Origin of the sequence: Ensifer sp. ENS07, from assembly GCF_014852185.1 — a bacterium.
In the GTDB taxonomy this organism is placed as follows: domain Bacteria; phylum Pseudomonadota; class Alphaproteobacteria; order Rhizobiales; family Rhizobiaceae; genus Ensifer; species Ensifer adhaerens.
Genome location: NZ_JACVBE010000006.1, coordinates 1 through 57024 on the forward strand (window position 1 = coordinate 1; position 57024 = coordinate 57024).

The 57024-nt window shown below is 57.8% G+C and carries 55 protein-coding genes and 4 pseudogenes; 27 read left to right on the top strand and 32 right to left on the bottom strand.

The window, feature by feature from the left end; genetic code table 11:
• A partial coding sequence (gene istA, locus IB277_RS19250) for an IS21 family transposase (protein ID WP_192371338.1) occupies positions 1 to 1125 on the bottom strand: 1125 nt, incomplete at its 3' end.
• A 381-nt stretch (positions 1126 to 1506) separates the two neighbouring features.
• Here istA (IB277_RS19250) and IB277_RS19255 point away from each other — a divergent pair.
• A complete protein-coding gene (locus IB277_RS19255; protein ID WP_192371339.1) occupies positions 1507 to 1689 on the top strand; it encodes a hypothetical protein in 183 nt (60 codons plus the stop codon).
• A 3-nt stretch (positions 1690 to 1692) separates the two neighbouring features.
• Here the strand turns inward: IB277_RS19255 and IB277_RS19265 are convergent.
• The 4 genes and pseudogenes from IB277_RS19265 to IB277_RS19275 form a co-directional block, all read right to left on the bottom strand.
• Positions 1693 to 2130: pseudogene (locus IB277_RS19265) on the bottom strand (hypothetical protein); the annotation flags it as partial.
• Between the two features lie 4 nt (positions 2131 to 2134).
• Positions 2135 to 2224: pseudogene (locus IB277_RS38085) on the bottom strand (plasmid partitioning protein); the annotation flags it as partial.
• Positions 2225 to 2231: 7 nt separating this feature from the next.
• Positions 2232 to 2408: a hypothetical protein gene (locus IB277_RS19270; protein WP_029742947.1), complete on the bottom strand. Its 177-nt coding sequence runs from the start codon at positions 2406 to 2408 to the stop codon at positions 2232 to 2234.
• A gap of 291 nt (positions 2409 to 2699) precedes the next feature.
• Positions 2700 to 3011 (bottom strand): DUF736 domain-containing protein, encoded by a 312-nt coding sequence (locus IB277_RS19275; protein ID WP_192371340.1) that lies wholly within the window; start codon positions 3009 to 3011, stop codon positions 2700 to 2702.
• 452 nt (positions 3012 to 3463) lie between these two features.
• Between IB277_RS19275 and IB277_RS19280 the strand changes: the two genes are divergently transcribed.
• Positions 3464 to 3667: a hypothetical protein gene (locus tag IB277_RS19280; RefSeq protein ID WP_192371341.1), complete on the top strand. Its 204-nt coding sequence runs from the start codon at positions 3464 to 3466 to the stop codon at positions 3665 to 3667.
• 217 nt (positions 3668 to 3884) lie between these two features.
• On the opposite strand, the gene IB277_RS19285 is transcribed toward IB277_RS19280, so the two are convergent.
• Positions 3885 to 4736, bottom strand: coding sequence for a DUF932 domain-containing protein (locus IB277_RS19285; protein WP_192371342.1), 852 nt, complete (start codon positions 4734 to 4736; stop codon positions 3885 to 3887).
• A 968-nt stretch (positions 4737 to 5704) separates the two neighbouring features.
• Here IB277_RS19285 and repA point away from each other — a divergent pair.
• The 3 genes from repA (at position 5705) to repC (ending at position 9368) form a co-directional block, all read left to right on the top strand.
• Positions 5705 to 6928 (top strand): plasmid partitioning protein RepA, encoded by a 1224-nt coding sequence (gene repA / locus IB277_RS19290; protein WP_034796864.1) that lies wholly within the window; start codon positions 5705 to 5707, stop codon positions 6926 to 6928.
• The gene (gene repB / locus IB277_RS19295) at positions 6925 to 7941 is read left to right on the top strand and encodes a plasmid partitioning protein RepB (RefSeq protein WP_192371343.1); all 1017 of its coding nucleotides are present in this window, start codon (positions 6925 to 6927) and stop codon (positions 7939 to 7941) included. Before repA ends, repB begins: the two co-directional genes overlap by 4 nt.
• A gap of 212 nt (positions 7942 to 8153) precedes the next feature.
• Complete coding sequence (repC, locus tag IB277_RS19300) at positions 8154 to 9368, top strand: plasmid replication protein RepC (protein WP_192371344.1); 1215 nt, start codon at positions 8154 to 8156, stop codon at positions 9366 to 9368.
• A gap of 1791 nt (positions 9369 to 11159) precedes the next feature.
• Here repC and IB277_RS38675 read toward each other — a convergent pair.
• From IB277_RS38675 to IB277_RS19310, 4 genes are all read right to left on the bottom strand, one after another.
• Positions 11160 to 11342, bottom strand: coding sequence for a PAS domain S-box protein (locus tag IB277_RS38675; protein ID WP_256436329.1), 183 nt, complete (start codon positions 11340 to 11342; stop codon positions 11160 to 11162).
• Positions 11339 to 11533 (bottom strand): PAS domain S-box protein, encoded by a 195-nt coding sequence (locus tag IB277_RS38680; RefSeq protein ID WP_371813626.1) that lies wholly within the window; start codon positions 11531 to 11533, stop codon positions 11339 to 11341. Before IB277_RS38680 ends, IB277_RS38675 begins: the two co-directional genes overlap by 4 nt.
• A 348-nt stretch (positions 11534 to 11881) precedes the next feature.
• Positions 11882 to 12352, bottom strand: coding sequence for a hypothetical protein (locus IB277_RS38095; protein WP_246812752.1), 471 nt, complete (start codon positions 12350 to 12352; stop codon positions 11882 to 11884).
• Positions 12353 to 12832: 480 nt separating this feature from the next.
• Positions 12833 to 13747, bottom strand: coding sequence for a recombinase family protein (locus IB277_RS19310; RefSeq protein WP_192371345.1), 915 nt, complete (start codon positions 13745 to 13747; stop codon positions 12833 to 12835).
• 1070 nt (positions 13748 to 14817) lie between these two features.
• Here IB277_RS19310 and IB277_RS19315 point away from each other — a divergent pair.
• The 6 genes from IB277_RS19315 (at position 14818) to tnpB (IB277_RS19340) (ending at position 21292) form a co-directional block, all read left to right on the top strand.
• A complete protein-coding gene (locus tag IB277_RS19315) occupies positions 14818 to 15477 on the top strand; it encodes a hypothetical protein (RefSeq protein WP_192371346.1) in 660 nt (219 codons plus the stop codon).
• Between the two features lie 421 nt (positions 15478 to 15898).
• The gene (locus IB277_RS19320) at positions 15899 to 18577 is read left to right on the top strand and encodes a hypothetical protein (RefSeq protein WP_192371347.1); all 2679 of its coding nucleotides are present in this window, start codon (positions 15899 to 15901) and stop codon (positions 18575 to 18577) included.
• A 2-nt stretch (positions 18578 to 18579) separates the two neighbouring features.
• A complete protein-coding gene (locus IB277_RS19325) occupies positions 18580 to 19029 on the top strand; it encodes a response regulator (protein ID WP_192371348.1) in 450 nt (149 codons plus the stop codon).
• Complete coding sequence (locus IB277_RS19330; protein ID WP_192371349.1) at positions 19026 to 20198, top strand: hypothetical protein; 1173 nt, start codon at positions 19026 to 19028, stop codon at positions 20196 to 20198. The genes IB277_RS19325 and IB277_RS19330 overlap by 4 nt, the downstream gene beginning before the upstream one ends.
• Positions 20199 to 20654: 456 nt before the next feature.
• Complete coding sequence (locus IB277_RS19335) at positions 20655 to 21050, top strand: transposase (protein ID WP_034803538.1); 396 nt, start codon at positions 20655 to 20657, stop codon at positions 21048 to 21050.
• Positions 21047 to 21292, top strand: a complete 246-nt coding sequence (gene tnpB / locus IB277_RS19340) for an IS66 family insertion sequence element accessory protein TnpB (protein WP_192371350.1) — start codon at positions 21047 to 21049, stop codon at positions 21290 to 21292. The genes IB277_RS19335 and tnpB (IB277_RS19340) overlap by 4 nt, the downstream gene beginning before the upstream one ends.
• On the opposite strand, the gene IB277_RS19345 is transcribed toward tnpB (IB277_RS19340), so the two are convergent.
• The 3 genes from IB277_RS19345 to IB277_RS38925 form a co-directional block, all read right to left on the bottom strand.
• Positions 21263 to 23380 (bottom strand): recombinase family protein, encoded by a 2118-nt coding sequence (locus tag IB277_RS19345; RefSeq protein WP_192371351.1) that lies wholly within the window; start codon positions 23378 to 23380, stop codon positions 21263 to 21265. The two genes, tnpB (IB277_RS19340) and IB277_RS19345, sit on opposite strands and share 30 nt — an antisense overlap.
• Positions 23381 to 23672: 292 nt before the next feature.
• Positions 23673 to 24134 carry a helix-turn-helix domain-containing protein gene (locus IB277_RS19350; protein WP_192371352.1) on the bottom strand — a complete coding sequence of 154 codons (462 nt, stop codon included), beginning with the start codon at positions 24132 to 24134 and terminating at the stop codon, positions 23673 to 23675.
• A gap of 193 nt (positions 24135 to 24327) precedes the next feature.
• Entirely contained in the window at positions 24328 to 24588 is a 261-nt protein-coding gene (locus tag IB277_RS38925) for a DUF5372 family protein (protein ID WP_192371353.1), read from the bottom strand.
• Between the two features lie 38 nt (positions 24589 to 24626).
• On the opposite strand from IB277_RS38925, the gene tnpB (IB277_RS38930) reads away from it, so the two are divergent.
• Both tnpB (IB277_RS38930) and IB277_RS19365 read left to right on the top strand, forming a co-directional pair.
• Positions 24627 to 24785 (top strand): IS66 family insertion sequence element accessory protein TnpB, encoded by a 159-nt coding sequence (gene tnpB / locus IB277_RS38930; RefSeq protein ID WP_192371354.1) that lies wholly within the window; start codon positions 24627 to 24629, stop codon positions 24783 to 24785.
• 75 nt (positions 24786 to 24860) lie between these two features.
• Entirely contained in the window at positions 24861 to 26480 is a 1620-nt protein-coding gene (locus IB277_RS19365; protein ID WP_192371355.1) for an IS66 family transposase, read from the top strand.
• A gap of 276 nt (positions 26481 to 26756) precedes the next feature.
• Here IB277_RS19365 and IB277_RS19370 read toward each other — a convergent pair whose 3' ends face one another.
• On the bottom strand, positions 26757 to 27872 hold the full coding sequence (locus tag IB277_RS19370) for an IS110 family transposase (RefSeq protein WP_113554948.1): 1116 nt from the start codon (positions 27870 to 27872) through the stop codon (positions 26757 to 26759).
• Positions 27873 to 27964: 92 nt separating this feature from the next.
• On the opposite strand from IB277_RS19370, the pseudogene IB277_RS19375 reads away from it, so the two are divergent.
• Positions 27965 to 28537, top strand: a pseudogene (locus IB277_RS19375) (integrase core domain-containing protein); the annotation flags it as partial.
• Here IB277_RS19375 and IB277_RS19380 read toward each other — a convergent pair.
• From IB277_RS19380 to IB277_RS38105, 6 genes and pseudogenes are all read right to left on the bottom strand, one after another.
• Positions 28463 to 29311, bottom strand: a complete 849-nt coding sequence (locus IB277_RS19380; RefSeq protein WP_192371552.1) for an IS3 family transposase — start codon at positions 29309 to 29311, stop codon at positions 28463 to 28465. The pseudogene IB277_RS19375 and the gene IB277_RS19380 sit on opposite strands and share 75 nt — an antisense overlap.
• Entirely contained in the window at positions 29260 to 29610 is a 351-nt protein-coding gene (locus IB277_RS19385; RefSeq protein ID WP_192371356.1) for a transposase, read from the bottom strand. Before IB277_RS19385 ends, IB277_RS19380 begins: the two co-directional genes overlap by 52 nt.
• A 99-nt stretch (positions 29611 to 29709) precedes the next feature.
• Entirely contained in the window at positions 29710 to 30591 is an 882-nt protein-coding gene (gene istB, locus IB277_RS19390; protein ID WP_065375085.1) for an IS21-like element helper ATPase IstB, read from the bottom strand.
• The gene (istA, locus tag IB277_RS19395; RefSeq protein ID WP_192371357.1) at positions 30588 to 31850 is read right to left on the bottom strand and encodes an IS21 family transposase; all 1263 of its coding nucleotides are present in this window, start codon (positions 31848 to 31850) and stop codon (positions 30588 to 30590) included. Before istA (IB277_RS19395) ends, istB begins: the two co-directional genes overlap by 4 nt.
• Positions 31851 to 32126: 276 nt before the next feature.
• Positions 32127 to 33035, bottom strand: a complete 909-nt coding sequence (locus IB277_RS38935) for a restriction endonuclease (protein ID WP_192371358.1) — start codon at positions 33033 to 33035, stop codon at positions 32127 to 32129.
• A gap of 127 nt (positions 33036 to 33162) precedes the next feature.
• Positions 33163 to 33493 (bottom strand): annotated as a pseudogene (locus tag IB277_RS38105) (integrase); the annotation flags it as partial.
• 250 nt (positions 33494 to 33743) lie between these two features.
• On the opposite strand from IB277_RS38105, the gene IB277_RS19405 reads away from it, so the two are divergent.
• On the top strand, positions 33744 to 34163 hold the full coding sequence (locus IB277_RS19405; RefSeq protein WP_192371359.1) for a hypothetical protein: 420 nt from the start codon (positions 33744 to 33746) through the stop codon (positions 34161 to 34163).
• 7 nt (positions 34164 to 34170) lie between these two features.
• Here IB277_RS19405 and IB277_RS19410 read toward each other — a convergent pair whose 3' ends face one another.
• The 6 genes from IB277_RS19410 to IB277_RS19430 all read right to left on the bottom strand — a co-directional run bounded on the left by IB277_RS19410 (position 34171) and on the right by IB277_RS19430 (position 38152).
• A complete protein-coding gene (locus IB277_RS19410) occupies positions 34171 to 34611 on the bottom strand; it encodes a hypothetical protein (RefSeq protein ID WP_192371360.1) in 441 nt (146 codons plus the stop codon).
• A gap of 14 nt (positions 34612 to 34625) precedes the next feature.
• Positions 34626 to 35270 (bottom strand): hypothetical protein, encoded by a 645-nt coding sequence (locus IB277_RS19415; protein ID WP_192371361.1) that lies wholly within the window; start codon positions 35268 to 35270, stop codon positions 34626 to 34628.
• A gap of 166 nt (positions 35271 to 35436) precedes the next feature.
• On the bottom strand, positions 35437 to 35919 hold the full coding sequence (locus IB277_RS19420) for an AsnC family protein (RefSeq protein WP_192371362.1): 483 nt from the start codon (positions 35917 to 35919) through the stop codon (positions 35437 to 35439).
• Between the two features lie 287 nt (positions 35920 to 36206).
• Positions 36207 to 36335: a hypothetical protein gene (locus IB277_RS38685; RefSeq protein WP_256436314.1), complete on the bottom strand. Its 129-nt coding sequence runs from the start codon at positions 36333 to 36335 to the stop codon at positions 36207 to 36209.
• Between the two features lie 140 nt (positions 36336 to 36475).
• A complete protein-coding gene (locus IB277_RS38110; protein WP_246812753.1) occupies positions 36476 to 37123 on the bottom strand; it encodes a hypothetical protein in 648 nt (215 codons plus the stop codon).
• Between the two features lie 240 nt (positions 37124 to 37363).
• Positions 37364 to 38152, bottom strand: a complete 789-nt coding sequence (locus tag IB277_RS19430) for a hypothetical protein (protein WP_192371363.1) — start codon at positions 38150 to 38152, stop codon at positions 37364 to 37366.
• Positions 38153 to 38290: 138 nt separating this feature from the next.
• On the opposite strand from IB277_RS19430, the gene IB277_RS19435 reads away from it, so the two are divergent.
• On the top strand, positions 38291 to 39010 hold the full coding sequence (locus IB277_RS19435; protein WP_210339622.1) for a YfbU family protein: 720 nt from the start codon (positions 38291 to 38293) through the stop codon (positions 39008 to 39010).
• Between the two features lie 27 nt (positions 39011 to 39037).
• On the opposite strand, the gene IB277_RS19440 is transcribed toward IB277_RS19435, so the two are convergent.
• Positions 39038 to 39238 carry a hypothetical protein gene (locus tag IB277_RS19440; RefSeq protein ID WP_192371365.1) on the bottom strand — a complete coding sequence of 67 codons (201 nt, stop codon included), beginning with the start codon at positions 39236 to 39238 and terminating at the stop codon, positions 39038 to 39040.
• A 375-nt stretch (positions 39239 to 39613) separates the two neighbouring features.
• On the opposite strand from IB277_RS19440, the gene IB277_RS19445 reads away from it, so the two are divergent.
• From IB277_RS19445 to IB277_RS19475, 7 genes are all read left to right on the top strand, one after another.
• A complete protein-coding gene (locus IB277_RS19445) occupies positions 39614 to 42682 on the top strand; it encodes an AAA family ATPase (protein ID WP_192371366.1) in 3069 nt (1022 codons plus the stop codon).
• A gap of 43 nt (positions 42683 to 42725) precedes the next feature.
• Entirely contained in the window at positions 42726 to 43904 is a 1179-nt protein-coding gene (locus IB277_RS19450; protein WP_246812754.1) for a YcaO-like family protein, read from the top strand.
• An 8-nt stretch (positions 43905 to 43912) separates the two neighbouring features.
• A complete protein-coding gene (locus tag IB277_RS19455) occupies positions 43913 to 44686 on the top strand; it encodes a TfuA-like protein (protein ID WP_192371554.1) in 774 nt (257 codons plus the stop codon).
• Between the two features lie 35 nt (positions 44687 to 44721).
• Positions 44722 to 45906: a hypothetical protein gene (locus tag IB277_RS19460; protein ID WP_192371367.1), complete on the top strand. Its 1185-nt coding sequence runs from the start codon at positions 44722 to 44724 to the stop codon at positions 45904 to 45906.
• 16 nt (positions 45907 to 45922) lie between these two features.
• On the top strand, positions 45923 to 46555 hold the full coding sequence (locus IB277_RS19465) for a hypothetical protein (protein WP_192371368.1): 633 nt from the start codon (positions 45923 to 45925) through the stop codon (positions 46553 to 46555).
• A gap of 183 nt (positions 46556 to 46738) precedes the next feature.
• Positions 46739 to 47200 carry an AbrB family transcriptional regulator gene (locus IB277_RS19470; RefSeq protein WP_192371369.1) on the top strand — a complete coding sequence of 154 codons (462 nt, stop codon included), beginning with the start codon at positions 46739 to 46741 and terminating at the stop codon, positions 47198 to 47200.
• Between the two features lie 213 nt (positions 47201 to 47413).
• Entirely contained in the window at positions 47414 to 47902 is a 489-nt protein-coding gene (locus IB277_RS19475) for a TerC family protein (protein ID WP_192371370.1), read from the top strand.
• 103 nt (positions 47903 to 48005) lie between these two features.
• Here the strand turns inward: IB277_RS19475 and IB277_RS19480 are convergent, their stop codons facing one another.
• The 3 genes from IB277_RS19480 to IB277_RS19490 all read right to left on the bottom strand — a co-directional run bounded on the left by IB277_RS19480 (position 48006) and on the right by IB277_RS19490 (position 50579).
• The gene (locus IB277_RS19480) at positions 48006 to 49310 is read right to left on the bottom strand and encodes a PAN domain-containing protein (RefSeq protein ID WP_246812755.1); all 1305 of its coding nucleotides are present in this window, start codon (positions 49308 to 49310) and stop codon (positions 48006 to 48008) included.
• 123 nt (positions 49311 to 49433) lie between these two features.
• Entirely contained in the window at positions 49434 to 50123 is a 690-nt protein-coding gene (locus IB277_RS19485) for a glutathione S-transferase family protein (RefSeq protein WP_210339623.1), read from the bottom strand.
• Between the two features lie 126 nt (positions 50124 to 50249).
• On the bottom strand, positions 50250 to 50579 hold the full coding sequence (locus tag IB277_RS19490) for a GYD domain-containing protein (RefSeq protein WP_090428739.1): 330 nt from the start codon (positions 50577 to 50579) through the stop codon (positions 50250 to 50252).
• A 581-nt stretch (positions 50580 to 51160) separates the two neighbouring features.
• On the opposite strand from IB277_RS19490, the gene IB277_RS19495 reads away from it, so the two are divergent.
• On the top strand, positions 51161 to 51943 hold the full coding sequence (locus tag IB277_RS19495; protein ID WP_192371371.1) for a DUF1194 domain-containing protein: 783 nt from the start codon (positions 51161 to 51163) through the stop codon (positions 51941 to 51943).
• A 74-nt stretch (positions 51944 to 52017) separates the two neighbouring features.
• On the opposite strand, the gene IB277_RS19500 is transcribed toward IB277_RS19495, so the two are convergent.
• Together IB277_RS19500 and IB277_RS19505 are read right to left on the bottom strand one after the other, a co-directional pair.
• A complete protein-coding gene (locus IB277_RS19500; RefSeq protein ID WP_192371372.1) occupies positions 52018 to 53532 on the bottom strand; it encodes a winged helix-turn-helix domain-containing tetratricopeptide repeat protein in 1515 nt (504 codons plus the stop codon).
• Positions 53533 to 53757: 225 nt separating this feature from the next.
• Entirely contained in the window at positions 53758 to 54453 is a 696-nt protein-coding gene (locus IB277_RS19505) for a gamma-glutamylcyclotransferase (protein ID WP_192371373.1), read from the bottom strand.
• 337 nt (positions 54454 to 54790) lie between these two features.
• Between IB277_RS19505 and nthA the strand changes: the two genes are divergently transcribed.
• Genes nthA through IB277_RS19520 form a run of 3 tightly spaced genes read left to right on the top strand, consistent with a single transcriptional unit; the run spans position 54791 to position 56539 of the window.
• Positions 54791 to 55438 (top strand): nitrile hydratase subunit alpha, encoded by a 648-nt coding sequence (nthA, locus tag IB277_RS19510; protein ID WP_192371374.1) that lies wholly within the window; start codon positions 54791 to 54793, stop codon positions 55436 to 55438.
• Positions 55438 to 56094, top strand: a complete 657-nt coding sequence (gene nthB / locus IB277_RS19515) for a nitrile hydratase subunit beta (RefSeq protein WP_192371375.1) — start codon at positions 55438 to 55440, stop codon at positions 56092 to 56094. Before nthA ends, nthB begins: the two co-directional genes overlap by 1 nt.
• Complete coding sequence (locus tag IB277_RS19520; protein ID WP_192371376.1) at positions 56081 to 56539, top strand: nitrile hydratase accessory protein; 459 nt, start codon at positions 56081 to 56083, stop codon at positions 56537 to 56539. Before nthB ends, IB277_RS19520 begins: the two co-directional genes overlap by 14 nt.
• Positions 56540 to 57024 lie beyond the last annotated feature (485 nt).

Genomic DNA, 57024 nt, shown 5'->3' on the forward strand with positions numbered 1-57024 from the left:
CGGTTTGTCGTGGCTGCGCTCAATGACCCGCGCATGTTCGCATAGGATATTGCCCTCGGCCGCAACGACCAGCCGCTCAGGGTAAATCCGCAGGCTGACGGGCCGGTTCGCAAAGGATGCAGGCACACTGTAGCGGTTCCGTTCGAAGGTAATGAGGCATGTCGGTGAGACGCGTTTGCTTTGCTCGACGAAGCCGTCAAAAGCGCTAGGCAACGCCATCAACGCGGCCTGCTCTGCGACCCAAATGTCGGCGATCGTGCCAGGCAAGGTGCCGTGCGATGTCTCCCGCCACAGGTTCTGGCAATGCTGTTCCAGCCAGGCATTCAATGCCGCCAAATCTGGGAAGTCCGGCATCTGTTGCCACAGCCGTGGACGGGCATCCTGGACGTTCTTCTCGACCTGACCCTTCTCCCAGCCTGCCGCCGGATTGCAGAACTCGGGTTCGAAGACGTAGTGGTTCGTCATCGCCAGGAAGCGGATGTTGACCTGCCGCTCCTTGCCCCGTCCCACGCGATCGACCGCCGTCTTCATGTTGTCATAGATGCCGCGACCAGGCACGCCGCCGAACACCCGGAAGCCGTGCCAGTGGGCATCGAACAGCATCTCATGCGTCTGCAGTAAGTAGGCTCTGAGCAGAAAAGCACGGCTGTGCGACAGCTTGATGTGCGCGACCTGAAGCTTCACGCGCTCTCCGCCTATGACGGCATAGTCCTCGCTCCAATCGAACTGGAATGCCTCACCTGGGCGGAAAGACAGCGGAACGAATATGCCGCGGCCCGTCGTCTGCTGCTCACGCTGCCGATCAGCCCGCCAATCACGGGCGAAAGCGGCCACCCGGCCATAAGAGCCGGCAAAGCCAAGAGCCACCAGATCGGCGTGAACCTGCTTCAACGTTCGACGCTGCTTGCGCGACTTCCCGGCCTCGGTCTTCAGCCAGCCGGCCAGTTTATCGGCAAAAGGATCGAGCTTGCTTGGTCGCTCTGGTATCGCGAACTTCGGTTCGATCGTGCCAGCGCTCAAGTACTTCGCGATCGTGTTGCGCGACAATCCGGTTCGTCGGCTGATCTCGCGAACCGACAGCTTCTCGCGCAGTGCCATCCGACGGATGATGTTTAAAAGTCCCATGTGGATCACTCCGTTGCCCCCGTCGCTCACCGCGTTGAGGGGAAGGTTCACATGGCTCAATTCTCAATGGAAATTATGCGCCTAACCGGCTCAGTTCCGCGCGGAAACCAACACGGCAAGACGATCGAGGCGAAGCCGGTCTCCGGTCAGACATGCCTCATCGAGCCCGCAGATGGGTTGCCGGAAACTCTGACGTGAAGGGATATGGCAAAGGCGTGTCGCAGCGCTCGCCGGTGCACAAACGGCACCCGTCGCCTTGACCCACCATGGCCTTTGTCAACCCGCATCAATCGGGGCATCCGCTTCCGCCTCAATGTGCCCGTTTGCCCGACATACCCGGTGGGATATCGTTGCTCTCGCTTGTCGCAGCCTGGAGGATCAATGCGTCAGCAGACCAAGCCGTTCATCGTCGAACGCAAACCGTCCGGCAAACCCAAACCCGATGCCGAGAGGCCATCGATCTGGGAAAGGCTGGACGCTGACATCATCGCACAAGGTCTCAAGGAGCCGTTGGATACGGATCACGCGGCCGCCACCGGTGGTGACGGCCGCGCTCAAGCATGAACATCATGCCGCTGCCTTCACTTCCGCCTCTGGCTGCAACGAATGCAGGAAGCTGACGGCGCGCTGCGCGTGAGCCGCCGCCTGGAAAATCGCCCGTTTGTCGTTGGCCACTGCGCCCTCCGCTGCCATTTTGAGCGCGTGGGACTGGACCTCCATGTCGGCCGCGAACTCCCGCTTGCGTTGGGCGCTGTCATAGCCAACCGGGCCATCGAGTCCTCGTCGCGGGCATCGTTGGACGCCTTGGCGGTGGCGTCGCGGCTCGGTCACGGCGCGGGAGTAGAACTGTCCGGCGCCGTGCGCCGATCCGACAAAGGTCCCGACGATGCGCTACAGATGGATCTGCATGGCCTACTAGCCCAGGCCTTCGGAGAGGCACTCGGAAGTGTAGATCATCAACCGTTCATGAAGGCTGCGGATCCCATCGCTGTCGACGACAGCTGTGCTGGACGGACGCCTCCGCGCAAGAACCTTCCAGCGCCTGGCGCGACAGGCATAACAAGAACTCCTCCGAACCCGTGTTCGGCAGAAATTCGTCGGGAGGCTCAATGAGCCGCAAAGGGATAGAGCTCGTGGATGACCTCAAGGTCATCGCCAGCGTCGATCTCGTCAGAGGGAAGGACGCCGTATTCGCCGTCGACTTCGAAGACGGTGACCGGGACCATCAGGTCGCGGGAAAGCTGGAACGCGTGGGCCTGTGCAAGAGAAAGGTCGTGCGACATATGGAAGGCTCCATCTCAGGAGCGGGCCAATTCCCGATCGACGGCGTCCTGGCTCAGGGCGGGATCTCTTCGTCTGCCGGTCATTTCATGCTGCGCTTCAGATCGAAAACTGGATCATAGCGGTCGAATTTCGACCGCGAAATTGCAGGATTCATCAATGGACCAACAACGCCAGGAAGCAGCGCGCATTCCTGATTTCGGCCCGCGTTGCATAATCTACTGTTCGATGGTCATTGTCGGCTCCCGGCCTTGGAAGACGGGCCCCGCCTGGCGGCGGGGCCCTGCTGCTTGTTAGTCCCGGTTCGGGCGCGACCAGATCAGCTGGTAGCCATCTTCACCTTCGACCCCCGCAAGTGTCGCGTAGATCGGAGCAGGAAAGCTGGGATCATCGAGTTTCACCGAGAGGTAGTCTTTACCGGTCTGCTCGGAGCTTTTCTGCCAGGCCGCCCCGAACTCGACGTTGCCGGCATAGATGCGGAAGTGGGGGCCCTTGTCGGAGGGAGAATCGATCCGGGCGATGCGAGCCTTGACGTTGAGGGCCAGGGTGCGGATCGAGCCGTTGAAGCCATTTTCAGTGGAGGTGAAAGTGCCGATGGTTGCCATGTCGAAGTTCCTTTCTTTTGTTTCGGGCCGCGCCCTTCGCGGCCTCGATGGCTGTCGATAGGACCGGGAACGATCGGACCGCACCCATTGGGCCGCAATGAAATGGAGGACGGCAAGGGACACTTTTGTTGGTTGGCGGGGAATGGCGGCCTGAGCCGCCAGGGGCGAGAAAAGTGCGCCTGCCGTTGCAGGCGGACGATCGAGGCGTCAGCCGTTTTCCGGTCAGACACGCCCCATCGAGCCCGCGTAGGGAGCGGCCCAAGGCACGGAAGAAACATCTCCATGGCAACGAAGCAGGCCAGCACCGATCAAAACGTTCGGCGGTCGTCCACTGCCGGCGAATGGCGCCGGAACCGACTTTCGCCGTTGCTGTCTCCATCCTCGATCAAGGCCCAGCTGCCAATCCCGTCGCGCGCGATTCTTTTGATCGCGACCCGCCCAGTGGAGGAGACATGCGCCAGCAGACAAGACCGTTCGTCGTTGAAATCAAGCCGTCCAGAAAACCACAGAACAAGGCGCAAAAGGCGTCGATCTGGGGAAAGATGGAGCTGCGCGTGACCGACGAACCAATTGCAGCCACCTCGGCAGAACAGGGCCCGTCCGCGGCGACCGATGTCGTCGCTCAACGTCAGAGCGAGCGCCCTTCAGTTGCCTGATGGATGCCCTGGCGCTGTCCCAATCCAAAATTGCTGAACATCCAGCGCTCGACCGACCAGGCAAATTGTCCAGGTCGACGCGAGCGTCCTTCGCGCTGGCGTCTTCCGGGTGGGCAGGGGAGTTTGAGGGGCGGGGCTTTGGGGCGCCCCTCAAGGCACGCGATCGCCTCGCGTCCAGATGGATACCGGACGCGAGGAGATCGATCGGCCGAGAAGGTCAGCGGCGGAGCAATGCGGCCATTCTCTCACCAATGAGCCAAAGAGCCTTGTTGAGCTTGATGTCCTGATCGATGCCGTTGATCGGTCGTGACGTCGATCGGCGCGCTCTGCTGAATTCATCACGCCTTACACCACGCAATCCGCCTTTGACGCTGTTCTCCTGAACGACATTCCACACGGTCCAAAGGTCTTCTGCCCGGTCCTCGATGCGGCGTGGCACCAGCAATTGCTCCGGTTTGATCGGGTTCGTCACCGCCCCTTCGGTGTCGCCAAAACGAACGAGATGTGCAGCCTCGGCCAGGACTTCCCTTGCCTCACGCCCCACTCTTAAGCCTGACCAGTCCTGCGGCGCCGCCAGAGTGCGCTCCGCCTCCCCAAGGACGCGATAGGTGCCCTCGATCACCTTGCCTTGAACATCGCCGGAGTGTCGGACTTTGATCGCGTCGATCGTTCCCGTTTGCGCAACGAGCGAGTTGAGGCAGCACACGCGGAAAAGCCCTGCGAGCAATTCGTATGCACTCGTTCCGTCATTTGCATTCTTGAGCAGGATTTCGCAGACGGTATCGCCGACGTGATAGATATTGCCATCATCGAGACGGCGAAGCCGGATGAGGTGCTTTGTAAAATTCGCCTTTCCTTCGGTGCGGCTAACCGATTGGCGCGCTCCGACCGGCATGAACCCCTCCTTTGCAAGAGCGCGCAAAATCTCGATTGTCGGGATCGGCTTGAAGCGCTCGGAGCGGCTCTCGTGCGCTGAGGTGGCAAATATCGAAGGTGCAAAGCCACGCATCTCGTCCTCGGTGAGAGCTCGACCGGTGTCAAATCGGGCAGTTTTGGCGTAGATGCTCACTGTCATTTCTCCTTTTCCCTTGGACCGCGAAGCAGGGCCGCGTCCTGCTTCCCGGGGCCGCGCGAGCGGTGGGGACGGAGGGGAAAACAGTCTTTGCGGGGAACCGCCTGCACGAAAGCGCAAGCGAAGGAAGGTGGGCGAAAGACTGTTTAGGGGAGAGAAGGGGCAAAGACCCTCGGCCCCCTCGACCGATCGGGGTCGATCGGTCAACCAACAATGAAGCGTATCGGAGCTTTCAGCATAGCGCCGCTTCAGCGGGAAAGCGGGAATTCGCGTCACGCGAAGGGCGGGAAAAGGGCCGCCGCAGGAGCTTTAACATAGTGGCCCGAAGGGAAAGCGGGACCGACTGCCCCCGACCGTAGCGTTCCACCTATCAGGCACGTGAAGCCCTCGCGTTGGCAGCGCACTCTCGAGCATTCACGCGTGCGGGCAAAATGCTTCCTTTGACGCGCGTTACTGAAACTCGGGGACAATAGCTGCGTCCGACCAAGCACGGACGAACGTCGGAGAAGGCTAGGACTGGAAACCGTTCGAGGGTGAAAACGCTCTCGAGACTTCGTTGCATTTAGTCCAGGGGATGAGGTTCGGCGGGGAAGATCGTCTCTCCCGATCCGGCAATCACATGCACAGACACAGACACAGACACAGGCTGTAGGCAGCTTGCGTTGATAATTCCTGTCGCATTGCCGACACTGATTCGGGTGACAGGGGGACAACGCAACGGTGATTGTCCTGCAACTGACGGCGTCGAGCTTAACAAATGTGTGCGCAATTTCAGCCGCTGGGAGCGTTGCGTTTGGGAAAAACACACGCGATTCCAACGAGTAACGCGAGTTTGGTCACCGAGTCGTCACAATCGACGTTAAAGCTTTGTTAACCCTATAATTCTGGACGGTTCAGGAGAATCGTGTTCTATCTCTTGGCGGATAATGGCCGTCAAACCGGTCTTTGACCGCCAAGAGGGAAAAATGGCGATAGCTCAACGCGCAGAAAATGACGTTCAACTCAAGGAAGACGCAGCCGCAAAGATCTTGCGGCACGCCGGTCTTTTGTCGAACCAGCTGCAGCAACTGCGGACACGGATGTACCCGCCGAGGTCGGAAAAGGCCTTGAGGTCGTTTCTGACGAACGAAGTCTCGAAGCTGACGTCCATACCGGATTCGACCCTGAAGCTGATGTCATCGGAAGGGCGCGGGCCGACGCCGGGCCGCCTTGAGAACAACCATCGCGTCTACACGCTCGCACAAATCAACGAACTGCGAGAGCTGTTTGCCAAGCAGAAGCCTGCCGAAGCACTCCGCTTCCTGCCTCGCCGCCGACCGGGTGAGCACCTCCAGGTGCTGGCGATCGCGAACTTCAAGGGCGGCAGTGCCAAGACCACCACGTGTGTTCATCTGGCGCATTACCTTGCCCTCCATGGCTATCGCGTCCTCACACTCGATCTTGACCCCCAGGCATCGCTGTCTGCAATGTTCGGTGCGCAGCCGGAAATCGATGTCGGTGCGAACGAAACGATCTACGCAGCGCTTCGCTACGATGACGCCGAGCGGCGACCGATCAAGGACATCATTCGCAAAACCTATTTCGATGGCGTCGATCTCGTTCCGGGCAACCTTGAAGTCATGGAATACGAGCACGAAACGCCTCGTGTTCTGGCAAACAAGTCGAGCTCCGGCGCGATCTTTTTCGAACGCCTGAAGCTTGCCTTGGCAGACGTCGAACAGGACTACGACGTCGTCATCCTGGACACCCCGCCCTCCCTTGGCTTCTTGACCTTAAGCGCGATCTATGCGGCAACCAGTATGGTCATCACCGTCCATCCTGCGATGCTGGACGTGGCATCCATGAGCCAGTTCTTGCTGATGATGGGCGATCTGATCAGCGTCTTGAATGAAAGCGGCGCCCAGCTCGACCAGGATTTCATTCGATATCTCGTGACACGGCATGACCCGAACGATGCGCCGCAATCGCAGGTCGTTGCGATGTTGCGACATATGTTCGGGACAGACGTCCTCTTGCCGACCGCCATCGAAAGCACGGCCGTCGAAGCCGCGGGCCTCGCCAAGCGCTCGATTTACGAGCTCGAAATGGGCCAGATTGGTCGTGACACCCATAAGCGCGCCCGTGAAGCCGTCGATTCGGTCAACGAGGCCATTATCCGCCTTATCAACGATAGCTGGGGGCGGACATGAGCAAGTCATCTCGCAAATCAATTGTCGCGAGCTTCGGTCTGCTGTCGCAAGAACTGGAGAACAAGCTCGCGGACGATCCGCAACCTGCGCCACCAGCCCCGTCGCCGCGCGTCGGGGCTGGCGTTGTCGGCGCAGCGCATCGCGCGATCGATGACATCAGGGCTGAGCGGGACCGTTTGAAGGCAATCGTCGAAGCCGGCGGCGGAACGGTCCTTGAGCTCGATCCCGCCCTGATCGATCCTTCCCCCTACCCGGACCGATTGTCGGATGACGACGGTAGCGATTTCGAGACGTTCAAACGCTCGATCGAGGCCGAGGGGCAAAAGGTACCCATCCAGGTTCGGCAGCATCCCTCGTCTGCAGGGCGCTACCAGATTGTCTACGGTCACCGGCGTTGGCGTGCTGCCAAGGAACTTCTGCGGAACGTTCGCGCGCTTGAGGTCGACATCTCCGATCTCGATCTCGTCGTCGCACAAGGCATCGAGAACGCGAGCCGGCAAGATCTGACCTGGATTGAGCGCACATTGTTTGCATCGCGGATGGATGACGCCGGCATCAAAGCCCGCAACATCTATGCGGCACTGTCGATTGCGGACGCAGAGCTTGCTCGAATGCGCGGCGTTTATCGAACGATCCCGGCAGACGTGATCGAAGCGATTGGACGTGCCCCCAAAGTGGGTCGGCCGCGCTGGATAGAGTTTGCAAGAACGATAGCAAGCGATCCTGGATCGCTTGCGGTGGTGCGGAAGGTGCTCTCGCATGCACGTGAAGGCGGCTCCCTATCGGATCAACGCTTCCAGCGTGCTTTCGAGGCAATAAAGCCCTCGAGCCCTGCGCGGGAGGACAGTCGTGAACTTCTGGACCATGCAGGATCGAAGCTCGGCTCTTGGAAGATTTCGACCAAGGAGCTTCGGATTTCTGCAGATGGCCCGCTCGGTCAGGACTTCGTGAAGTTCGTCGGCGACGAATTGCCGGCTCTCATCGAACGCTTCTCGCGTGAGCGTCAAAGCTAGACGTTATAGACAAGCTGTCAGCTGGTCTATTCGACAAGGAAAATACGGAAAGGAATACCGCAAAAGAAAAAGGCCCCCTTAACGTTGCCGTCGTGGAAGCCTCTCTCATATCTGGACAATCTGAGAATCGCATTTCCACGAATCCCAGTCAAGAGTTTTTGGCACCGAATTGGGTGAGCGGACATCTTTTGCCTTCTGAAGGGTGAAGGAAGATGCAAAGTGGAAGTGTGACGACGCCTTTTGGGCGGCGGCCGATGACGCTTGCGCTGTTAAAGCGACAAAAAGCGTCGATCGAGATCCGTCCGAACAAATCGGCCGACAAATGGAAAGTGTTCCGGGATGCCTGTGAAGCCAGGGCGCATCTTGGACTACAGGATCGTGCTCTTGCCGTCCTTGGCGCGCTTTTGAGCTTCTATCCTGAGACTTATCTCCGACAGGGAGAGTCTCTCATCGTTTTTCCGTCGAATGCCCAACTGTCGGTGCGTGCGCACGGTATTGCCGGCGCGACGCTGCGGCGGCACCTGGCAGCGCTTGTTGAAGCCGGACTGATCAATCGCAAAGACAGTGCAAACGGGAAGCGCTACGCCCGCAAGGACAGGGCTGGCGACGTTCAGGATGCTTTCGGTTTCGATCTTTCCCCACTTCTCGCCCGATCGGAGGAACTTGCGCAGTTGGCGCAGCAGGTGGCGGCCGAGCACGCCTTGCTTCGGAAAACCAAAGAAGCGCTCACGATCCGTAGACGCGACGCCCGCAAGCTCATCTCTGCAGCAATTGAAGAAGGTGCGAGCGGCGACTGGAGAAAGATCGAAGGTATTTATCAGGCTCTCGTTGCCCGGATACCGCGATCCCCAACCATCCACGACCTGACACCGATCCTCGACGAGATGGAACTGCTTTGCTCGGAGATCGTCAATCAGTTGGATATTTTGGATAATTCGGAAAGTTTGAGCAGCAATGATGCTCAAAATGAGCGCCACATACAGAATTCACATACCGAATCCTTAAATGAACTTGAACCTGGCTCTGGAGAGGTGCTGGAGGCAAAATCCGAACCAGCAAGGCGGGTGGTGAGAGAGCCGATCAAGGCTTTTCCGCTCAGCATGGTCATGCGGGCCTGCCCCGAAATCGCACTGTACGGCCAGGATGGAGCCATATCGAACTGGCGTGACCTGATGTCCGCTGCCGTTGTGGTGCGTTCGATGTTGGGAGTGAGCCCGAACGCCTATCAGGACGCTTGCGAGGAAATGGGGCCTGAAAATGCGGCCGTTGCGGTTGCTTGTATCCTTGAGCGGGCAGGACACATCAATTCGGCCGGAGGTTACCTGCGCGACCTGACGACAAAGGCACGGCGCGGCGAATTCTCTCTCGGCCCAATGCTGATGGCTTTGTTGAGGGCAAATGGAGGCTCGGAGCGGCGCGTTGGATAGACCCCGGCCTACCATCTCTCTCGATGTAGATCGAGATCGGTCCGCAAAACGAGGCTGATCTCTCGGAAATGGAAACGCACCTGATGACGAGAAACGGCTTCTCCCTGGGTTGGTGGGCCCGATCTTAAAAGGGCGGCAATTCCAACCTGGTGAGATCAGCGTCTGTCACTCAAATGGCTCGTTCGACCATTGGAGATTGCGGGGTTCACGCTTATGGCGGCTGTTCGTGCCTGAGGAGAAAAGTGTGGCTTCATTGGTCATTCGCCCCGCATTCCCTTTCACTGAGCTGGCTATCGATCCCATGTGTCCAGAATGTCGATACACAGATCGCGAGTATCCGCTGAACAGAAACCCGGTCGCGCTTCTTTCGGTGACGGGTTTCGTATGAGCAACGGCCGGGACAATGAAATGTCGCTACGGTTGACGGCAGGGCGGAGGCGTGAGGAGGTTTAGGATTGCGGGCAATCCGCGGCCGGCGTTCATGGACGTGTTCTTCTCGCAGATTGTTCCGTTGCACGGCGTGATGCACTCCATTGCGGTGCCGTCTGTGACCGATGTCGTGGATGAAGTGGGCCCCGGTTGGCGGGTTGATCAGACTGCCCGATGAGAAACCCTGACAGCTGTCAGGGTTTTTGGATAGCGAGCCTCCCAAACATGACGAAGGAGCCGTCCGCATAGTGCCTCAGACAGCAAGCACGGGGGCGATCGACTAATCCGCTCCCCTGCACGGTCTGCAGGGAGATTTCCATCAAACCCTGACAGCTGTCAGGGTTTTCGATTCTACGGTTCCTTGGTTTGAACTGGGCACTTGGAGCCTAGTTGTGACCACGTCTCTGGCGACCCACTCGGCGCGTTGTGCAGTCTCTAACCGGACACGTCGGCGTAAATGGGAACGATCGTCTGCCACTTTTGCCGAACAGCAGCCCGCCGCTGAGATCGCGACCGCTTAATGGATTTCTTTCGGCACGAGCGACCAGGGAACAACTGTGTGCGTACGCGGGCCCAAAGGCATTGGGGCACGCCGGTGACGAGGGCGCTGATCACGGCGTCGTGCAGCTTCTGGAAAGGCTGCCTGAACCTATAGCTGGCTACTTGCCAAGTGGCGATGACACCCGCGCTGAGTGAAAACGAAAAGGTCCGCTCGGCCACTATTGTGATCGCGCACCCCAATCGACTCTCATGGCAGGAAATCCACCCCCAGGTTTCTAGCTCAATGCAATTTTGGCTGCTGATCCCATTCGCTTGAGAAGATTGGCATCGGCCTCGCATACGACGCCCTTTAGGTCATAGGTCATTTTGACCGTGCCATTGAGCTCGGCGGGAGACTGGCTCTCAATGGGCGAGGATAGATAATCGCTGTGGTTCGGCGGAGCCACCGGGGGGCTGCGGTTTCCTCTCATCGCATGACCCATTCGCGGGAGACCCGGTCCCAACTTGTACTGCCCAAGCGATCGAGACGCGGCCCTGTAACGCAAGTGCGCCGTACTTGGCTGCATTCGTGGCGAGTTCATGAGGCGCCAGACAGATCGACACGACTGCCCTTGGAGAGACCTGGATTAAAGCGTCGGTGATCGCAAATCGGTCCCGAAAATAGCGTTAAATCGACTGTTCGACGATCGCCCGTAGTTCAGCCTGCTCCCATGTCCCGTCGGTCATGGAGCTCATGAGCGCGTGGCATGGAAGACAGCCGCGCCTCGAATGAGCGCACGTCCACCGCATCTATTTAGCCGTGGCCAAGCGTTTGGTGCGAGATCGCAAGGACGGTCGCAAAACGGCTCTTCACCCGATGGTTCAGTTCACCGACGAGGACGCTCCGTAGGCGTTCTGCGTCTTTTCGGTCGAGATGTCATGCGCACGTTTCAATGCGCCGACGATCACGCCATTGACGTCACAGATCGGTGAGACGCTGAGGAGGACATCGACGCTTCGACCGTCCTTGTGGAGCCTTGCCTTTTCGTAGGGCTCGACCTTCAGGCCGGCGCTGAGTTGGGCAAGATTGCAGGCTCCTCACCCTGGCGGTCCTCAGGAACCGATACCAGGACGGATCGGCCTATGACCTCATCAGCCGTATATCCGTAGAGCGGTTCGACGCCAATGTTCCAACGCGTGATTTTCACGCCAAGGTCAATGCCAAGGACGGCATCGTTGGACGAAACGATGATCACGGCCAGGCGACGCTCGACGTCCTGCGCGCGCTTGCGTTCGGTAATGTCGACGATGATGGCGGACGCTTACTGGAAACCGCCATCTTTGTTGCCAAGCGCCAAAACCGAGCTCGCCAGATAGGCCAACGTGCATCTTTTCGCAGAAGGCGGCTCTCCATCTCAAAACTCTGGCCGCGTTCAGCCATCGTTTTAAAGAGCCGGTCTGCCTCTGCGATGTCTCCGGATACTCAGATATCCCATTCGCATCGATAACAGCTCGCTTTCGCTATAGACGAGGATCTCACAGAAGCGGTTGTCGACGAGGAGAAAGCGGCCCGTGAGGTCTGTTTGAACGATCCCTGCGGCGGACTACGAAAAAATCGCCCTCAGTCGCTCTGGGCTCACCTGCAATGCACTCTCGAACATCACCCGATCCGTTGTTTCTTTGACGACGCAAAGGACCCCGCGAACGCGGCGCTCTTCGTCGCGGACGGGCGAATAGGAGAGATCGCTCCAGAGTTCACCCCAGTTTTCTCGAGCAGGACGGCCAAATGCGCGAGGGTGCTCACCGATGGTGGGTACATAGGCTTCGTCGTAAAGGGCGACGAATTCTTCGCCCCAAAACAGCGCGATCTTGGCCTGCGCCGGCAGTAGAATATCCATTGCAGCGCTTAGACGGTTTGGCCAATGCTCCCTGGGGCCGAGAGGGCTTGCCTGCCAGTGGTAGGTTTCGATTGGGTGCTCAATTGCCCCAGCTGCAGTAAAATCGATGCTGGTCTTCAGGGCCAAACGATCTGTGCGTGCAATTAAAACTTTTGAGACGGTCGGGTCATCAAGCAAAGTGAGCGAACCTGCTGGGCACTATGATTACGTTTCGGATCACATTCGCGCTTGGAACGGCATGGTACGTACCCCGTGCTTGCGTGTTGGAACGGAGGTGGGCCTGTTCGTGAACCAACGATCATTCATCAGAATGCGGGTTTACCCGGATAACAAACGAACACCTGCGCTGCCATGGCCGTCGGCTCTCTCAGGCATTGTTGTAGCGGCGGCCGTTACCTCTCTGGGCGGGCCTGACGTTGTCCTTGTATCACCGGACGGAACCGGGAGGGGAGGGGAGAGAACTGCCGCGGCGCGGACCCTTGCGAGGGGCTCGGGCTCCTCTGTAAATTCGGCATCGCGCAGGCCGTCCCCTCGATCACTGGCGGCCACGGAAGCACGGCGGGTTCGGCGCAGTGAGTCTGTCACGTCAGCCAAGAGGTCGCCGTCGCAGACATTCCACAGGCAGTATGCCGGCTATGGCGCCTGATAGAATCTGCCTCAGCGGCGGATGAGGCCGAACCGGTGGGCCTCGTCCAGCAAGTCTCGGACGGAGGAGGTGAGCCATTTTCTGGTGCCTCCCTTCGGCCGCTCTCCCAGTTTGTCCAGTTCCGCGGCAATTTCGCGAAGCGACAGGTCGGGATCGGCGATCGCGATCGCCGCCACCAGCTGCATTAAATGGTCTTCGGGGGCGCGACGCGGGGATCGGGCGAGGAGATCATCTTCCGCGAGCTTTGCGCGGACCATGCGATGCACGGCGCGACGAAGGCGTTCGACGGTCCAGTCCTGGCCACGTCGGTTGAGAACGCGAACGACGTTATCCCAGCTATGCTGAGGTCGGAGTTGCCGGACCATCGGAAACCACGCCTGTGAAGACGCGATCAGCTCATCGAGATAGAGTTTCTCTCGCGCCTTTGAAACCGCCGCAATCGCCTCTGGTCTCCGTTCTCGAAGGCCCGGGTTTCCAGGCAGCCTGCCCCGAGCCTTTGCGGCCTTGATGCCCGCTTTGGTTCGCTCGGCGTTCAGCGAACGCTCGAGCTTTTCGACGGCATCGAGGACCGTAAGGGAAAACATGCCTTGCGGAGTTGAGGTATCGATCGGATCGTGGATTGACCGAAAGTGCACCCCGCGATGTTCAAGATCCCGGACTACTTGCAGCAAATGGCTTACCGATCTGGCCAGGCGATCGAGACGGACGACGACGAGCACGTCTCCCGAGGTGAGCTCGCCCAGCAATTTGGTCAAGACAGGCCGAGCGCGCGAAACGCCGGCGCCATGCTCCTGATAGATCCGATCGCAGCCGGCGCCCCGCAGCTCGTCCAGCTGGGTATCGCCAGCCTGGTCATCCGACGACATGCGGGCGTAACCGATTAGCCTCTGCAGAGGTTGGACATCAGCTGTTTGTTGCTTCGCCATCGCGCCTTCGAACCGTCGCTTGATTGAGGATGAGAAAGTGCGTGAGAAACAGGTAAGTTGCAAGCGTGTTTTATGGTCGAGATTGGAGGCCATCAGACGCAAAATGGAAGGGAACGTGGTCGGCTGATCGTAAGCGATAGCAAAAGCGCTCCAGCGGGCCTCTGTGGGCGAAATCGCGCTAACTGGCACGTCCAAACGAGATCGCAAGGCGTCGTAACTCTTTGGAAGGAGAATCTGGAGAATAAGGTGAGGCGGATAGCACTCACACTGGACCCGCCCTTTCGGTCAGTCCATTCTAGCTCGCAGGTGATTCTCCCTGTGCTGATCCGGGGACCCGAGTCTTTGCGTTCTCGGAGCCATCACTATCCACACCTGATACCTATCGATAGTGATGGCATGCAAAACTTGCCGTCTGGATGACGGAAATATGTGGTTAATTGGCTTCCGTTTGTGAAATTAAAGGTGTTAATGCAATTGGTTAATGATCGGCTAAGGCGGTCAAGTGCGGCTCAATGCTGGTACCGGCTGTGGTTTGTGGCTTTTACCTTGCGATTTCAGTTGAAGCGCTAAGCTGAAATTTTCGTCTGACCTAACGACTTCAAGCCGAGCAGGGGGAATCCTGCAAATCCTAGATGCCTTGGGATGATCGGAAAACGACGTTATGGTTCGAGCCGCGCGGGCACGCCCGAGCTCCAGAATTAACGCTTATCGATTATCGCTGCTCGCAAAGTGCCTAAGTTGCCGTTGATGTTCGATATTGCTATGGCCTGGCAAAAAGTGGCTCGCTGAAATCGTTAGCGGAAAGCCGTTTAGCGTCTCAAACGGACATATGACAATTTTCGGTTTGAAACGGTAAAGCAAAACCCACATTGAGTGGCCACTTAGAGAACGCGGGTGGTGAAGTTCGCTTATGCCCATCATCGAATGCAAAACGCGGAAATCCCAGTACTGCGGGCAATACGAAACGAGGCGATGATTGGCCGCTCTGTCTATTGACAGCTAGTTTCAGTAAACTATGAATTTGACAGTACCCGCAGTAGTTTTGACAGCCGCATACAAAGTGTGAATCGATGAGCGAAGAAAATTGTTGTAACAGCAGAAAAATGGCCGAGGAAGACTGGAAAAGCGCGATAGATCATTCGTGGAAGTACTTTGAACTTCACGCCGGGCAACGAATGACTGTATTCAACTACTTTATCGTCCTATCGGGTATTATCGTAACCGGGATCGCTGGCACGGTTCAATTGCCCTACCGTTTTTCGGTGCTCGGAACCGCGTTAGGTTTCACGTTGTCTCTGCTATCGTTCGTGTTTTGGAAGCTAGATCAGCGGGCAGCCTTCCTCGTGAAGCACGCAGAGGCTGCGCACATAGTGGCTGAGAGCAAGTTGTTTCAACCCGGGTCGCGGATTTTCGCTGAAGAACCGACGGCGCATGAGAGAGCGTCTGAAGCTCAAAACATCCTTATAAGACCTTGGACATTCGGCCGGTCGTTTCGACTGGTATTCGTGGTGATGGGCCTCATAGGTGTTATTGCCTCTGCCGTTTCTACACTTCGTTTTCTAGATAAGATCAGCTGGGAGGTTTCTACTGACCAGCGCTCCAATCATGGCCCACAAATCCCGACCAAGAACTCAAAAGACGCTGGGTTGTCCGTTGATCAACTAGTCGTCGGTACCGCGGCGCGAACTCGTCTCGACGGCCAGCTTAGCAGTGAACGCCTCATTCCTTGAGAGAATCCCAAGCCTCTGATTCAAAATGATGGGGATTGGGGGATCGGTTGAGTGCGAGATCGGCCTAACCTATTTCAAATTGTGCAAACACAAAGAATAACTACTTTTCTCGAAGCGCAATTTTGGGGGGTTGATAATCTTGGAGTGTAGTTTGTTTCGCGAACCATCTACTAAGCCGACGATTGGGGAGATAGCAGATTCCCGGGTTCGAGGGCTTGTTAGAGGGCTTCTATCCCGAGAGCTCACTACAAGCACGCTTCAAACACTGAACAGGCTCCGGAAAGTTGCGAATGCACGGGACTGGCAGCGCGTCAGCGAATTGCTGTTACTCAATCCCTTGTTCGCTCATCTTCCGTTCCCAGCCCCCTTCCCGGCCAAGCCTGTGTACCCTTCCCAGAACTACAATCTCGAGACCCAGTCGTTGGCAAACGAGCTTTTATACCAATCCACGCGCCTCTACATCAATCGAGCCGCGATTGAGAAGCAGACACTCCATTTTCTAAAGTTGAACGAATATCTATATGGAAAAAGCTATTTGGATGCCGTAAGTACATTGCTCTCAATTGAGAAAAATTTTGGGTATTCGCTATTTCTATTAAGTAAGGCAGCCTTTATTTATTCGAATAAGGCGATAGGTCCAGATCTGCGTAAGGTCGTGAAAAGTTTATTGGACCGATACGGCTTCTCAGGAAGAAATGTGCTCTCGCTCGGCCTGGTCGATATGATGGACGACTCGTATGAGCTGTTGTCACTCCGACGAAATTTGCTGGAATTTGCCACTTCAAAAAAAACAGATGAAATCACGCGAGAAATTGTCTGTTGGCAGGTCGGCCCGATCAGCACGACTTCCAGTGAACTGTCGGCGCGTCTTAATGCGCTGGGCTCATACTCTCTTTTCGACGCGTTCGCTTTCATTGCTATTCATCATCTGAATCTTGATGTGCTAGCCACGCTGCCGCTTCTTCCGACGACCAATGGCCTCATCCCAGACTGTTTGGAAAAAGCTTGGTACGCGCTCTCGGAGTCTCCGGTACCCGACACAGGTGGCTATTCAGATGAAGATCCCGAGTTCGAGGATTTGGTTTTTTACAGGAGATCGATCGCGTGGCTCGAGAACCGGGCCGTGACGCGATTCAGGGCTATTGCTGATCATCTGTATACAAACGTCACAGCCCGCCCATTGAAACCGCCGCTGATTGAACAATTGTCCCAGGAGTATTTTGCCGCTATCGAAAAAGTTGAGGATCTGGCATCGGAGCGGGATGGCTTTGCACTGGATCTAAGCAAATATAACAATAGCAGCGCTGGAGGGTTCACTCGGACCCTAGCACTCGCTCACCTCGTGACATCGGCGAGCAAAACTAACCCGATTTCTACGCCAACGCTCTTGAAAGTGATGGATCGAACGCGCGACGTTGCCATCTTATTAACGCCGGCAGAGATTAAAGAGCAGTTTGCTAACCCGGCTAAAGATGCGATGCACGATTACATCGTGGCGGCACTGTTATCAGAATCGATTGGAACGTCGGCAGAAAAGCACAAGCTCCGACGGGTCTTTCAAGACCTAGTCTTGAAAGAGTATGATGGAAATATAATTAAGCTGGCCGATTTTTTCAGGGTTAACTATCCAAACATCGCTGGTCATCTAGTCCACTTGTGCACCGAAGAATTCCTGGTGCAGCTGTATTTTCTAATCGCCGAAGCGTCCGACGTCTTTGAAAAGAGGGCAGAACTACTCGAATGGTATGGTGACCACTTTGGCGAGCCCGCATTTGGTGATCGAGCACGTACAATTCGGCTCGACCAACGGCTGCAGAAAGTTCGAGGTGAGATAGACGACACAAGGCTTTACGTCGATCCAGTGCGGTTTGGACAATGGTTCGAAGATAACCATCACGATGAAATTAGTAGTCTACTGAAGGGAAGTTTCATCGACACTGCCGATATCGATGCTTTCACTGACTTTGGAGACTTCACAACGCAGCGACAACCTCACGTTCGGCTCGCAGCCGTTCTTCAGTCCGCGTTCCAGGAATTCTGCAGCAATAAGAGGTACGGGATTAATTCTTACCTTGGTCGGCGAATTAGGCATGGAACCCTCAGTGGCTTTATGGTCAACGCTGTAGAAGAAATTATTAAGGAGGACCGCTTCCGGGCAATCCGTGATAATGCGCAAGCATCCGCAGCTCTTGCGACTTGGGTAGATATTTATCGGAGTCAAGTGGATACGTGGGCGAACGACATCTTACACATAAATGACAAGCAACATTCACGGGGAGCAATTAGCGCTACTATCGTTGATTTGAGCAAGATCGATATTGCTCGATCAGCGATGCGCATGGTCCAAGAACAATACCACAAGCATGGCGTATTTACCGTCGTCACGCAGATCATCTACGAGTATTGTTGGCGGCTTTTAGAGACCGATTTGTCTCAGATCCGTCCAATGATCGACCGAGGTCACCTATCGTGGGGCAATGTTGACCAAAGTAGGTTAGTTAACGCTTGCCCCGAAGACCTGGAAGCGTGCGCAATGGCTCTTTGCCGTGCACTTAATGCGAGAACAAACGATGTCTTTCGGACGGTTTCCAGCTGGTTCACTAAACCAGTAAACCTGTCTCCCTCGGCGCCCATATCTGTGCTGATCGAGGCGGTCTTAGAAGAGGTAAAAGGCCACTTCAGTGACTTTAAACCGACGATAGTCTCTCTCGGTATCCGCGACATCGAACTTGTGGGGGCGGTTTACCACCACATGTATGATTTTCTTTATGCCGTTATCCACAATGCCGCTCGCCATGGAAATCGTACAGGGTCGATCGAGACCGAATTGCAGTTAATCCCTATCGATGCAGCACATCAAATTCTGTACGTCGGAATCACCTCACAGATCCGTCCGACAGACGATATTGCGAGCGTCATCGAAATCATTGAAAGCAGGGTCGCGGAGGTAAGCGAAGATGCAATGATTGTGGAAGGAAATTCCGGAATCAAGAAAATAGTGCGATTGCCTCTCGATGTCGAAGAAATAACGAGGACCTCGTTTGGAAGTCGTGACGATACGCTTACCTTTGCGATAGAAATGAAGCTTGCAAGGATGTAATAGTGAGAGCCTTGATAGTAGAGGACGACAGTTTCAAAGCTCACAGTGTTTGTGATGTTGTCCGTAAAACATTTCCTTCCGCGGTTTTCACCGCCGCTACCTCTGTGCACGCTGCTGTCGGCAAGCTGCAAGAAATGGCCTTCGACTTGATAATGTTGGATATGGCCCTTCCCAGCCATCAACTCAGGCCTGGCTTTGGCCCAACTTCCTCGCTGCTCTCCGGTGGGTTAGAGGTCATCATGGAGCTTTCTTACCTTCGTCGTTCGGATCCTGTGATAGTATTGACGCAGTTTCCAGAAATTGAGATAGAAGGTAACTTAGTAAATTTACGAAAGGCTAAAGAAATTTTGATAGAAAACTACGACGCTAATATTGTATCTGTGATCCATTATCGTCACGAACACCCAGAATGGCGTATTTCGTTACAAGAAGAAATGAAGAAAATACAATGAAAGTGCTCGTAATTGAAGACCAGGACCCGAAATTCGACGCTGTTCGAGAGCAGGTTATTGAATGCTTTGAGAGCCTTACGCTTGTCGTCGAGCGAGCGGAGACGATGCAACAAGCTACGAAAAGTCTATACCAATCGAAGTACGATTTGATCGTAGTAGACCTAATGCTACCGCTGCGTAATAAAGCAGAGGACCCAATCGACATCTCCGACGACATCGTGGGAGTCATCGAGTCGAGTGACAAAAATCGCGGGAGCAATATTGTTGCCTTGACCGGCTTCAACGATCTCTTTGATGAAAAGAGGCAGGTGTTCAACGACGCGGGCATTCTCATCGTCAGATATGGTGATGCGAAGGAGGAATGGAGGAGAAGCTTAGCCGCTGCTCTTGGTCGAATAAAAGAGCAGGAATCTTTCGACTTTGTCGTGCTGTGCGCTCTCGAAAAGGAACGTGGCGGTTTTCGGCAAACTTCAGCCGTTCTTGGTCCCATGAAGAACGTGCGCGGGATCGACTGTCTCGTCGCTCGAATAGGCGACCTGCGTGGGGCAATAGTGAGATTGCCGCGGATGGGCCTGGTGGAAGCATCGATTTCGGCAGCTAGGGTAATTGAGCAGTTCAAGCCACGGTTGGTCGCAATGTCGGGAATCTGTGCCGGTGTCGTAGGCAACGCCGAGATCGGCACAATCGTTGTCGCTGACATTTGTTGGGAGTATCAAGCAGGCAAGTGGGCGGACGACGACTTCCGAATGGAGCACTATGATGTTCCACTCGACGATATAGTCAAAACCACAATTAACCAATTTATTGAGCAAGACCCAAAGGGAAGGAGGATAAAGGAAGGTTTGATCGACGATGCAATAATCTTCAAGAAGATGTCAGTGGGGCCAATGGCCACTGGTTCAGCAGTTATCGCGGACGAAAAGAAAATTCTCGCTATTCATGGTCAGCACAGGAAAATGGCGGCTTTAGACATGGAAATGTATGGCATCTACCGTGCTGCCTTTTCTTCGGCCCATGCTCCCATTTATTTCGGAGCGAAAACGGTGGTCGATCTCGCCGATGGCAATAAAAACGATAAATACCACGACTACGGTTGCGCTGCTTCCGCCAGACTTGTTGTCGAGCTAATACCTCTACTCCTCGGGGCGGAGAAGCCAACCGGTCATTGATAAAGTACCTGCCGACGCGCAGCCGCGATTGCTGATCTGTTCTCGGCTCCATTCTTCACCCCGCCCGGGTGTAGGTTACGTCTCAGATGCGTTCTCGGTCCCCAATAGTTTCGTAGCAGAATAACGGGGTTGGCAATGGTCCGAATCCCGTCAAGAGCAAGAGATTTGGTGGTCGGCTTCCGCCGGCTCAAATTCAAAACATGTCCTTCAGATATCGCCTCTCCGTCGCGAGCGGGGTCCTCGCTTAGGCTGAGGCCCTTTCGTCCGTCATGAGGGGGCGCACCACCCCCTGTGGGTTTCGCAAAAAGACAATAACTTGCATCCGGCGGTTTGATACAGATTCTACAAGATCCAAAGACCGATTCCATTGTAAGCGCGGTACCCCTCCGGTGAGAGCCGCCTTGCTGAGTTAGGCTGAAGGCTGCAAGTCCTAGTGCAAACACTAGGGGTAGTCCTATGACGAAGCATCAGATTGAGGTCATTACGTCGGTCGAGCGGCGTCGGCGCTGGTCCCGGGAGGAGAAGGAGCGCCTGATCGCGGCGACGCTTGAGTCAGGGGCAAGTGTTTCAGAGATCGCCCACTCGGCCGGCATCCATGTGAGTCAGCTCTTCCGCTGGCGCAAGGAGCTCTGCCAAATCTCCGCTCCGCCCGTGCCGCAACTCATTCCGGTGGAGATCGTCGAAGCGCTGCCTGCGCCGGCGATCCCGACCGAGCCGCCGCCGGTCTCCCGCTCGCGCAAGAAAGCAAGCATGGTGATGATCGAGCTTGGCGGTGGCCGTCGCCTGCGGGTCGAGAGCGACATCGATACCGAAGCCTTGGCCCGGATCCTCGATGTGTTGGAGCGGCGATGATCCCGGTCCCGAGCGGTGTGAAGGTCTGGCTGGCGACAGGCTATACCGACATGCGCAGAGGCTTTCCCGGCCTGTCGCTGATGGTGCAGGAGACGTTGAAGCGCGATCCGATGAGCGGCCATCTCTTCGTCTTTCGGGGCCGGAGCGGCGGCCTGATCAAGGTGATCTGGCACGACGGCCAAGGTGCCTGCCTGTTCACGAACGATCAGCGTTCATACTACACCTCTTTCCTCGCCAGTTGATGCTCTTGGCTCAGTTTGCGTTTGTTGGCGCGCAGCAGCCCGATCTTGGAGTTGGTTCCAACGGCTGCATTGCTTCTGCGGCAAGTCTCCATCGGGGATTTCGTATAGGCTGTAGTGCCCGTTGTAGGCATGTCTGGCAATGAGGCCATACTTGGCCCATCTGGCGACGGTTTGCTCGCTGATGTTGAGGTGCACTGCCGCTTCCTGTCTTGTCAGCATTCCCCGCTGTCGCAGTCGATCATATCGTGATTGCAGCTTATATTCGTGGATGAGATAGGCGACTTTGAGAGGTGTAAAGCGGGCATTGTGGCAGCCGCGACGTGCTGTTCCACCTGGGCGATGACCCTGCTCGTTCAGGATCTCGGCGATCTCCGGATAAATGTAATCATCGAGAAGGTTATCGATCAGTTCAACGATGTTGGGCTTTGTCTTGATCTGCTGAGCGGAGGACTTTGGGTTCATGGTGGTGACCGTCTGGATTTTGCCACCCTTGAAGCGAACGTGAAGCTTGGTGGTTCCTTCGGCCGGCAGCTTTAAGAGAGTGACGTCCTCGATGATGTGGGCCATCAATCGCTTGCGTTCGCGGCTTGGGGTATCCGGATCTTTCCAGAGTTCGTTGAAGTCGGCCGTCATCGCGACTAACCGCTCGTGGACAGCTTTATCGAGGATGAATTGATCGTGCTCTCGGCCACGTTCGCGCTCTTCGCGGGCGCTGGCCAGTGTGCGAAGCTTTTCGTTCCATTCACCTTCGAGCGTGTCGGCGACGAGGCGGTTACTAGGATCGACAAGCATGAAGCGGCGCTGAGCGAGATCGGCTTCCGTTTGGGCGCGTTCGATCGCACGACAGCGCAAGCGGTCTGCTTCTTCATGTCGGGCTTGGATCTCCTTGCGGACTTCGAGAGCGAGTTCGACAGCCGCCGGCGTCATCTGCTCAGCAATCAGCATGCCGATGGCTTCATCGACGGGAGGCCCGGCGATCGACTGACACATAGGCTCCCCACGATAAATGCGGGCACGATTACAGATGTACCAGGCTTCCTGCCGGCCACGCCGGGCCGCATAGCGAACCCTAAGGTGGCTGCCGCATTGCCCACACACGGCCCGGCCTTGCAGCAGTGCCGGTCCCTCCCTTGGGATTGAAGCTCGTGCCGCTTCAAATCCACGGCCATTCGCCTTGAGGATCTTCAGATTCTCCTGATGTCGCTCCCAGCTGATATAGCCGGGATGAGCATCGGGAATGCAGGCCGGCCAGTCATCAATGTCGCGCGCACGCAAAGTCCTCTTGCCATCGATTTTGCGTCGAAACTGTCGTCGGCCATAGGTATAGGCGCCAGCGTAGCGCGGATTGTTCAGGACACGCATCGCCGTCGATGCGGTCAGCGGCCGAAACAGCGTGTCGCCGTTGTGTAGGCGCGACGGAAACAATAGGCCTTCATTGCGAAAGACCTTGACGGTCTGGGAGGCGGACCCGAGGCGAGAGAACATCTCAAAGAAATGAATGATCGTTTCTCTGACTTGCATGTCTGGATCAAGCGTCACATTGCCGAAATGGTCATAGACCAGCCCAGTCGGCAGCAGGCAACGAAACTCGCCGCGCCGCACCTTATTGAGAATGCCGCCGCGTAGCCGGGCCTTGATCACATGCAGTTCGGCCTCACTCATTGTTCCCTTGAGGCCGAGCAGGAGCCGGTCGTTGAAACTTGCCGGGTCATAGACGCCGTCTTCGTCGAGGATCAGTGTATCGGCAAGGGCGCAAATCTCTAGCAAACGCTGCCAGTCGGCATTGTTACGCGCGAGACGAGAGACTTCCAGGCCCATGACGATCCCGGCATGCCCCATGCCGACGTCGCTGACCAGGCGCTGGAACCCTTCACGCCAGGCGGCCGATGCACCGGACTCTCCTTGATCGTTGTCGATGACGATAATCTGCTCGTCGCGCCAGCCGAGGGCGACAGCGCGCCCCCGAAGCGCATATTGCCGCCTGGCGCTCTCGACGTTCTCAACGACTTGCCGCATGGAAGACTGGCGGATGTACAGATAGGCGCCGCGTTCGAGGTGATGAGGCTGGACTTTGAGATGTACATTCATCGTGATCTCCGATCGTTGATGCTCATGGCGATTGTCGCAAGGACGTGAACGACGGCGCTGTGTCCGCGGTGCAGCGGCCAAGCAATTGACGATGGGTAATTCTGCTCTCGCGGGGTGATTGCTGTTGTGGCGAGCGCCTGAGCCCATCCCCACATGCCCCGGCGCAAAAAGAGCAGCAGGCCGCTACGCGCCATAAGCGGCAACGCTGCGCCGAGAGCAGCCTTGCGCAATACCTCGTACTGGGAAGCGATGGTTGACGGTTGGATCGGGCATGCCGCCGTCGCGGCAATGTTTACCTGCCGCTTTTTTTTAGAACCCGCTCGATCGATCTGGGATGAAGCTCGATATCGAGTTCCTGGCGGAGCAGCTTGGCAAGTTCCCGGGCGCGGACGGGTTCTCCTGGGGAGAGATGCGCCTGCAGAAATGCCACGACCTTGTCGTCGATCTTGTGGGGACCGCGGGGGCCCGGCTTCGTCGGCACCAGTCCGGCAATGCCGGCCATATCGAAGTTCACCTTGGCCTGGTAGTAAGTCGGTCTGGAAACACCGTACTCGTCGGAGGCCTCCGTCACCGACACCTTGTCGATGGAGACGCGACGCAGCATCTCGTATTTGACTTGCACGGCGTCGTGCGGATCGAAGAACTCGCTGCCCCGAAACTTTGGATCGCGCACCTTCTCGGGGGTGGGATTGAACGTACCCTCTTCGATGAGGACATCGGTCTTTGTGCGCTTGCTGTCGTACTTCGCAGACATCGATGGCTCCGAGGACATGAAGCGGCGTTAGCGTAATGCTAATTATGACGCACATTACCACCTCGTCAAGACGACAAACGCGGTGTATTCCATATTTGGCCTCGCATTTACAGGCATTGTCCTTCATAAAGTAACCTCTTGCGGCATAATCTACTTTACGAACGCGGCATATTTATCCTTACACTTCTGGACGTCAGCGCGTGCCCGATTTGCTCGAAAGGCGCTCCACCAGAGTGGCCAACTCCATTAAGTCGGCGACCCGCAAGAGCGATCGTCCGTTGCTCATGACGACTTCAGGATCCAGGCTCACAAGATCAGTCCATTGCGGGGGAACCGACCAAACAGTGGCGTCCTCGGTCTGCAGCAAAAGGCGTTCACCATGCCGGTTGTAGCGCTTGCCGACACACGGCAACTGCCGTGGGAATAGAGGATGAAACGGATGCGTTACCCGCACTAACTGCGTATCTGCGTTGGCAGTGGCTGCATTCTTTTGTGAGGTACAAAACGCTCGAGGAGCAGAGCTTTTGCTGGCCGGGCATATCGGCCGCCCGGATACGCCTGGACCATTCGCAATTAATGGCGCTTCTAGCCGGTCTGGATTGGAAAAAGATCCGGCCAACCAAGGTCAGGCGGCCGTTGCTAACGGGCTGAACAGGACTGCGGCAAGACGAATCATGCTGCTGTAATGATTGGGAAAGCGGCTGTTCTTGTGCTCTATTTGACCTCATGGATTTGCCCCTTAGCGACCTGCCGGACGACGTTGATGCGCTGAAAGCGATGGTCCTCGCGCTGGCGCGCGAACAGGCTGAGAAGGAGGCCCGGCTGAAGGCGGCCGAGGCTGAGATCGCGCGGTTGGAGGCGGTTGAGAAGAGCGCCAACGAGCGGATTGCCAACCTGACCTTGATCATGAAGGTTTTGCAGCGCACGCAAAATGGCAAGCGCTCTGAGCGGCTCCGCCTCGGGGTCAACGACGAGCAGGTCTCCTTTGCTTTCGAAGAGGTCGAAACCGGCCTATCGGCAATCCGCAGCGAACTCGACCGCGCGGCCAAAGACAAGCCGAAGCGAGCACCGCGTCCGCGCAAGGGTTTTGCCGCCCATCTCGAACGCATCGAGGAGGTCATCGAGCCGGAAATTCCGGCCGGGTGCGAGGGGCTGGCAAAGGTTCTGATCGGTGAGGACCGCTGCGAACGTCTGGACGTCGTGCCGCCGAAGTTCAGGATTATCGTGACGCGCCGTCCCAAATACGCTTTCCGGGGCAGCGATGGCGTGGTCCAGGCCCTGGCGCCGGCACACATCATCGAAGGCGGCCTGCCGACGGAACGGCTGCTCGCTTATATCGCCGTTTCCAAATACGCCGATGGTCTTCCTCTTTATCGGCAGGATGCGATCTATCTGCGTGACGGCGACGAGATCAGCCGATCGCTGATGGCCCAATGGATGGGGCATCTCGGCTTCGAACTGCAGATGCTGGCCGATTATATCCTGGAGAGGGTCAAGGAGGGCGAAAGGATCTTTGCCGACGAGACGACCCTGCCCACTCTTGCGCCCGGTTCGGGCAAAACCACCAAGGCCTGGCTTTGGGCCTATGCGCGCGACGATCGCCCCTATGGTGGGACCAGTCCGCCGATGGTGGCCTATCGTTTTGAAGACAGCAGAGGCGCGGATTGCGTGACGCGTCATCTCGCCGGATTCAGCGGCATCCTGCAAGTGGATGGCTACTCGGCCTATACCAATCTCGCCAAGACGCGGGCGAAAACCGGCAGCAACGAAACGATCCAGCTTGCAGGATGTTGGGCACATCTACGGCGCAAGTTTTACGATCTGCACATTAGCGGTGTCTCTCAGGCCGCCACAGACACTGTCCTGGCAATGACCGAGCTCTGGCGCATCGAAGATGAGGTTCGTGGCAAGGATGCCGACAGCCGCTCCACGCTTCGCCAGGGAAAGTCTGCAGCCATTGTCGCCAGTCTCTTCGATCTTTGGGAAAGAGAGCTCGGCAAGGTCTCCGGGAAGTCCAAGACCGCTGAGGCGATCCGCTACGCGCTCACCCGGCGCGAGGCGCTGGAGCGCTTTTTAGCGGACGGTCGCATCGAGATCGACTCCAACATTGTCGAACGCGCGATCAGGCCCCAGACAATTACGAGGAAGAATAGTCTATTCGCCGGAAGCGAGGGCGGTGGACGAACCTGGGCAACGGTGGCCACCCTCTTGCAGACCGCCAAAATGAACAACGTCGATCCGCTCGACTGGCTCTCGCAGACCTTGACCCGCATTGCTCAAGGCTGGCCAGCATCCGAAATCGAAGCCCTCATGCCTTGGAACTTCAGGTCAGACGGTGTCAGCTAACCGCTCTGATGTCCGCTGTCAACGTTGCAGACGTGTCGAGTCACTCGTTCCGTAGGAACGCTCGAGGTGGATAGCTTGCGCATTGGTGGAGGCGGAACTGAAAGACGTCGGTGATCAAGCTCTGATACGCGGGTTGGCTACCGCATTCCCGATTTTGCGTCTGGGGCTGTTCCTGTCTTACTGCGGGCGTCGGACATGCCGGCCACAAAGCGGTTAACGGACATTCCCCTGCCGTTGTCCCGCCTCCGCCAATGCGCGAGTCGTGCGCGGCTGCCGTTATGGCGTGGTTTGTCGCGCCTCCCTTGCAATTGCCCACATGAAGCCGGCGAGTTCCCGTGCGACCGCGGTGCACACAACCGTCGACTTCTTCCCTCGGGCGCTCAGCATGCGATAGCGGGCCGTCAGGCGGGTCTGCGCTTTCCAGGCGATCTCGCGAACCGATGATGATACCTCTTCGAGGCGATACAGCTTCCTCTTACCGATCCGAGGCGGATACCGATACGTCCACGCGCATTCAACCAGCAAGGTCCGGACTCGACTGTTGCCTGCCTTGGTAATGCCGATCCTCTTTGTTGTCTCTCCGGTTGATCGTTCGCCGGGAACAAGGCCGAGGTAACCCATCAACTGGCGAGGGCTCTCAAACCGACCGGCATCTCCCACTTCTGTCGCAAACGTCACCGCGGCGATCAAGTCCACGCCACGCAAGGCCCGCAGAGCCCCTACGACCGGAGCGAGTGACCAGCGGGGCACGAATTCCACGATGACCGTTTCGAGCCGCCGCACACGTTCCTGGGCGATCCGCACCGCTTCGACCATCTCCTGAAGCGCGATCTGATGGGCAGGATGGTCGAAGTGTTGTTCTTGCAGCCACCGAAGGTAACGCATCGTCCAGCTCCTCTTGCCGGGATAGATACGGCCGTGCTTGAGCATGAAGGCGTTGACCTGCTGGCGATGGGTGCGCAGCGTCTCGACGGCACTCGTGCGAGCTCGGACAAGGTCACGCATGGCCTCATGACCTTCATCGGGAACCCAGACCGCCGTGAGCTCGCCGGCCCGCAATAGCCGGGCGAGCGAAATGGCATCGCGCCGGTTCGTCTTGACCCGGTCACCAGGCTTCCTCGGGATCAACGAGGGAGCGACAACGATGCATTCGTGCCCGAGTGCGCGGATCAGCCGGTAGAGCCCGTAGCCAGTGGGCCCGGCTTCGTAACAGAAATACACGTGTACAAACTTCGCCGTGATCTGCTTGATCGCGCGGCGCATCCCGGTATCAGAAGCCTCGACCTCTCCCCAATAACGGACCTCGCCGGTTCGGCCGCACTCGGCAACGGCGATAGCATTGTGACGCTTCGCAACATCGATTCCGACAAAAGCTTCTCTATAATCAGACACGGCTCGTCCTCCTGTTTGAGGATCGGCCCGGCCTGTCCGAGCAACCCTCGGAAGAAACAGTCTAGGGCGAGCCACCTCACTCCCGAAGAAGGAGGAGGTTTCGCGTGCTCAACATCGTCGATGACGTGACGCGCGAATGCCTGGCGGCAATCCCCGACACATCGATCTCCGGGCGTCGGGTCGCCCGCGAACTGACGGCGCTTATCGAACGGCGCGGCAAGCCCGGCATGATCGTCTCCGACCACGGAACGGAGTTCACGTCGAACGCGATCCTCGCCTGGTCAAAGGAGCACAAGGTCGAATGGCACTACATCGCGCCGGGAAAGCCGATGCAGAACGGCTACGTCGAATCCTTCAACGGCCGCATGCGCGAAGAAAGCGACGAACTGCTGAACGAGAGCCTGTTCTTCGGTCTCGGCCACGCCCGCAGCGCCATTTCCTAATGGGCGGAGGATTACAACAATTTCCGGCCGCACTCATCGCTCGGATATCAGACCCCGGCCAACTATGCCGGGACCATCGCCGCAACCTGTCAATGCCGACTGAAATTTCCCCAAAAGTTGGAGTGCGCCCCTGAGGGTGGACGGTCATCAGGCCGCTGTTTTGCCAGTCTGCCGGATGTGTTGATCCTCGAACTGCTGCGGGCTCAGATAGCCGAGCGCTGAATGAAGTCTGCGTGTGTTGTAAACCTCCTCGATGAAGTGGGGAAGGTGCTCGGTCACCTCTTCGAACGTTTCATAGGCCATCGGATAGACCGCTTCGACCTTCAGCGTCTTCATGAAGCTTTCTGCCTTGGCATTGTCATAGGGATTCCCCCTACGGCCCATTGAACCGACGAGACTACTGCCAGACAGGGCATCCCGGTACACCTGAGCTGCGTATTGGGAGCCGCGGTCGGAATGATGTATGCAGCCCGATGGCGGCCGGCGACGCTCTATCGCTGCCTTCAATGCTGCAACCGTCAGACGCGCGTCGATACTCCGACTGACGGCGTAACCGACGATCAACCGTGACCAGACATCGAGGACGACCGCGACGTAAATGAAGCGGGTAGGCAGCGCGACGTAAGTGATGTCGGAAACCCAGAGCTGGTTGGGGCCGGTCGGCACGATGTCCTTCGCCAGGTTCGGGAAGATCAGGCCATCATGATTGCTGTCGGTGGTGGCGACGAACCTGCGGCGAACCTTCGGATGCAGATCGTGTTGACGCATCAACCGTCTGATCTTCTTGTGGTTGATGACCAAGCCCTGCTGGCGTAGGGCCGCCCCTACGCGACGGCAGCCGTAGAATTCAAATTCATCGCAGATGGCAAACATCGCCTCGACGATAGAGGTATCATCGACAGGCTTTTCCGGGCTGTCATAATAGGTCGAGCGTGCGATACCCATTAGCCGGCATCCTTCGGCGACGGAGATACCAGCGGGCCGGTGATGGCGGATGTAGCTCCGCTTCTCGGCCGCGGTGCGTTTTTCAGAGCCCCCTTTAGAAACTCCAGTTCCAGCGCCTGTTTGCCAACGAGGCGCTCAAGCGCTGCAATCCGGGCCTCGTATTCTTGGATAAGGTCGGCGGCTTGAACGTCATCGTCGAACGCGCCTTCCTCATACTTGCTCACCCAAATCCGGATCAAGTTGCGTGACACGTCGTGGCGCTTTGCCAGACCATGCAGAGTCTCGCCCGCGATAAACTCCTGCGCGACCTGCCGTTTGAATTCCATACCGTGAATGCGATGTTTTGCCATGGGCTCCACTTTCGGAAACCCGGCAAGCCCGGTCAATTCATCAAGCCTATCTGTCCACCCTCAGGGGCGCACTCCAAGTGCCGAAGTAAAATTCCACAATTATGCCGACGTGGACGGCATGGAGAATTGGGTATTTTTCGGCGGCCGACCTCTTGGACGTGGCGGCGGCGCGAAGGAGGGTGGCGTAATCAAAGCTTTGGAACGGACGTGTTCAGGCATCAGTTCGGCATGTTGGCGCAGCCTGTAACTTGATCCTTCGATTTGGACGACTACGGCGTGATGCAGAAGCCTGTCGAGCAAGGCGGTTGCGACGACGGCATCACCAAAAACATCACCCCATTCTGCAAAGCCGCGATTGGACGTCAGGATCATTGCTCCTCTCTCGTAGCGGGCGTTGACGAGTTGGAAGAACAGATTGCCGCCGCCGGCGATGACCGGGAGATAGCCGATCTCATCGACGATCAGCAGACTTGGCCTGCAGAAGAAGCGGATGCGCTCTTGCAGCCGGCCCTCGCGTTCGGCCCTGGACAGCGCTGCAATGAGATCGGCCAGCGTGCAGAAGTAGACGCTCTTGCCAGCTTTGACGGCTTCGACGCCGAGCGCCACGGCGAGATGGCTTTTGCCGGTTCCCGGTGGCCCGAGAAAATGCACCGCTTCATGCCGGTCGATGAAACCCAGTTGCGCAAGCGTGAAGATCCGATCTCGATCGAGGGAGGGCTGGAAGGAGAAATCGAAGCCGGCGAGTGTTTTGATGGTTGCCAGGCGACCCATTCGCAGTGCCGTTTTTATGCGGCTGTTCTCGCGCAGGGTCAGTTCTTCGGAAAGGAGAATATCAATTGCTTCGAGTGCCGAGAGTTCGCCATGCTCCAGGCGGCGGACAATATGATCGAGCGCTTCAAGAGCACGTGGCATCTTCAAGCCAACAAGGTCATGGCGAATGCGGTCGATCATCGACGGTACAGCATCGAGAGCGGCGCTCATGGGCGGTTCTCCTGTGCCATAGCTCTGGCGACGGCGTCGTAGAAGGCAAGCGGCCGCTGTGTGACCCTGTCTCCGGATCCATGAAGAATGATCTCGTCGTTGTTGACGTGTGGTCGCGATCGCGGCGCTGAGCGATGGGTTCTGTGTCCTGGTTCGACACGGCGCTGATGGCGTCCTTCCAATACCGGATGCACAGCAATCAGCGCACCATCTTCGAAGATTCGGACCTCATTCGCCCAGGTGTGAACTTCGACGAGCCGCCGCCTGGTGGCATCGGGCACGCTGTAGGCGTTTCCACCGACGCTCACCATGCCCTCTCGAGATATCCTGCGCTCAAGCCGCAAAACCGATCGGAACGGAGCCAGAGGCAAGGGACGCAGATGAAAGCGCTCTTCAACGAAGGCTTCCATGACGACCCGCTGCGTTGTGGCGTGCACACGCGGATTGGCAACCGTATCAAGCCAATACCGGAGTTGGGCGTTGAGATCATCAAGGTTGCGAAACGAGCGCGCCAGGAAGAAGTCTTCGCGAATATAGCGGAATGGCCGCTCGACCTTTCCCTTCGTTTTGGCGCGATATGGTTTGCAGGCCTTTGGGTGAAAGCCGTAATGGCGAGCGAGATCGAGCAGAGCGCGGTTATAAACAATGCCGCCCGTTTCGCCTTCGCCGATGACCGCAGTCTTCATTCGGTCGTAAAGGATCTCGCGCGGAACGCCGCCGATCGCATCGAACGCTGCCACGTGGCATCGCAGCACCGTTGGCAGATCCTGATGCATAACAAAGCGCGCCCAGATGAGACGGCTATGGCCCAGCACCATAGAAAACAACCAGACGATCCTGGGGGTTGCCGGCTCATCGGTGAAGACAACATGGAATTGGGCGAAATCCACCTGGGCCTGTTCGCCGGGAGCTGTTTCGAACCGAACTTCAAACCCGTGTTCGGAGGTCGGGCGGACGTCTCTGAGAAAGTCCGTAACAGCAGTGTAGCCGCCGGCGTATCCGCGTTCCTTCAGCTCTCGCAGGAGCCGCCGTCCGCTAAGGCCAGGATAGGCCGCCACCCGTTCACGCAAATACGCAGTGAATGGATCAATGACCGTCGCCCGAGGCTTCCTTGGTCCATAGGCCGGTGCCTCAAGGCCACGCTCGATATATTTGCGGATTGTCTTTCGATCGACGCCGGTCTGCCTGGCGATCGCAGACACCGACAAGCCCTGCCGGTGTAAATCTAAGATCATGACTATCTCCCCGAGTTTGATCACCGCCAGTCCCCTCTCGACCATCGAGAGTAGTATCGGTGATGGCGTGCCGCCGGTCTTCCGCGGGCGCGCCCCGGAAGACCGGCGGCATCGCTAAACTGGGGAAGATTCAAACGGCACTTCTGGGGAGTATTGATCCGGTATCGACACAACCGGCTCCAACGCTGCGCAAGATGAAGGCTACGCGTTTCCGCCGGTTGCTCCCACCGCGCCAAATGGCGTATCGAAAACCGCCGGGGCTCTAATCGCCGCTGGATGAAAGTTCAGTGGCAGGTCAGTTCAGGCCCAGTCTCTGATGTCTCCGGTGAAGAGGTCCCGCGCGACAATCTTCCGACCTTTGGGACCGCGCCACTCCTGATTAGGCTCGACCCGTGGCGGAAACTGAGCGGTCATTGTCCCGCTCGTGGCCCGGAGGATCTCGAACAGACGCTCACCATCAACGAGCTCGAGCTCGAGCTTGAATTTTGCCTCCTTCGCGATGCCAGGCACAGCTTGGGCGATGGTGGAAAAGCGGGAGGCAGTCGTGACGAAAATTCCGCGGTCGGACCCGGTCAAAACCATCGCCCCAACGAAGTTGCGCACCTCGTCAACAGGTTCGGTGTCCGTCGCTATGCGACGCTTGACCTGAACCGCACGTCTGACCATGCCGTCGTCACCATATGCAAGATAGAGATCGATCCCGCCATCGGGCGAGTTTGCATTAGCGGTGGTTCGGATGACCTGACCGCCGTGATGCTCCTGTAGAAGCGAGGCAACAAGATCCTCTGCCTGCTGGGCGGAAATCAACTTTCGGTCTTCCCAACGCCGAAGGAGGTGCTTTCTGATCATTTCGACGGGGAGGGTGGCTGTCCCCAACTCAATCTCGCTCTGAAGTGCATGGGTAAGTTCCCACCAAGTAGACCTCAAAACCTCCTCAGGTCGCTCGAATGGCGAGGATGCGAGGTTTTGGCGAAAGTTCCACCAGCCACAGGCGGGGCATATCTCAAGGTTCAGCCATCGAATGTAGCCGAATCCCGGCTTGAGGGGTTCCGTCTCCAGTTCATGCTCGAAGACCTGAAGGTCGATCGAGCAGCAGGGACAACGATGAGCTCGGAGAGCTTGCGAGAAAAAAGGCGAATCGACTTCGAAATCGGCGTGATCGTAATTTTGTAGGCCCGCATGAAGAAGCCGTCGATGGATCTGTTTCACGCCGCCTCCAAACTCCTTAACGCATAGCTTATGGGGATATCAAAGTCGGCTCACAAAGATAAGCCGTCCACCGCCGGCGGCTCCTCTGCCAAGCCAACTACAGGAAACGCGCGACTCTGCCGCTGGGTCACTTCGCATTGTTGTAGTAGGTGGGCGCAACTTGGACTGATCGATGGCGTGACTGCTCCATAGCCTCCGGCAGAGGGATGCCGGGATTGGTTGCCTCGGTAAGATAGCCCGATCGAACGCCGCCCGGAGAACTCGCCAGGCTCCAATCCAGCCATCCCGGCCCGCTGTTTGGGGATCGCGTTGATCGATTGTGGATCGAGCGCACGGCGGGACATGGTACCCCACCGTCCGATCGCCCGAAACACGCTTCCCTGGTCGATTTTGGCCGCCGCCATCCAGGTGTTCACCGCTTCAATCGGCCGCCCGGTGAGGTAGACAGTCTCGTCTTTCGTAAGGCCAGAGGATCTTTGGTACTTGAAATCTAATCAAGCTGCGGCATGCTACCCCCTCCGTTCATCTTGTTTTCTTGTTGGTATGAAATGCAATTTTAAGGAGAATATCTCTCCCTTTGCAGTATCTAAAATACAAGAAGTTATGTGTGGCGAGTCGTCCCGCCAGCCCTATGAAAGGGACTTGCGGCGCGCGTCGGTAGACGAGTGGATGCAACCACGTGTCAAAGCAACAGGCAGACGGGTTTTCATGTCGACGATCGATTACCACTACGAAACGATGGGGCGGATTCTTTCGCATCTCATTCATCAGGGCCTAAAGCGGGTGGATCTTGATGATACCGATGCCATGGAGATTATGACCGAGCGCCATGGTGACGAAGAGGAGGTAATCCAGACGTTTGCTGACGTCCTTCACTGGATGCTCAGTGAAGGCCTTATTCGCGCCCACAGCGTCCAGGAGTTTGAAGGTGGCTATGCCTTTTCGGGTGTGCAGCTCACATCCAAAGGCATTGCGGTGATTCAAGCGAAGCCGAATGACCCTGAGCTTGGCGAAAGCATTGAGAAGAAAGTAGACGAAAAAGGCGACCTCGACGCGTCTGCCTACACCAAAATCGGCTCGTTCGTGGGTGGGCTGATCGGCGGGGCAACTCAAGCGTTGGCCGGATAACGGGCCGTCACGCGGGATCGGCCGCGCCCATCGCCTCGAGAGTGGCCATCACGGCTGCATAGGCAGCGCCCAGCATCGCGACGGTATGGGCGTCATACACATGGAAATCCGCCTCGTGCTGCACCTCGGCCTCGAAACCGTCGTGCCAGGGCGAGGCACCCGTGACAATCAGCGGTTCCTGGCCCGGAAACTGGTCGGCCGTGATGTCGATGATGATGTTTCCCTGCCGGAGCCACGCGTGCGAGTAGGTCTCGCCATTATCCTCACCCCTGCCGAGGACGTAGTCGAACGTCCCGAACCCGAGGGTTTTCAGGTAGGTGCCGAGGAGGAGGGTGGCATCGCCACATGCCCCGTTCGGGAACTCCTGAAGAGTGACCGGCAAGGCCGCTCGCGGCGTATTCTCGAGCGCGGCCCGAAACGCCCCCGCCGCCTTTGCAAGTTCGTCCATCGCCCCGATTCCTGTCACGGTTTGGTTGCCAGAACGGCGGCCACCTGGCTCTGACTGTCAACCCATTGCGCCGTAGTCGGCGAAACATAGCGGATCAAGTCCACGATGGCAGCGTAGTCGGCCGCAATGTTGCGGTTCAGGATCGGTTCGTGGTGCGCGATGCGGTTGCGCAGGCGACGGAGGTCATCCAGCGGCTGGAAGATCTGCGCACGGGTGAGGGGGCCGGTCGACTGGAACACCATGCGCAGGTCCGAACGCCAGAGCGGTTCGTAGCGCTTGGCGAGGATGCCGGTCCAGAACCCCCAGTTCAGCTCCGCGACCACACGGCCATGATCCGGCAGGATGCCGCGCTTTCCAAGCTCGGTCCGGGCGGACAGGAGCATCTCGGGCAGGGGGTAGTGCAGGGCCGGACCCGGGTTGAGCTCGAACCAGGTCGGTCCGTAGCTCGCCTTGAGCCTCGCGCTGATGCCGTTGCGCAGCGTGACCTCCAAGCCCTGCAGGGGCGTGTAGAGGGCCTGTGACAGCGCGCTGTTCCAGGCGTAAAGCTTCAGGCCCAGCTCCTTGTCACCGCCGGCGAGGTCGAAGTAAGGTGCCAGCCGTTCGGGAGAGTGGGATGACTCCAGATTCGCAATAATTGCGGGTGAATAGACGAACGTCACTTGAAAATTCCTTCGGTATGGTCCATGTTCTTCTCGTGAGCCCCGGTAGCGCCTCTGCATGCAAGCGCCCGGGGCATTGCGTTTTCTGAGCTTGCCACAAGCCTCGCCGACTGTCCGCGCCCCAAGGCCGGACAGGTCAGACGGTTGTGGTGTGTCGGTGACGGCGCTAGGCGTTGTTGACGACCAGCTTCGGCTTCTTGCGCTTGACGCGGTCCTTCTCCTCTTCGACCTTCTGCTTCGCCGCCGCGATCTTCTCCTCGGCAAATGGCTTGCAGGCGTTGATCAGACCGTCGAAGCGGTAAAGATTCGTCTGGCTGCCAAACTTGCCGTGGCGGCGCTCCTCGCGGGTGATCAGCTTGGCCGCCTGCATAGCAGTGATCCGCTTCTGGATCGTGCGAGTGGTCACCCCGAGCGCTTCAGCGATCGTGCGGACGGCCGGGCGGGGCACGTTCTCTTCCATCCACCAGTACTGGATGAGGTGCAGCAGAATGTTGATGTCCAGGGCGTCCAGCCCGAGCGCACGCTGTTTCTCGATGATGATGTTGGGGATGGCGCTCCACCCAGCCTTCATCAGCGTCGGCGTCCACTTCTTTTCGTTCTGCTTCAGCGCCTGGACATCCGGCACCTTGGTCGTTACTGCTTCTGTCATTCGGGATCTCCGTTGCTCGTTTCCTGCCCTGAATATTGGGGGTTTACGCGCGATTGGCAAGGGAGATGCGGGCGAACCGTGGTTCGGGAGTGCCCGAACCGGCAGACACCCCGCCCGCGTCCCCACGTTCGCAGCCTGGGCGAAGCGACGGACACCCAAAGAAGGATAGTCTTATAATTAGGAATCATCTGAATAGGACAAGCGGATAGCAGAGTAACAGGACATAGAAGGGGTCGGTCTCGCGGTTCACCCGGGTCGGCCCAAAATCGTCCCGAAATGCCCGATCGCTACGGGAAAAGGTCCCGCACCGGCACATAGACCTGCCCGGTTTCCACGGCGCGACGCGCCTTCCGCGCAATGACGCGGTCAAGAGGCAACTGCCGGCTCAGCGTTTCATGCAGGTCGAACCCGTCCATGCAGATGATGCTCGAGCGCCCCTGATGGAAAGCGTCCAGCCCCGGAACGGTAAATCCGCTGTAGCTGATGAAGAGGCCGCGGGACCAGGTCGGCCGGCTGGCGAGCTTCCCGGCAAGGATATGCAGGTCAGCTGCCGCGGTCAGTTCGTTCTTCCATTTCGCCTCGAGCAGGTAAATTCGTTGCCGAGCTCAAAGCTCCCGTCGATCTGTTCCCCGGCGCGCGGCCGGAAGGATGCCCGGGGCGCCAGGCCATAGGCCTCGAAGAGGTCCTGCAGGAAACGCTCGAAGGCGAACCCGCGCTCCTGGGGAGCGAGACCCGAGAGATCCATCAGTCGACGCGCCAAGGTCGTCAACGCGGCCGGGTCGGGCTTTGCGGGCGACGTCGGGGCAGGGCTGGCTGGTGCGGCGGCAGCCGGAGAGCCCGGAAGGGTGGCGAGAAACGCCGGGTCCAGCAAGTCGGGGATCTTGAACCCGACACCCGGCAACAGCGTGTTGAGCTGGTCGATCTCGGCACGGGTCAACGGCTCGCCCTTGCCGCGCCAGGTCATCGACTGCTTTACCACCTCGAGGATGAGCGGACAGAACTGGCCGCGCCGCCGTTCCAGCGTAAGCGTGAGCAACTGCGTCACGGCGGGAAGCTTGCTGCCGCCCGACCAGAGGTCGGCGACACCGACCTTCTGAGCTGCCAGCGGAAATGCGGTCGCGTTGTTGCCGCTCCCGGGAAGGAAGTCGTAAAGGAGGTTCGCCAGCGCTGCGACCGCACCGGCTTCTTTCATAGAGAGAGACATTGCCGCCCGATAGTCCTTGGTACTCCCGCGAGAGTACAAGTACGGCCGAACGCTGGGCAACCAAGGCCGCTGCTAAAACAAGCAGTTTCCGACAAATATATCCGGCGTGCTGACGGGCTTGCCAGCGCGACGGAACCAAAACCTATGAGGTGAGCCTTCGGGGCCTGCTCGTTTTGTTTGAAAGCTGCCGTGCGCGACAAAGGCTAGGCTTTCCTGTGCCTACAGATCTCGGCCAACGAATTAAGCCGGATAGCCGCTCCCCAACGCGGAGAAATCGGGCTCACCCTCCGTATGCACACGCAGCACGGCGTCGGCACTCAGCGCGCTTGTTGTGAATAAATCGAAGGCAGGCCGATCAGGCTCGCAGCTGTGCGCCGTTACGAATGCGGCAATCACAGCCTTGGCTGCTAAATAGGCGCTCGGTGTGAGCTGCAGCGGAACGGCAACCTCGATGACGCGAGGTCGGCCGATGCCTTTCAAAAGGTCGACAAGCTCACCATTTTCCAGCCAAAAGTACACGCCTTCCCCGCCCCAGTGAGCCACCAATAATTCTATGGCATGGTGGTCGACGGGAAAGGGGTGTGAGGTCATCCAGAACTTGCCCGAGCGCGCCTCCTCCTGATGATGGAAGGGGCTGGCGGCATGTAGCGCGTTGGCAACGTTAGCTTGGATCAGCCCCGTGGCCACCTGAGCATCAAGCCTTCTGCGGATGGCCGCTAAATCCGAAGTATGGATGCCATCCGACTTGAGTCGCTGGACTTCGTCGTCGGTGAGGCGCGTGTAGTGCCACGCGCGGATGGTGCGCTGCTCCATCAGAGGCATGATGATGTCCTCAAGGATGCGTTGTCGCTTGGCCGCATAGGGATTTTCTTTAAGCGGAACCCACCGCTTAGCTGCCTCCTGTTCGCGGTAGTCTTTCTTGCTGGTATGTTCGTAGTTGCAGAGCACCTCGCTGTTTGCGTCCAACTCAGCGATGATGACTTCGTCAAATGTCTTGATGTCCCAAACGTCAATTAGCGTTGAAGTCATAGCCGGTGTGCCCCCTTATTTGTCCCCTAAGCAACCCTACCGCATCCAAGGCCGCGCGTCTGCGCCGTATGTTGTTGCATATTCCGTACATGCACCGTACAATACGGCAATAGACGTAAGATACGGGAGAAAACGGTGATGCCCAAAGCAGAGCGCGTAGAACTGAGGCTCGATACCGATCTGATTGAGAAAGTGGACGTATGGCGCGGTGAGCAAGCGGACCTCCCCTCGCGATCAGAGGCCATCCGGCGCCTTGTAGAGGGAGGACTTGTCGCCACCTCTCAACGGCATTTTCGGCCAACCAACCCCGAAAAGCTTACGATGTGGATGCTCGCACAAATTAGGCGTGACCAGATTAGCGGGAGGAAGGACAAGACGAACAGTGAATACGACATCAAAGATGTGGAGCTTATCGAGCAGGCTATTTACGGGGGGCATTTCTGGGCGCTCGATTGGGAAATGACCGGAATCCTTCACAACCATGTGGATGATCCGAAGCGGGTCAGCCTTGTTGTGGATGTAATGGACATGTGGAACTTCATCGAGAGGGCCTGCAAGGCATTCGGGGCTGTCGAGAAGCGGCGCCTTGTTGATGAGGTGGGCTCATGGGCTGAAGACCCGAAATTTGCAGGCTTCGACGGAAACAATGAAGGTGAGTACATGGGCATCGCCCAGTTTCTGGTTCAGAAACTGAACCGTTTCGAGGACTTCAAAGGCCGTTCAATGAACTCTCACTCCCCGACTGTGGCGCGCTACGGCAAGATGGCCGCCTTGTTCGAGACTATTCGCCCGAGCCTTATCGGCCGGGACCTTAGTGTTGATGAGGTTATCAAGCTTCTCAAACGTGAGGTGGCATAGACCGAAAACTGGTCGAATTGCGAATATCTATCTCCATGCGGCCAACGTGAGCGCCTGAACCGTGAAGAAGCATCGATCGAAGAACAGGCCAAGCCGGCGGCGGATGACCACAGCATCTCCTTCGACAGCAACTTCGCCGCAATATTGCGCTCCGTCTTCAATGGTGGAAGAGCCAAGACTGCCCGAGTGCTTGCCGAACAAATCGCTACGGTCGATGGTTTTCGACACGACAGGTACGATTTGCAGTGCAGTGTGCTGTGTTTGTTTCCGATTTGTGCGTCTAGGATCGCATAATGTATCCTCGGGAATTGCTTGGCTAGGTCTTGGGCCACCGACGCCAGTTCATTGAACTCTCGTGCCGTCCGGGCATCCGGGGGCAGCTTGAAAACCTCAGGCACCGCGATGCTCCAACGAGTCTGCCGGGGGCGTCAGAAGGAAGCGCGAAGGCGGTGATGGCCGGCGGCACGACGGGGTTTGCCTCCGAGGCTGCGAACTGCGGCTTAGTTGGAGACCCTGGCGCTTCTGTTCCGAGGTCTTGGAGGCTTCGAACGCGAATGCTATATATTCTAGATCCATCATATAAGCTAGCGGTGGGGATGGCGTATGCTCGAAAGTCGGGTCAACAATCCACGACAACCGACGAGACCTTCGGGACGCGAGGGACGCCTCTCTGAATATGGTGGCGGGCGGCGGATCGTCACCGCTCTCTGTTATGATCTCGTCGGGTCGACGAGACTTCTCCACCTTCTCGACATAGAAGACTATCAGGAACTGATCGTCGCGTTTCAGAATGCGGCGAAACACGCAATAACTTCTCATTCCGGCGCCATGCAGCTTGAGGCTGGAGATGGCGGAGTGGCGCTCTTTCCGATCGAGTTGGGCGCCCAGGATGCTGCATCGCTTGCCATTCGCGCGGGGCTCGCGATCATCGACGGCTGCGCGGGCGTTGCCCGGGAAGCCGGGCGAGACGACTTGCACGTTCGCGTTGGAATTGCGACATCCGTCGCGCTCATACAAGAGACTCAGAAGGATAAAGGGGAGCCGGTCACGGGTGCTGCACTGGCCATAGCCACCCGTCTGGAAGAGATTGCCGACCCGGACTGCGTTTTTGTTTCGGAGGACACGCGCGACCTGGCTGGCAGGTCGCATGCTTTCGTGTTCGTAGGCGACAGGACGCTCAAGGGCTTTACTGTGCCCGAGAAGGTATGGCGCGCACTCGGACACAAGATTGATGTCGACAGGTTCTACGCTTTCGGTAGCCTCAGAGGCCCGTTCATTGGCCGTGAAAGCGAGTTGAAAACGATCGCGGCCTGTTGGGAAAAGGTGTCCACACAGGGTGGCGAAATTCTTCTGCTCGAAGGAGATCCAGGCATCGGAAAATCGCGGCTTCTTCGGGAGATCCGCAAGATCACGCGCGATCGGCGATCAGGACTGTACTTCTTTCAGTGCCTGCCCGGGGGGCATCGCTCGACGTTGCATCCCCTGTTTAACAGTCTTATGGCCGCTGCGTCTGGACAAGACAATCAACTGCGCCTGTCGGCCTCCGCCGTAGCGACCCCCTTTGAACGATCGGGCATTCGTGACGTAGAAACGATTGAAACATTCGCGTATTTGCTGGGTGCGCTGGGACGAAATCAACGGCTCGCCGACAACGATCCCAAAGCCATCCGGGAAAAGGCTCATCGCGCCCTGTTTCGCGCGCTCGCTGCGTTATGCGCGAACGGGCCCATCGTCCTGGCAGTCGAAGACATCCACTGGATCGATCCAACCTCCCGGGATTTGCTGGTGGAGGCCGCGCGGGTTGCACGCCAACTTCCAATTCTCCTCGTCACGACCTCACGTCTCGGGTTTACGTCGGATTGGCTTGACGCGGCCAACCCCACGCGGCTGACGTTGCTTCCGCTTGACCGTGACGAGACACGACGTGCGATAGAGGCAATATGGTCGGAGCAGAGGCAGGCCATGCTTCCTGAGCTCTATGACGTTATCGAGAGGGTATCCGGGGGCATACCGCTATTCATTGAGCAAATCTGCCAATGGGTCTCGGAGAACGTTGCCGCAGACACCATGAGCCTGCCGGAAAGCGTTAAACCCAGCCACGTGTCGGCCTTCGAGGAAATACTGGATGCACGACTCAACTACATGGGTACTGCGCGAGACGTCGCGCGAGCGGGAGCCGTTGCGGGTAGCCAGTTCACGTTGTCGTTGCTTCGCGAACTGCTGCCGGGGCTGGGCAAGAAGTCTTTGGCCAAGGCCGCCGAGACCCTTACTGATTCAGGGTTCCTGATCCGGATCAGGACGCGGGGGCACATTGCCTACGGTTTCCGACACGTCTTGATTCAGGAAACGATCTACAATGCGCTTCTACGCAGGCAGCGGGAGGCATTACATCGGCGGCTGTTCGTTGCTGTCTATCAAAACCGCCAATTGGCCGCTTGGATCGACTCCGGTACGCTTGCCGAACATGCGGAACGAGCGGGGTTCATCGAGAGCGCAATCGAATTGTACACGGCGGCGGGCAAGGAGAGCTCGAGCCGGTCGGCGATGGTCGAAGCGCGCAACTATCTTGAGCACGCCGTGGAGATTTGTAATCGTTTCGGCGCGGGACATGCGATCGAAACACTACAGCTATCTGCGCTGACTTCGCTCGGCCCCGTTTTGACCGGTCTTGTCGGACTGAACTCACCTCCGGCTCGCAAGTTATATGAAGATGGCGTGGACATTGCCCGCCGGCAACCGATGGAAGAGCAATCCCGATGGTTTCCGATCTATTGGGGGTGGTGGCTCACTGGAACAGATTTTCGCGTTATGCGCGAACGCGCTTTGCAAGTGCGTGCCATGCAGTCCGAGACGGAAGATCCTGAGATCAAGCTTCAGGTCAACCATTGCAGCTGGGCCATTGATTTTAACCTTGGCCACCATCGAGAGGCCCAGGACGCGATCAAGGCCGGACTGGCACTTTATGATGAACAATCGGCGAAAACCAACAGAACGCTATTTGGCGGCCATGACGCCAAGGTGTGTGGTCTCGGGCAATTGGCCCTTTCGCTGTGGCTGACGGGACAACCCAAAGCCGCGGATTCGGCTCTTTCAAAGATGGTCGCGTTCGTTGACCGGATATCACACGCGCCCAGCAAGGCGCATTCGCTCGATACGGAGGCCGTGTCTGCCTTCTACCGGGAGGACTATGGCCGTCTCACCGAAATCTCCAAGAGAATGGGAGACTTCGCGAGATCGCATGAAATGCAGTCGCTATCCGGGCTGTCGCTGCTCTTCGCTGGATGGGCTCTCGCGCATGGGGAAAGCCTCGCAAGCGGGCACGCGATGTTTCGCGACGGCCTATCGCTCTTGAGAAGCCTCGGTGTCGTCGCAGATCTCCCGATCTACCTCTACATGCACGCCACGCTGCTCGGGCAAACTGGCAACTATGAGTCAGCGCTCGAGGTTACGAATGACGCGATCGAAAAGGCTCGGGAAACCGGTCATGCCTATTGGCTCGCGGAGCTTTACCGTCGCCGCGCCGTTCTTCAGGCGCGGATCAGCACCACAAAGGATCCGATCATCCTCGATCTGCGCTCAGCCGTAGATATCGCCGAGAGACAAGGAGCAAAGGCACTTCTGCGACGGGCGCGACATTCAATGCAGGAGCTTGGCGTTGCCTTTAAGCATTGAACCAACGAGGCGGCAACCCGAAGATCCGCCGAACCTTCAGAGGATGCTTTCGCGTTTTCGCGACGCCCTACTTGCCGGCTTTGGCAGTCCGCTTTCTCGCAATACGAGCCTCGAACAAGCCGAGCAGCGCTTGCGCACGATCATGCCGCTTTGCCGTCGTGCGGGCATAACCCGGCTCGGTGATCTGACCGGACTTGACCGGCTTCGGCTTCCGGTTGTTCAAGCCGTCCGACCCATCGCCCTCTCTGAGGTCTCGTCGCTGGGGCGGGGCTTTTCCATGGCGGCAGCGGCAGTCGGGGCAGTCATGGAATCACTTGAGCGCTTCTACGCCGAAGCCATTCCCTCGGAGCGAGTTTTTTTCGCATCGGCGGAGGAACTTAAGATCGCAGACGGCCTGTTTGACAATCTCCTGGCACTTGATCGCCGCGGGCACTGGCGGGCACGGAAGATACCCTGGATCACCGGCATCGACGTCACGACTAAGCTCCCACAATCGATCCCCCTCGAACTTGTTCACACCTGCTACACGGATCCGCCGCCCGCCCATGATGGTCTGTTCATTCGCACGACCACGGGTCTCGCCTGCCACATGACCGCCTTCGGCGCGTTCCTGCATGGTTTGTTCGAATGTATCGAGCGCGACGCTATCGCTCGCGCCTTCGCCACCCACGGTTTCTTCGATCGAATGCGTATTTCTCCGCTCGGGCTCAGTGCCGCGGTCGATCACATATTTTCCGTTGCGGGTGAGCACCATATTTCTTTCGGCCTTTGGCTAGCCTCTTCGCGGGCAGATGTCCCGGTGGTCTGGTGTCAGACGATCGAGACAGGCCCCGGCGAGCCGATCCTTGCTCTGCCGACAGAGGGCTACGCGGCGGGAGCGAACATCGCCGCGGCAGCGGAGAACGCGATGCTCGAAGCGCTGTCAGCACGCGCAGGGGCGATATCGGGCGCGCGCGACGACCAAACCCGGGAGCACTATAAACGCAGCACCGACGTGATCGTCGCCAACGCCCGCCAACTCATCCTTGCGGACACGTCCGGCCTGCTGCGGCCGTCAAATGAAACTTGCGCCGTTTCAGATCCCAGCGCCCTTATCGGCAGGGTCCTATCCGCCGGCATGGGGCCTATATTGGCGGTGCCGGTGGGAGCGGACGTCGAAACAGGCGTTCAGTGCGTGCGAACCGTCCTTCCCGGAGCCAACCCCTTTTTGATCCTGCGGTGAGTGTTCACATGGTCGATGCGAGCGAGACGGGTCCGATCCTGGTGTTTCTTGGTCCGACGCTTCGGTTGAGCGAGGCGGAACTGGTTCTCGACGCAATCTATCTGCAGCCCGCAGCGCAAGGCGACATTCTGCTTGCGGCCCACGCATTCCGGCCGCGTGCGATGGTCCTGATCGACGGGCAATTCGAGGACAGGCCGGCTGTCCGACACAAGGAAATCCTCTGGGCGATGGCGCAAGGGATCGTCGTAATCGGCGCCGCAAGCATGGGCGCGCTCAGGGCAGCAGAGCTCAGTGATTTCGGTATGATCGGTGTCGGCCTGATCTACAGGTGGTATCGGCGCTGGCGGCTTGCTCCCGATGATGCGGTCGCCGTTCTTTCGGGACCGCCGGAACTTGGCTTTCTTCCCTTGACAGACGCACTGGTCGATCTCCAGCGGACGTTTGCCAACCTGGAACGCCGGAACGTCATATCGGCCGCCGAGCGCGGCTCGCTCACGACTGCGGCTCGAAACATGAACTTTCGAGAACGCCGTTTCGAAGCGATTCTGCAGGATGCAGGATGGCAGGAGGATGGGCTCAAGCAATTGCGAACGGAGATGGTGGGGCAAAAAAAAAGGGACGCTCTGCTTTCGCTGCGAAGCACGCCAACGCTGTTGCTGCGAGAAGATGCAACGCGGGTGAGGGGGAGGCATGCATGGGTTGCGACGAACACCTTCTTGCGTGATCTAGAGGCGGGCGGCATTGACTTAAAATTAGTAAACACTTATAAATTGAAAACTTAAATCCCGGATTTTCAATCGTGGGGGGCATATGTTCCATGCGTCTGATGCGCAATGATGCCCCGGAGTCCGGAAACGCGCGTGTTGGCACACGTTTTTGGATTTATCCGCAGCCTCCCTTTGTTCCCGGATACGAGCAGCCCGATCGTGTCTGGTTGTCGATACCACGTGACGAAATCGGTGAGGGTCCGAGCGACTTCTCCATGTATGTGGCGGATCCGCTCTATGACAAACGACCCTATGGTCTTGCGGGCTTGCCGCCATTCGGGGGGGCAAAGCGCGCGCCGGTAAGACCTGGTCCGGACCGTCACTTCGACAACATCGATCCAACCTCCCGTCCATTTCTGGCTGTTCACGCCTACGCCTGCGTGCGTTTCGTTCTCGACATTTGGCAAAGCTATTTGGGTGGCCGGATTCATTGGTTCTTCGACCAGACCTTTCCAAGGCTGGAAATCGTTCCATTTGTCGATTGGGACAATGCTCAAGCTGGCTATGGTTTTCTGGAACTGGGTTGGTCCGACGCCGATGGCATCCTGAGACCTTACGCGTTGAATTTCGACACGATCGCGCACGAGGTCGGGCATCTGATCATGCTGTCGGAGGCGGGCGTGCCAACAATGACATCGCCTGACGGTGACTTCTTTTCGTTCTCCGAAGCCTTTTCCGACTGTGTTTCGCTGATCTCGTTCTTGCACTTTGATTCCGCGATTGACCGACTATTGCGGCGAACGAGAGGCAATCTGCTGCTCTACAACGAATTGAACCGCTTTGCGGAAACGAGCCCCGAAACGCAGATCCGGCTGGCCACCAATTTTCGGCGAATGTCCTCAGTTACCCGCGAGGTGCACGACCGCGCGCTGCCGTTCGTTGGCGCAATCTTTGACAGCATCATTGCCCTTTATCATCGCGATCTGGTCGCAAACGGTTGCGCCGACAGGCGGCTTCTGGATGTCGATATTCGGGAACTGGCGCGCGACGAGTTCGACACGTTTCGCCAGGCGACGGCGGAGGCATTCAGCAAGAAGCCATTATACTTCAAGTTAGCACTGATCGCAGCGCGCGACGCAGTCGGAGCAGCCCTAGCGACCTCATTGAAAAGGCTGGATCTAAACTCGCTGCGCCTCGAGCAGGCGGCAGAGGCCATCGTCTCTGCGGCGCACGGTGCGGCGGCCGAACTGCTCGAAGAGAATTTTGCTTGGCGTGAAATCAACGCTTCAAGGTGAGCCAAAGGAGGGAAAGATGAGTGGCTGTTATGTTAATCCCGTTGTTGGAGAGCCGCAAAGCCTCGACGATATCATTGACTATAGAGTTTATCGCCCAGGAGATGTTAGGCTTTATGGAAAGCCGGCAGCATCCAACATTACGTCGTGTGACATAAGCATTGAGGAGAAAATAAAAGAAATACAAGATATGGGTGTCGCAGATGATATTATTAAGGCGATTATGCACATAATAGAGTGTATACTAAAAACAGCAGAGCTTATTACTGAAGGAGCTACAATTGTTGTTCATGACGGAACATACTATAGTTTTCTTCCGATTGGGTTTGGTGATCTTCATATGAAGAGCATAGGCGTGATTTACGGCTATTCCTATGAGGGGCATTGCTACAAGTTGCCGAAGCCTCAGATCATGTGCCTGCCTGAAAATCCATCGCAAATCGCTGAAGGCGATTGCGGCTGTGATTGTGGGTTTGACCCGAAATTCGGCTATGCCGTTTGGTCGATCGACAAGCTTGAGCGGGCCATATCTCTCGACATCCGTGCCGACGATCTCAAAGCGTTAGTGCTGGACGAAAACCTGCCCGGGAACAGGTCGCCGCTCGCCTATGCGCAGACCATGGCATTGGCGCCGCAACGACAGCGGGAGTGACTAGCACCTTATATCTTTGGATTTGATCAACGAGGCTCGACAGTCTCGATCAGAAGGTTTCAACGGCGGCGACGATGTGGCATTTTCACATACCACTCGCCTGGCTTCTCGACGCGATGATCTTCTGCGGGTTCGCGGCATTGGCTGGACTTCCCCTCGCCATGCCAAAGCTTGCGCCCTCCGATGACCGCCACGATCGGGGCAATGTTGAGGACGTCGTTCTCGCCGGCCGTCTTGGAACACGCAAGCGTATGGCTCGTGTCGCTTGCCGGGCTTCAATTCTTCATCGCTGCCGCCGCGTCGGTCGCCTACGTCTACTTTCGCAAGATCGGTAAATTCGACCACACGACGGCGTTCTTTTCGGCCATGCCCGGTGGACTGGTCGAAACGGTCGGACTGGCTGCGGAACGGGGCGCCGCGTGGATGACCTCGCTCATCCACGCGGCGCGCATCTTTATCGTGGTTCTCTCGATGCCGTTTATCATTCAACTGACGACGGGGGAGGACATCCGTCGGAACGGCTCCAGCTACGTCCCGGTCTCAGCTCTCGAGGCGAAGGATCTCGCCTGGTTCGTCGCCGCCATACGGATCGGTGTGGCGGTCGGTGTTTTGCTGCGCCTTCCCGCGCGCTATTTGCTCGGATGATTGTCAGCGCCGGACTGCACTTGTCGGGCGTGTCCGACTTCCAGCTCCGAGCGTCTTTCTGGCGGTGGCGCAGGTGGTGATCGGGGCCACGGTCGGGTGCCGGTTCGTAGACAACGCCCACACTGATCCTGGGGGTGATCGGGTTGTCTGTCGGTTTGACGGCGCTGTTGCTTTGCATGTCGCTTGTTCACAGCCGCTGGCCTGTCAGCACTGATGCAGGTCATCGGAATCGACCTTGTTCTCCCTGGCGACAACGCCGCGGTGATCGGCGTCGCCGCAGCCGGCCTAGAGCCGACGCAGCGTCGCAAGGCAATCATGGTGGGTATCCTCGACGCTACCGTTCTGCGTATCGCATTCGCCACGGTCGCGGTGCATCTGCTGGCAGTTATCGGGCTGCTGTTTGCCGGCGGATTGCGGCATTGGGTCTGTTGGAAGATGTGGCGCGAGCTGCGGGCAGGCCACCGTGACGAAGAGGCCATTGCGAACGAGAGCGCACCCAGGAAGACATTCTTCCAGACGGCGACGCCGATCGGCCTCTCGATCGCCCTGATGGGGATTGCGGCGAACCTGATCGCCCGCATGTTGACCAAGCACCGCTGGATCGCCTACGTCGGCCTCGCGATCAACCTCTATGTTTCTCTGGACATGATCTATCGCTGTACGCTTGAGGTCGCGCCGTTTGTCCAAGCTGCCGTGCTCTGAACTTGCTTTACCCGGAATGCCAGCGGATGCCATCGTTTGCCGCTGAACTACAGGTCGCCGGTTCAGATCCTTTCAAGGCGCTAGATGGCCACTGCGGCGGTCGTCACTCAAGTCCGACGACTTTTGCAGGTGCGAACGTTTGAAAACTCTTCACTCCGGAAATCATGCCGGACTTGAAGAGAGGTGTGCCGACGGCACCTTTCATCCAGCACTCCCGCTTTTTCTTGATGTAAGTAAAGGCAACACACCGGTTATTGTCGATGCAGGCCAGTCGGCACTGAAGTGGCGTCGCGTTCGTGATCGACGCGCGAACGCCGAGGTCGCCTCCAGGCAGATCGACATCCTCGAACAGTGCCTTCTTCGGATCGATTGTGCCCATGCTAAATGGCGTTGGGTCTGGATCAGCGCTCGCCAGGAATTTCCCAGAGATAGCGACCGAGTTGCCATCCGCGCGACCTTCGTTTGCTTTCAGAAAGCAATTCGGTCCGCGCACAATCCTCGGATTGGCATTGAAGGTGAACGCTTTACAGACGCCATTCATCTCCAGGCAGCTCGTGGCGCACTCGGCGACGTCGACCGTTCTCTTCGACGCGAGGTCATCGCCAAACAGGTCAAGGCCAGTGTAGACGACGATCCGCGTCGGCTTACGGGCGAACTCTTCAATTGCCGACAGTTTGTGAGTCTGACCGGGATCGATCGGCGAAGGGTTGGTAGCGGCCACTTGTTGGCTGCTTGGTTCAGGGGTGGGAATTGCGTTTGAGTTTGCCGTCGAGGGTGGTGCGCCCTCGAGACCGACGGCCGGGGTTGTGGAGACCGGCTCGTTCGAGCCCGACGCGGCGCCCTTGCGGTTGAGCTTATAGCGACCGATTTCTTCGCTCGAGAACACATGCATCTGCGACGGAGGCGTCTTGAACATCGTTGTCATGACTTCCGCCGGCGTATCGAAACGAGCGAGCATGTCGATGATGTCAGAAATCGACAGCTGCGCGTTGACGAGGTCGTTCGATTCACTGGAGATCTGGTGGACGCCAAGCTCACCGTCTACCTGGCGCTCGACACCCGCCATAAAGATAAAGGCGCAGGCCGAATAGCAACCTTTCCCTTTCGGGATAAAGGTGGAGAGGCGCCTCTCATGCACGTCGTCAGCGATCAGCAGTGCCATCTGAACAGCGCCGCCGACGCTGTCGAGCACCAGCAATCTGGCTTTCTGAGAAGCATGCAGCGCCCGCCTGAAATTCAAGGCGGAATAGAGGTCGATCTCGCCCGTGAGGGTGATGACGCTGGGGTCGCTCTCCTCGAATGAGAAGGGACCAAATCTCTTTGTGTCAGCGAGCGCTGGATTTCCCACAAGCGAAAGGGCCAGGCAGAATGCCCATATGCGAATGAGGCCGAACGGAAAACTCGGCAAGATTGATACTCCCACGCTCTGTTTATATTCACAGAACATTGATCAAATTGAAGTTGCAACACAAAAAAGCCGCAACGGTTAACAGAGCGACGGGTCAAGGGTCTCGATCGCAGAGGCGTGGGGTTATGTGATCACTCCACTGGGGTGCTGTATCATCATCTCCGCATAAGCCTTCGCCATCATCTCGGTGTCTTCGAGATAGCGGGCTGCCCTCGGACGCGCGCTCACCAAACCGTGAAGCTTGGCAATAGAGGGAAACCGCAGGCACACCGCTTCTCGGTCGAGGTAGGCGACCCAAAAGCTTAGATAAAAATCTGCGAGAGAGAAGCGGGTCCCTAAGACGTAAGGTCCTCTTTTTGCCAGCCTAGTGTTCATGACATTCAAGCGGTCGAGAACGAGCGACTTTGCCAGCTCTTGCATCCCCACGTTATCCTCGCATCTCAATGAGAAACGGTTCGGAAAATGGTATCGCTTCATCTCAGATTGCACGTCCCCGGCGATATGGAAAACCGTCGAGAGAAACAGCCCCCTGTCGGGGTCGGTGAATGAAGGGGCCAGTTCTGTGAGCTGGTGCCGATCCGCGAGGTAAAGCATGAGAGCGGCTACTTCATAGAGTGCGTCGCCGTCAGGAGTGATCAGCACCGGAACCAAGCCGGCGGGGTTTATGGCGAGGAACTCTGCGGAACGGTGCTCGCCTTTGAGGATGTCTATTTTTCTGAGCTCGTACTCTATCTCACCTTCTTCAAGCACCCATTGGACGAGCGGTGCGCGAGTGAAATCGCCGCCATAAAGAACGTAGATCCTACGCTCCATATCTCCAGCGCGCGGGGCATGCGGCGGTGAACTAGCCGCGCGCTCGAGCGCGGCCCGATTGCGCGCAACGCTTCGTGCCTGGCAGTTGAGGTTCGATCCGCCGCCAGACATGTCTCAACCAGCGACTTAGGCCGGGGGCTTGTACGAAGACGAGATTGTGTGCGCCTTCTCTTGCGCAGCCTTGAATTCCGCGCCGGTGTAGGCTCGCACAGTTTTGACATCCGATACGGCTCCCGATGCGCTGACGACGAGAAGTGCGGGGATCAGGTCAGCGCCATCCTCGAATTCCGTGATCGCCATCCAGTCGGTTTCGCCGGTCGTGAGGTAGAAAGAACGCAGTTTCCCGCCCGCGGCTTCCATGATGCCTCGTGCCGCTTCTTCTCGGTCTGATGGATTGTCAATCATTCCCTTCGCTGACGTAGCAGTATAGCACCCTGTGGTTACGAACAGTGGCATAGGATATCCTCCGCAATATGGGCAGATCGAATGACCTGCCGAACGGTCATTAACTCTATTGGCGTTAGACGAACGTCGGACTGCAGAACTCTGGATTGGTCGCCGCCCACCTCTTCGCCTTCATGGTGACCGGCCTCCGTGGCCGGCTTGCCGCTTCTGCACGGGCGATTGCGCACGTCGAGAGAATCAGCACGGTCAGCATGACCAAGATCCTCAGCATACTAAGCTCGTCCTGAATTTCAGTATGCACTAATCTACAGCAGATCGAGCGGGATGGCCTGTAGTCAATCCGAGCTAGCACGGATGGTCGCTGGCTACGTTGTCACGCGCGCCCTTTAGCAATCGAACTGGTCACGGCCATTGCACGCCAATAGTCATTTCAGCGGAAGTTCGGTCTGCCGTGCGTTTCGGCGAGATCTGAGGGAGGTTTGGCGTAGAGCGGCCACGGCTGCTTGCGCTTAAGCAGGTCGCGCGCCGATGGTTGCGCAAATGTTCGCTGCTGAGTTTGTAATTAAGCATCAACTAATGCAGATCGGTTGCCTTGTGGTATCCTGCGGCATGGACACCATGGGGGCTGTGCGATGTTTCGCGTGCTGGTGCTGATCCTTGCTCTCGTCGCATACCCTTTGCGACCCGGCGCGACGCCTCCGGACGTCGATTTGGAGCTCGTGCTAGCGGTCGACACATCGGGCTCCATGGACATCGGGGAAGCGCGCGTGCAGCGCCTCGGCTATCTGGAAGCGCTCCGACACCCGGATTTCATCAACGCCGTCAAAGGCGGGTACCTGGGACGCATTGCCATCGGCTATTTTGAATGGGCTGGGCGGGTAGATGAATCGTCTGTCGTCGCCTGGCAGGTGATCGAAGATGCCAAGGATGCCGAAGCCTTTGCCGCCAAGCTCGAGGCCCGCCCAATTGGCACGCGGCATGGCACTTCGATCTCGAGTGCAATCCGGTTTGGCACGAAACTGATCGAAACCAACGCGTATTTCGGATCGCGCCGCATCCTCGACGTTTCCGGTGACGGGTTCAACAACACGGGTTTACCAATCGCAGTCGCTCGCGATGACGCCCTGGCGCGTGGGATCGTAATCAATGGATTGGTGATACTCATCCGGCCCACCACTTCCACCGTTCCGCTCGAGCGCTATTATGCGGAATGCATCATCGGCGGTCCTGGCTCCTTTATGATTCCCGTGCGTAACGTGGAGGATTTCCCGAGCGCCGTGCGCCAGAAGCTGCTGCTCGAAGTGGGCGGGCTGACGCCTAGCTTGACTGCCCAGCCGGCCGCCATGCGCGCACCAGTAGACTGCAGGGTGGGCGAGAAATATCCGAGCTTTGTTGAACCGGCATTCCGGAATTAAGTTGACGCTGTCCACCGCCCTTGAACAACGCAGCGAAAACTCTGATTTTTTGCCGGCCTATTTCAGCGGTATTATCACGAGACTTGACGCAGCGCGTGCATGCCTTCGACAACCCGATCAACGTCCTGCTGACGTTCGAAGGCAATTCCACGGACGGCGTAATCTACCGGATCGAAACCCGGTTGTAGAGCATGCAGTCGCGCGAGGGTTTTTCTGGCTGCAGCAGTATCGCCTGCCAACGCCTGAGCAGCCCCAAGCCGCGCAAGACCCCAGGCACCTAACCTGGGAATGCGCCCAAGACGTGCCGCCGCGCCGGCATAATCTCCGGCAAGATAAAGCGCCATCGAGCGGTCAAAGTAGTACCAATCCGGATGCAGCGGATTTAGCCGGACCGCACGGTCCATCCAGGCGATACCCTCGTCCCCCCGTCCGCGCAGGACGAGCAAATAGCCCATCTGCGCGATTGTATCGGCATCGTAAGGGTTAAGTTCGAGCGACCGCGCGACATGATGCTCGGCAGCGTCGTATTCTCGAAGATAAAGCCGCACGAGCCCGAGGATGCGGTGAGTGCGTGCTTCTTCCGGAGAAAGACTGACCCCCGTTGAGGCGAGGCTGAGGGCAGTGCGCAACTCCGTATCGGCGCTCAGGCCGTATTTGCCGAGGATGACGGTCGCAAGCGCGAGGTAGGAATGAATGAGGCCATTCGTTGGATCACGCAGGAGCGCTTCCGACAGGACGTCATGTGCTTTCTGGTTGTCGCCCTCGCCGTAGCCCCGCAGCAGCGCTACACCCTGCAGGAGCAGGTCATGCGCCTTTCGGTCGGCCGGAGGCTTGCGTGCAGCCAGCCGAAGCGACGCACCCTCGACATGTGACACCAACCGGCTGATGACCTGCCGCGCGATCAGATCCTCGAGAACCAGCGGGTCCGGGTCGTACGCCTCAAGACGATCCGCCCACACCAGGCTACCGTCGGCGGCGTCGATGAGGCTGACACCGACCCGCACCATTCCCTCATCCCGGTCAATGTGGCCGTCGACGAGATAGCGAGCACCGAGACGTCTCGCGAGGGTTTTCGGCTCGCTTCTGTCTGCGTGTGCCGATGCAAGCGATGTGGCTCGGGCAATGACCGGAACGATCCTGAATCTGGCAAGGCCGTTGATGATCTCCTCGCAGAGCGTCTCACTATATGATGCATTGCTGTCGGGGGTGCGATCCTCGAACGGCAGCACCGCAATCGGTGTTTCCTCGCCGTCATGGGACGCGTCGGCCGTTTTCGATGAACCTGGGTCCAGAAAATATCCTCGACCCGCCACCGTTCTGATTGTCGATGGGCCGACGGAGCCGAGCGCCTTCCTGATCTCGCGGATCGCCTGCGTCAGCGAATCCTCGGTGACAATGACGTCCGGCCAAACAGCGTCGACCAAGTCGCGTTTCGACACAACGCGGCCAGCCTCTTTGGCGAGGCAGGCAAGAAGTTCGAATGCCTTTCGACGCAAAGTAACAACGCCAGCTTCGTTTAGAAGAAGGCCGCGGTTGAGGTCGAGCGTGAAGCCCCGAAAGCGAATGGGCGTTTGGCTGCCCACGGCCATGAGTTCTTCACCTCCGCGTAAAAATCCTCAGATACGACCAGAGTTGCGACCGTGTTGGTCGGTTGTCAACTACGTGAGGTGCGGCGATGGCTTCTCCATCTTCATCGACAGAGGGCAGGCAAAGGTGATCGATGCAGATGTCGTGGTATGCGCCCGCCATGCAGCTGCAGCTGGAAGCGGTTGTGAGGAACTCCAGAAGATCTTGTCGCACCGCGTCGTTCATCGTTAGACACTCCCGATTTGCTGCTGGCTCGATGACAGAATGCGCTGCGCCACCATCGCCTGAAGGAGCCACAGCCGATGGTCGCGGATGCCTCGCTGTTCCAGGCCCTCGACAGTTCGGTATAAATATTCGGCGCAAGAGCCGAGGTGGCCTGCTGCCGTCGCGAGCACGCCAGCGACAGTCTCAATCGGCTGATAGCCCGTATAAGCGAGCCCAGCTCTGTCGGCGCAGAAGGCGAGCGCTTGCACCCGCACCCCGTCGACATTGACCGCGATCCAGCGTGGCTTGTTCGTGGTGGCCGGACTGGAAACTTCCCGCCGAAGAAGCGCAATCAAGGCGTCACGGCCATTCGGTTCGGGGAGGCGTTGCACCATGCCTTTGCATTGCCCGCCTCGATCCAACACCAGCATGAGCCCGGGGCACTCAGGCGTCCCGCGCCATCGCGTTAAACGCAGGCGAAAGGCGCGATGCCACCCGGGCGTGATCGCGTAACGTTCCTCAGCCACCTCAAAAGCGGGTTTCCAAAGGAGGGAGCCATAGGCGAAAACCCAGACTGGACCGTCAGAAGCTCGCCCCTCGAGGAGGTCGTCGGCTAAAGCTTCGTAGTCACCGTCCGTCATCGGCACAAAACCGGGCGTCGGCCCACTGTCGACGACGAGCCGGTTAGCCTTGGCAACGATCTCTGACGTAAGTTGCATGAGACGACCTCCTTAGCGAATTGATGGTCGCTCAGGCGGGGTTTCATGTCCCGAACAAGTTCTGAAATTTCTGTGAAATCAAGAGAGTCTCGGCTTCACTCCATGAGTGCAAGACTGAGCCAATGGAATTTGGCTGCTTCGCCGCATTATCCCGACAAAGGCGTGGCGAGCGAAAATCGGAGAAATCCTTCTTCCTGCGTTTCAGGCGATTGAATGCGATGGCCGGTGCAACATTGCTTGACCTTGGTGAAAAACCGCTTGATCATTCCGCCTCGACCCACATCAGAATGGTGGGGTCGCTAGTTGATTTGGAAGACTAGGCTCCTGGAGCAAGGCGATGACAAGCTTCGATTCGCGACGCATTTCCAACATTCATCACGACCTGCATCAGCACTTGCCTTCCGAGTCCGCACTGAGAACCAAAGCCCTCGAAAGCCTTCTGGTCGAAAAGGGGCTGATCGATCCTGCGGCTATGGAGGCCTGGATCGAAATGTACCGCGACGAGATCGGACCTAAGCGCGGGGCGAAGGTCGTGGCTCGGGCCTGGAGAGAACCGTCGTTCAAAAGGGCTCTTCTCGAAAATGCGACCGCTGCAATCGAGCAGTTCGGATTTGCTGGGCACGGAACGGGTCATCTGCAGGCGGTTGAGAATACATCAGAGATACACAATCTCGTCGTCTGCACCCTTTGTTCCTGCTACCCATTCTCGATTCTGGGGATTCCGCCTGCATGGTACAAGTCGAACGAATACAGGGCGCGCGCTGTGCGCGAACCGCGTGCGGTTTTGTCGGAGTTTGGCGTGGAAATTCCCCCGACTGTCGAGGTACGGGTCTGGGACTCGACGTCCGAGAGACGATATCTGGTGATACCGCAGCAGCCCAATGGTGTGGAATCCTGGAGCGAAGAGCAGCTCGCGGAGCTGGTCTCGCGTAATTCTATGATCGGGACGCAGAGGGATCTTTCTCCAACCAGGAGGGAAGCCTGATGGACGGCGTTCACGATCTTGGCGGGCGCGAAGGATTTGGCCCCATTTTAGGCAAGGATGACGAGCGTCCCTTCCGTTCGGATTGGGAAATGCGAGCTTTCGATCTCGCCCAGGCTGCCGCTGGCGATGCGGACTGGTCGATTGATTGGTTCAGGCATTGCCGCGAGTTGATCGTTCCGGCCGAATATTTGACGCGGCCATACTTCGATCAATGGGTGGTGACGATCGCAGCCCAGATGATTGATGCCGGCTATCTTACATTGGAGGAACTCGATGCTGGCCGGTCGGCATTTGTACGCCAGCCTGGCTATCCGCCTGAAACCGCAGACGAGGCGCGCGCCTACGTCCAGTCCGCGCGCAGCTACGCGCTTGGTTCAGAGGCGCCGCCGTTGTTCGTCGCGGGCGATGCTGTGCGCGGCAAATCCATGGGACATCCCGGACATACGCGATTGCCGTCCTATGCCCGGGGAAGGCGTGGAAGCGTGATTGCGCATCACGGCGCCCACGTACTGCCGGATGCATCAGCCGCCGGAACGCCCAGAGGCGAGCACCTTTACACGGTTGGCTTTGCCGCGTCCGAGTTGTGGCCGGAAGCCCACGATAGCCGCGATCAAGTTTTCCTCGATCTCTGGGAGAGCTATCTTGAGCGGATCTGACCCCAGGACGGCCCACCTGACGCAAAGGGACAGCGAACCGGGTTTCGCCGAGCCGTGGCATGCTCAGGCTTCCGCGATGGCAAGTTTGTTGGTTGCTTCGGGCGTCATATCAGGAGCGCATTGGTCTGAAACCCTGGGAGTGAAGTTGCGCGAGGCACATCTCGCCGGACAGTTGGATGACACCGAGACCTACTATCGTGCCGTGTTGTCCGCGCTCGAAAGCCTCCTCGATCAAGCTCGCGCGATTTCCGGCAATGAACTAATCCAGCGGCGAGATGCCTGGGAGCGCGCATATTTGCGCACGCCGCACGGACGGCCCGTCGTGCTGAATGGGGACTTAGGACCAAGCGTTCCTGCTCCTGACGAGTTTTCCGAGCTGTCGTGCCAAGAGACCTGGGATGTGAACCTCTTGGCCCACGACACTGCCGGAGGCCTTAGAACATAAATGAGGGATATGGTGGGCCCGGCAGGACCGGAGCCGACGGCCTTAACCATCGAGTTCCCTCCCAGCAGAGAACCTCTGAGGGCAACCGATCGATCAAGCTCGGGTCTGGACGAATTTCCGTACAAACTTTGGCGCTGTGAGGGAAGCAGGTCTGAGCCGTCGACGTCGGCAATGTTATATTCCTATCCAGTTATCGCCGGTTCGTATTTTCGTATCCCTTCAAATCGAGGGATTGATAGTTCGCAATCGAGAAGTCGCCTTACGATCCATCTTCGGACTTTTTTGAAAACCACGCTCGCGAAGGATGTCGGCAAAGCTGAGTTCTATCTGCCGCATCCCTTGGGGGCGCAGTCTGCTCAATCACGGAATGCAACGCGCCCGAGGACGTGCATATGGTAAGGCCCGTCTCAGACAATCTATGGCGCAACACGAAGCGCGTCTTTCCGGTTCACTCGTCAAAACATGAGTTCGACCACTCTGTTGGG

Excerpts from the sequence above, each read along its gene's own strand:
- IB277_RS19255 (WP_192371339.1), top strand. The coding sequence starts at position 1,507 with ATGCGTCAGCAGACCAAGCCGTTCATCGTCGAACGCAAACCGTCCGGC.
- IB277_RS19270 (WP_029742947.1), bottom strand. The coding sequence starts at position 2,408 with ATGTCGCACGACCTTTCTCTTGCACAGGCCCACGCGTTCCAGCTTTCC.
- IB277_RS19275 (WP_192371340.1), bottom strand. The coding sequence starts at position 3,011 with ATGGCAACCATCGGCACTTTCACCTCCACTGAAAATGGCTTCAACGGC.
- IB277_RS19280 (WP_192371341.1), top strand. The coding sequence starts at position 3,464 with ATGCGCCAGCAGACAAGACCGTTCGTCGTTGAAATCAAGCCGTCCAGA.
- repA (WP_034796864.1), top strand. The coding sequence starts at position 5,705 with ATGGCGATAGCTCAACGCGCAGAAAATGACGTTCAACTCAAGGAAGAC.
- repB (WP_192371343.1), top strand. The coding sequence starts at position 6,925 with ATGAGCAAGTCATCTCGCAAATCAATTGTCGCGAGCTTCGGTCTGCTG.
- repC (WP_192371344.1), top strand. The coding sequence starts at position 8,154 with ATGCAAAGTGGAAGTGTGACGACGCCTTTTGGGCGGCGGCCGATGACG.
- IB277_RS19310 (WP_192371345.1), bottom strand. The coding sequence starts at position 13,747 with ATGGCGAAGCAACAAACAGCTGATGTCCAACCTCTGCAGAGGCTAATC.
- IB277_RS19315 (WP_192371346.1), top strand. The coding sequence starts at position 14,818 with ATGAGCGAAGAAAATTGTTGTAACAGCAGAAAAATGGCCGAGGAAGAC.
- IB277_RS19330 (WP_192371349.1), top strand. The coding sequence starts at position 19,026 with ATGAAAGTGCTCGTAATTGAAGACCAGGACCCGAAATTCGACGCTGTT.
- IB277_RS19335 (WP_034803538.1), top strand. The coding sequence starts at position 20,655 with ATGACGAAGCATCAGATTGAGGTCATTACGTCGGTCGAGCGGCGTCGG.
- tnpB (WP_192371350.1), top strand. The coding sequence starts at position 21,047 with ATGATCCCGGTCCCGAGCGGTGTGAAGGTCTGGCTGGCGACAGGCTAT.
- IB277_RS19345 (WP_192371351.1), bottom strand. The coding sequence starts at position 23,380 with ATGAATGTACATCTCAAAGTCCAGCCTCATCACCTCGAACGCGGCGCC.
- IB277_RS19350 (WP_192371352.1), bottom strand. The coding sequence starts at position 24,134 with ATGTCTGCGAAGTACGACAGCAAGCGCACAAAGACCGATGTCCTCATC.
- IB277_RS19365 (WP_192371355.1), top strand. The coding sequence starts at position 24,861 with ATGGATTTGCCCCTTAGCGACCTGCCGGACGACGTTGATGCGCTGAAA.
- IB277_RS19385 (WP_192371356.1), bottom strand. The coding sequence starts at position 29,610 with ATGGCAAAACATCGCATTCACGGTATGGAATTCAAACGGCAGGTCGCG.
- istB (WP_065375085.1), bottom strand. The coding sequence starts at position 30,591 with ATGAGCGCCGCTCTCGATGCTGTACCGTCGATGATCGACCGCATTCGC.
- IB277_RS19405 (WP_192371359.1), top strand. The coding sequence starts at position 33,744 with ATGTCGACGATCGATTACCACTACGAAACGATGGGGCGGATTCTTTCG.
- IB277_RS19410 (WP_192371360.1), bottom strand. The coding sequence starts at position 34,611 with ATGGACGAACTTGCAAAGGCGGCGGGGGCGTTTCGGGCCGCGCTCGAG.
- IB277_RS19420 (WP_192371362.1), bottom strand. The coding sequence starts at position 35,919 with ATGACAGAAGCAGTAACGACCAAGGTGCCGGATGTCCAGGCGCTGAAG.
- IB277_RS38685 (WP_256436314.1), bottom strand. The coding sequence starts at position 36,335 with ATGGACGGGTTCGACCTGCATGAAACGCTGAGCCGGCAGTTGCCTCTT.
- IB277_RS38110 (WP_246812753.1), bottom strand. The coding sequence starts at position 37,123 with ATGTCTCTCTCTATGAAAGAAGCCGGTGCGGTCGCAGCGCTGGCGAAC.
- IB277_RS19430 (WP_192371363.1), bottom strand. The coding sequence starts at position 38,152 with ATGACTTCAACGCTAATTGACGTTTGGGACATCAAGACATTTGACGAA.
- IB277_RS19435 (WP_210339622.1), top strand. The coding sequence starts at position 38,291 with ATGCCCAAAGCAGAGCGCGTAGAACTGAGGCTCGATACCGATCTGATT.
- IB277_RS19445 (WP_192371366.1), top strand. The coding sequence starts at position 39,614 with ATGCTCGAAAGTCGGGTCAACAATCCACGACAACCGACGAGACCTTCG.
- IB277_RS19450 (WP_246812754.1), top strand. The coding sequence starts at position 42,726 with ATGCTTTCGCGTTTTCGCGACGCCCTACTTGCCGGCTTTGGCAGTCCG.
- IB277_RS19455 (WP_192371554.1), top strand. The coding sequence starts at position 43,913 with ATGGTCGATGCGAGCGAGACGGGTCCGATCCTGGTGTTTCTTGGTCCG.
- IB277_RS19460 (WP_192371367.1), top strand. The coding sequence starts at position 44,722 with ATGCGTCTGATGCGCAATGATGCCCCGGAGTCCGGAAACGCGCGTGTT.
- IB277_RS19465 (WP_192371368.1), top strand. The coding sequence starts at position 45,923 with ATGAGTGGCTGTTATGTTAATCCCGTTGTTGGAGAGCCGCAAAGCCTC.
- IB277_RS19470 (WP_192371369.1), top strand. The coding sequence starts at position 46,739 with ATGACCGCCACGATCGGGGCAATGTTGAGGACGTCGTTCTCGCCGGCC.
- IB277_RS19475 (WP_192371370.1), top strand. The coding sequence starts at position 47,414 with ATGCAGGTCATCGGAATCGACCTTGTTCTCCCTGGCGACAACGCCGCG.
- IB277_RS19485 (WP_210339623.1), bottom strand. The coding sequence starts at position 50,123 with ATGGAGCGTAGGATCTACGTTCTTTATGGCGGCGATTTCACTCGCGCA.
- IB277_RS19490 (WP_090428739.1), bottom strand. The coding sequence starts at position 50,579 with ATGCCACTGTTCGTAACCACAGGGTGCTATACTGCTACGTCAGCGAAG.
- IB277_RS19495 (WP_192371371.1), top strand. The coding sequence starts at position 51,161 with ATGTTTCGCGTGCTGGTGCTGATCCTTGCTCTCGTCGCATACCCTTTG.
- IB277_RS19500 (WP_192371372.1), bottom strand. The coding sequence starts at position 53,532 with ATGGCCGTGGGCAGCCAAACGCCCATTCGCTTTCGGGGCTTCACGCTC.
- IB277_RS19505 (WP_192371373.1), bottom strand. The coding sequence starts at position 54,453 with ATGCAACTTACGTCAGAGATCGTTGCCAAGGCTAACCGGCTCGTCGTC.
- nthA (WP_192371374.1), top strand. The coding sequence starts at position 54,791 with ATGACAAGCTTCGATTCGCGACGCATTTCCAACATTCATCACGACCTG.
- nthB (WP_192371375.1), top strand. The coding sequence starts at position 55,438 with ATGGACGGCGTTCACGATCTTGGCGGGCGCGAAGGATTTGGCCCCATT.